Source organism: Paraconexibacter sp. AEG42_29 (assembly GCF_040581415.1).
In the GTDB taxonomy this organism is placed as follows: Bacteria; Actinomycetota; Thermoleophilia; order Solirubrobacterales; family Solirubrobacteraceae; genus Paraconexibacter.
Genome location: NZ_CP114014.1, coordinates 1,560,917 through 1,617,103 on the forward strand (window position 1 = coordinate 1,560,917; position 56,187 = coordinate 1,617,103).

The following is a 56,187-nucleotide window of genomic DNA, read 5'->3' on the forward strand; positions in this document are numbered from 1 at the left end:
CGAGGCGCGGCCCACGATCAGCGACCTGCGCCAGGTGATCCGCCGGCCGGGCGCGAACAACGACCTGCTCGAGCTGCTGCGCAAGGCGCCGCGGCTGCAGCGCATCGCACAGCCGACGTTCAGGAACAGCATCGCCGCGCTCCAGAGGAGCACGCCCGTCCTGTCGTTCATCCGGCCGTACACGCCGGACCTCGTCGGCTGGCTGCGGGACTTCGGGCAGACGACGGCCAACTACGACGCCAACGGCCACTACGCGCGGATCCAGCCGATCTTCAACGCGTTCAACGTGAACAACCAGGTCCTCGTGCCCAAGGGCGACGCGGCCCGGGCGCTCGGCTCGGTCACGAACCAGTTCCAGCGCTGCCCCGACGCGGCGAGCCAGACCCCGGCCGACCAGACCACGCCGTTCCGCGACGCGGACGGCAAGCTGGACTGCGACCCGACCCAGGTGCTCCCCGGCCCATGAGGCGCATCCTCGCCATCGCGTGCGTCGCCGCGGCGGCCGTCGCGCTGCTCACCCTCGGTACGGGGGCGGGCGACTCCTCCGACGGCTACAAGGTCCGCGCGATCTTCCACAACGCCTTCTCCGTGATCCCGGGCGAGGACGTGAAGATCGCCGGCGTCAAGGTCGGCAAGATCTCGAAGCTCGACATCACGCAGGACCAGAAGGCCGTGGTCGTGCTGGACATCACCGAGCCCGGGTTCCAGGACTTCCGCAGGGACGCGGAGTGCACGATCCGCCCGCAGTCGCTGATCGGCGAGAAGTTCGTCGAGTGCACGCCCACGCAGCCGCGGGTCACCGGTGCCGCGGAGTCCCCGAAGCTCACGCCGATCCCCTCCGGCGAAGGCGAGGGCGAGTACCTGCTCCCGGCCAGCCAGAACTCCCGCCCGGTCGACATCGACCTGGTCGGGAACATCACCCGCCTGCCGTACCGCCAGCGCCTGGCGATCATCATCAACGAGTTCGGGACCGGTCTCGCCGGACGCGGCAACGATCTGCAGCAGGTCATCCGCAGCGCCGACCCGGGACTGCGTCAGACCGACCGCGTCCTGAAGATCCTCGCCTCGCAGGACCAGGTCCTGGCCGACCTCGCCCGCGACTCCGACATCGCGCTGGCCCCCATCGCCCGCGAGCGCGACAAGGTCGCCGACTTCGTGACGCAGGCCGCCGACGTCGCGGAGGCGACCGCCGAGCGCCGTCCCGACCTCGAGAAGAACATCCAGCGCCTGCCGTCGCTGCTGCGCGAGCTGCGCCCCACGATGGTCCGCCTCGGCGGCCTCGCGGACCAGGCGCAACCGGTGCTCAGCGACCTGCGGACCGAGGCGCCCAGCATCAACCGCCTGATCACGCAGCTGGGTCCGTTCTCGCGGTCGGCGACGACGTCGCTGGTGTCCCTGGGCGATGCCTCCGTCCCGGGCCGCGAGGCGCTCGTCAGGAGCCGCGGGATCGTGAACGACCTGCGGACGTTCGCGGCTACGAGCAAGCCGCTGTCGAAGGACCTCAAGGAGCTGACCGAGAGCATCCGCGACACCGGCGGCATCGAGCGCTTCCTGGACTACGTCTTCTACCAAGTGGCCGCCATCAACGGCTTCGACGCCAACGGCCACTATCTGCGTGCGCAGCTGCTCGTGAACATCTGCTCGCTCTACGCCGTCAAGCCGGACGCCTCGTGCGCGTCGAAGTTCGCGCCGCCCGAGAGCTCGCAGCGCAGCGCGCGGGCCGCGCTGGACAGCAGCCGGACCGAAGGCCGCACCCCGGCCCTGGCCCGTAGCGAGGCGGTCCTGCGCGGGATGAGCCCCGAGGAGGCGCTCGGGAAGACCCCCGTCGCGGACACGGCGAACGCCGGCTCCGGCGGGGAGACCGCGGCCGATGCGCCCGCGCTGGCCCTGCCCTCGCAGGTGCTGCCCGGCGGCGGCGACGAGCCGGCCGCGCCCGCGCCGAACCCCAGCCCCGCCGCGAACGGCAGCGCGTCCGACGCGCCCGCCCGCACCCCGTCCCAGAACGCCACGGCGGCGCTCCTGGACTACCTGCTCGGGGGCGGGCCATGAGGCGCCGCAGCAGCTCCTCCATCGCGGCCAACCCCGTGCTCATCGGCGCGGCGACGGTCCTCGTCATCACGGTGGCGGTCTTCCTCGCGTACAACGCGAACAGCGGCCTGCCGTTCGTCCCGACCTACTCGCTCAAGGCCGACGTCCCGAACGCGGCGAACCTCGTGCGCGGCAACGAGGTCCGGGTCGGCGGCGCGCGGGTCGGCGTGGTCGAGACGATCGAGCCGGTCAACCACGCCGACGGCTCCGTGACGGCACGGCTCGGACTGAAGCTCGACACCACGATCAAGCCGCTCCCGAAGGACTCGACGATCCTGATCCGGTCGAAGTCGGCCCTCGGGCTGAAGTACGTCGAGATCACGAAGGGCACGTCGGCCGAGAGCTACGCGGACGGCGGCACCGTCGCGCTCGGGCAGTCGCGCCCGGAGCAGGTGGAGTTCGACGAGGTGCTATCGACCTTCGACCAGCCGACCCGCGAGGCCGCGCGGTCGAACCTGAACGAGTTCGGCAACGCGCTCACCGGTCGCGGCGCCTCGCTCGGACGCGCCCTCGAGAGCCTGAACCCGGCGCTGCGCAACCTCGCCCCCGTGATGCGCAACCTCGCGCTGCCGCAGACCCGGCTCGCCCGGCTCTTCCAGGCGCTCGGGCGGATCTCCGCCGAGACCGCGCCGGTCGCCGAGACGCAGGCGTCGCTGTTCGTGAACCTCGACACGACCTTCCGTGCGCTCGCGAAGGTCGCCCGCCCGTTCATCCAGGACGCGATCACCGCGGGCGTCCCCGCGCAGGACGCCGCGATCGCGGGCCTGCCGGTGCAGCGGCCGTTCCTGCAGAACAGCGAGCGGCTGTTCGCCGAGCTGCGGCCCGGCGTCCGCGCGCTGCGCACCGCCGCCCCGATCCTGACCGACGCCTTCGTCGTCGGCACCGGCACGCTGCGGCGCTCCGTCGCGCTGAACCGGCGGCTGAAGCCGACGTTCCAGGCGCTGCAGCGCTTCGCGACCGACCCGCTCGTCGCGCTCGGCGTCGACGACCTGTCGAACACCGCGCGGATCCTGGCCCCGCCGGTCGCCTACCTCAAGCCGGCGCAGACGGTCTGCAACTACGTCTCGCTGTGGTTCCGCAACGTCTCGAGCCTGCTGTCCGTGGGCGACCGGAACGGCACCGGCCAGCGCTTCATCATCATCGCCACGCCGCAGGGCCCGAACGGCGAGGGCGCGTTCTCGAGCGCACCGGCCGACGGCCCGACGATGGACAACTACCTGCACGCCAACAGCTACCCGAACGTGGGCTCGCCCGGCCAGACGCAGGAGTGCGAGGCCGCGAACGAGCCGTACGCGGCGGGCAAGCAGGTCATCGGCAACGTCCCGGGCAACCAGGGCACGTCCACCGAGAAGACGACGATCGACCGGAGCCGCTGATGAGCTCCGCCGCCCAGCCGACCCGCCGTCAGACGGCCAAGCGCCGCCGCCGTGAACGCGGCGGGTTCAGCCCCGTCGCCGTCGGGGCGATCGTGCTCGTCATCGCCGTGATCGGCACCTACCTCGGCTTCACGAAGGACATCCCGTTCACGCAGGGCTACCGCGTCAAGGCGGTCTTCGCGCAGGCCAACTCGATCCGCCTGAACTCGCCGGTGCGCATCGCCGGCGTGAACGTCGGCAAGGTCAAGCAGGTCGAGCGCCAGCCCGGGACGACGGCCGCGATCGTGACGCTCGAGCTGCAGGACAAGGGCCTTCCGCTGCACGAGGACGCGACGCTGAAGATCCGGCCGCGGATCTTCCTTGAGGGCAACTTCTTCGTCGACCTCAAGCCCGGCACCCCGGGGTCGCCGACCATCTCCTCCGGGGACACGATCCCGCTGACGCAGACCGCCACGCCGGTCCAGCTCGACCAGGTGCTGACGGCGCTCCAGGCCGACTCGCGCGACGATCTGCAGGCCGCGCTGAAGGGCTTCGGCGACGGGCTCACCGTCAAGCCGACCCCCGCCGAGGACGCCGTCCAGGACCCGGCGGTCAGCGGCGAGACGGCGGCGCAGTCGCTGAACGACGCGCTGCGCACGGGCGGCGACGCGCTGAAGAACCTGTCGATCGTCAACCAGGCCACGCTCGGGCAGCGGCCCGACGATCTCTCGCGGCTGATCAAGGGCCTCGGGACAGTGGCGACGGCGCTCGACCGCGACGAGAGCGCGCTGCAGGGCTTCGTCACGAACTTCAACACCACGGTCACGGCGTTCGCGTCCGAGTCGGGCTCGCTGCGGTCGACCATCCGGCAGCTCGCGCCGACGCTGCGCACCACCAACAGTGCGCTCACCAGCCTGAACGCCGCGTTCCCGAACACCCGCGCGTTCGCCCGGGAGATCCGTCCCGGCGTCCGCGAGACCCCTGCGACGATCAAGGCCGCGTTCCCCTGGATCGCCACCACGCGCGGGCTGCTGAAGCAGTCCGAGCTGCGCGGCCTGGCCCAGGACCTGCGCCCGACGACGGCGAACCTCTCGCGGGTCGTCGACACCACCATCGGGCTGCTGCCGCAGCTGGACCTTGTCGCCCAGTGCGCGACGAAGGTCATCCTGCCGACCGGCGACATCCGCATCAACGACGGCTCGCTGTCGGTCCCGGCCGAGAACTACAAGGAGTTCTGGTACGCGATGGTCGGCCTCGCGGGCGAGGCCGCGAACTTCGACGGCAACGGCCCGTACGTGCGCTTCGCGGTCGGCGGCGGCGACCAGACGATCTCCACCGGGAAGGTCGGCGGCGCGCTCGGCGACGCGTTCTTCGGGAAGGCGTCGACGAAGCCGATCGGCACGCGGCCGGCGTTCCCCGGCGCGCGCCCGCCGTACAACCCGGACGCCCCGTGCAAGGACCAGTCCATCCCGGACCTGGACTCCGCGAAGGTCGGCCCCGCGGACGGCGGCGGCTCGACGCAGGCGGCGACATCGGCGATCGCGCGTGAGGCGGCGGCGCGTGCGTCCACGGGCTCCGCGTCCGGGTCGGGGTCCACGACGTCCGCCGGCGCGACGGCCCCCAAGCCGCGGGCCGGCAGCGGCGCGTCGCTCGCGACCGAGATCGCCGCGCGCCTGAACCCCTTCCGCCAGGCCACGACCGCGAAGGCGAAGCCGTGAAGCGCGCCATCCGCGAGTACGCCCCGTACTTCGGCGCGATCCTGGGCCTGGCCCTGATCGCGACCGTGGTCGGCGGCTACATCCTGGCCCACCAGCGCTTCTACCTCCCGAGCTGGGTGCCGATCGGCGGCTCGGACTTCGTCGACTACAAGGCGACGCTCCCGACCGCGCAGTCCATCACTCCGGGCCAGGGGCAGACCGTGAACATCGCGGGCGTCCCGGTGGGGGAGATCTCCAAGGTCGACCTGGTCGACGGCCGCGCCGTCGTCACGATGAAGATCCGCAAGAAGTACACGCCCGTGTACAACGACGCGACGGTCCTCGTCCGGCCGAAGACCGGCCTCAACGACATGATCCTGCAGCTGTCGCCGGGCACCCGCACCAGCGGCGAGCTCGCCCACGACGGCAAGGCCTCGATCCCCGTCTCGCAGACGCTCGAGAACGTCAACCTCGACGAGCTGCTCGCGTCGCTGGACGGCGACACCCGGCAGTTCCTGCAGCTGCTCGTCGGCGGGGCGGGCGAGGGCCTGCGCGGGCAGGGCCGGCAGCTGTCGGCGACGCTGAAGCGTTTCGAGCCCACCAGCCGCGACGTCCTGAAGATCACGCGCAAGCTCGCGACCCGCCGCAAGAGCATCTCGCGGGTCGTGCACAACTTCCGGCTGCTGTCGGAGTCGCTGGCCGGCAAGGACCGTGACCTGACGCGCCTGATCGGTGCCTCGAACGAGGTCTTCGCCGGGTTCGCCGCCCAGGACTCGCGCCTGCGCGGGGCCCTGCGCGAGCTGCCGCCGACCCTCCAGGCGACCACCGTCGGCCTGGGCAAGACGGACAGGCTCGCCAAGACGCTCGGCCCGACGCTCGGCCAGCTGCGGCCCGCGGCGCGCGCCCTGGGGCCGGCGCTGAAGGCGACGCGCCCGTTCCTGACGAAGACCGAGCCGGTCATCCGCACGCAGCTGCGCCCGTTCGCCCGCGACGCGCGGCCGACGATCCGCGCGCTGCGCCCGGCGGCCCGCGACCTGGCGGCGGTCACTCCGAACCTCACGGCGTCGTTCAAGGTCGTCAACTACCTGCTGAACGAGCTCGCCTACGACAAGGCCGGCGACAACCACGAGAGCTACCTCTTCTGGCTCTCCTGGGCCAACCACCTCGGCAACACCGTGTTCGGCAACGGCGACGCCCACGGCGTGACCCGCCGCGGCCTGCTCGTCGTCAGCTGCGCCGGCCTGTCGACGCTCGACCAGCTGAAGAAGGTCAACGACCAGCTCGGGCTGCTGGTCGGCCTCCTGAACCCCGTCCAGTCCTCGGCGGTCTGCCCCCAGACCAGCCAGCCGGGCAACGGAGCCACCAAGTAGATGAACAAGCAGCCGCCGACAGTCGGACGCGTGATGGTGATGGTCGGCTTTGCGCTGTCCTGCTTCGGCCTGCTCCTGTTCCTGTGGGTCACCTTCGGCGGCGCCGTCCCGCTGCAGCCGAAGGGCTACCGCTTCCAGACGTCGTTCGGCGAGGCCACGCAGCTGGCCAAGGAGGCCGACGTCCGCGTGTCCGGCGTCTCGGTCGGCAAGGTCAAGACCATCGAGCCGGACAAGACCAACGGCCGGGCACGGACGCTGATCGAGATCAAGCCTCGCTACGCGCCGATCGCCAAGGACACCCGGGCGATCCTGCGACAGAAGACGCTGCTCGGCGAGACCTACGTCGAGCTGACGCCGGGCGACGGCGCGAAGGCGGGCTGGGTCGCCGACGGCGGGACGCTCCCCGACGGCCAGATCGCGCCGACCGTCGAGCTCGACGAGATCTTCCGGGCGTTCGACCCGAAGACGCGCGCCGCGTTCCAGAGCTGGATGGAGCAGCTCGCGATCGGGACGAAGGGCCGCGGCCGCGACATCAACGAGGCCCTCGGCAACCTCGCGCCGTTCGCCGACGACGCCAACACCCTGCTCGAGCTCCTGGACACCCAGAGCGCCGCCGTCCGGCGCCTGGTGCGCAACACCGGGACCGTGGTCGGCGCGCTGTCCGAGCGCGAGGGCCAGCTGTCGTCGCTCATCACGACGTCCAACGCGGTCTTCGGGACGACGGCCAGGCGCAACCGGGAGCTGCAGGACACGTTCGTCGCGCTGCCGACGTTCGCGAAGGAGGCGAAGGCGACGATCGAGCGCCTGACCACCTTCGCTCGGGAGACGAACCCGCTGATCACCCAGCTGCGACCCGCCGCGCGGGAGATCTCCCCGACCCTGATCGACACGTCCGCCCTGGCGCCGGACCTGAAGGCGCTCTTCCGCGACATCGACCCGCTCATCACGACGTCGAAGACCGGGCTGCCCGCGACCGAGAAGTTCCTCGACCAGCTGCGCCCGGTCTTGGGCGAGCTCGACCCGACCCTCCGCCAGCTGAACCCGATCCTCGGCTTCCTCGGGCTCTACAAGGACGAGCTGAACTCGTTCTTCGCCAACACCGTGGCCGCCACGCAGGCGACGAACCAGGCGCCCGGCGAGGCCAAGCCCGTCCACTACCTGCGCACGACGAACCCGATCAACCTCGAGAACCTCGCGGTCTACGCCAACCGCCTCGGCAGCAACCGGACCAACGCGTTCGCGCTGCCCGGCATGTTCCGCAAGCTCAAGGACGGCCTGGAGACGTACGAGGACCGCCAGTGTGGCCGCGGCACGCTGCCGAGCCTGGGGCCCGTCAGCGCGATCGCGAACCTGCTCGGTGGCGCGTCGCTCGCCAAGCAGCTCGAGACGGTGGTCGGGGGTGTCGGGGCAGGCGTGACCACGCCGGCGCCGAAGTGCATCAAGCAGGGCAAGTTCACCGTGAACGGAAAGACCTCGACGTTCCCGCAGGTCACCGCCAGCGGCGGCGCCGTGGCGCGGACGGCACGCGGCCGCGGGAAGTGACCGGCCGCCGGGCCGGGCCGGGCGCCGCTGCCGCGGCGCGTCGGGCGTCCGGACTAGGCTCTGTCCCGTGCTGACCCGCGTCCTCGGCGCCATCATGTCCCTGGCGGCGCATCGGCCCCGCCAGGTCGCCGGCATCGTGATGGTGCTCGCCCTGGCCGGGACGGTCGCGGCGCTGGGCCTACGCCCGACGTCCGCGGACGACACGTTCATCTCGCGGTCGAGCCCGATCTTCAAGGCCTCGCAGGCCTACCACGAGCGCTTCGGCGAGGACGCGGTCTACGTCCTCATCAGGGAGAAGGTCAGCGACCTCGCGCTCACGAACGACCTGCAGGTCGTCATCGGCCTCGAGGGCTGCCTGGCCGGCAACGCCCCCGCCAAGGCGAAGATCCCCGGGGGCGCGAAGGGACCGTGTGGCCGTCTGCGCCGGACGAAGCCCGCGAAGGTCGTCTTCGGCCCGGGGACGTTCGTCAACACCGCGGTCGGCGGGATCCAGGACCAGGTGCAGCAGCAGCTGCAGACCGCGACCGCGCAGGGGCAGGCGGCCGGCGAGCAGGCGCGCAAGGCGGCGGCGGCGAAGGGCTTCTCCGCCGCCGACCAGGAGAAGGTCGCGAAGCAGGCATCCGAGACCGTGGTCGGCCAGTTCTACGCGGAGGCGCTGAAGCTCGCCTCCGACTACGGCCTCGACCCCACGCAGCTGAACGGGCCGGCGCTGATCGCCAAGCTCGTCTTCGACGACACCAAGCCGGCGGGCACCCCGAAGGCGCGCTTCGCGTACATCTTCCCGACGAAGGACTCCGCGCTCATCCAGGTCCGGATGAAGCCGGGCCTCAGCGAGCAGCAGCGCAAGACCGCGATCGCCGACATCCGCGCGGCGGTCCGGATGTCCGAATGGAAGCTGGCGGGCGGCGGCGGCAGCTACGTCGTCACGGGTGCTCCCGTGATCGTGAGCGACCTGACCACCTCGATCACCCGCTCGATCGAGCTGCTGCTGATCGCCGCGCTGCTGGTGATGGCGCTCACGCTGCTGGTCGTCTACAAGGCGCGGCTGCGGCTCGCGCCGCTCCTGGTCGCGCTCGCTGCCACGGGCATCACGTTCGGCCTGCTGCGGGTCAGCGGCGCGCGCCTGACGATGGCGTCGATCGCGGTCCTGCCCGTCCTGATCGGCCTCGCCGTCGACTACGCCATCCAGCTGCAGTCGCGCCTGCAGGAGGAGCTGGACGCCGCGGGCGACCGCGACCTGCCCGCCGCCGTCGGCCGTGTCGTGAAGACGGGTGCGCCGACCGTGACCACCGCGGCCATCGCCACGGCGGCCGGCTTCCTGGTGCTGCTGCTGAGCCCGGTGCCGATGGTCCGCGGGTTCGGCGGGCTGCTGGTCGCCGGCATCGCCGTCGCGCTCCTCTGCGCCCTGACCCTCGGGACGGCGCTGCAGGCCCTGCTTCCGCCGCCCCCCGCGGTGAGCACCCGCAAGCCGGGCGCCGTGGGTCCGCTGCGCGCCTCCTGGAACGGCGCGCGGGACATCCTGACCGGCAACCCGCTCACGCGCCTGGCCCGCCGCACCGGCGGCGCCGTCGGCCGCCTGGTCCGCCGCAGCGGCGCGGGCGCCGTCGGGCTCGCGATGCGCCGGCCGCGCCGCGTCCTCGGCGTCGCCGCGGCGATCGCGATCCTGGGGTGGGGGCTGGACACGGCGGCCACCGTCGAGTCGGACGTGCAGAAGCTCGTGCCACAGGACCTGCCCGCACTGCGCGACCTGAACCAGCTGGAGAAGTCCACCGGCGTCGGCGGGGAGATCGACGTCCTCGCCACGAGCGACCGCCTGACGGACCCGGAGGTGCTCCAGTGGATGGCCGACTACCAGCAGCGCCTCGTGAAGGCCTACGGCTACACAAGCGACCGCGGCTGCGGCAAGGCGCAGCTGTGCCCGGCGTTCTCGCTGCCCGACCTGTTCCGCTCCGGCCTGAAGGGTCAGACGCGCGAGAGCGTCGAGACCCTGCTGGACGCGGTCCCCGCCTACTTCTCGCAGGGCGTGCTGACCGCCGACCGCAAGACCGCCACGCTCGCCTTCGGCATCAAGCTGATGTCCCTCGAGCGCCAGCAGCAGGTGATCGACCGGATGCGCAAGGAGCTCGACCCGCCGGCCGGCGTGAAGGTCCAGCTGGCCGGCCTCCCGGTCCTGGCCGCGCAGGCGAACGCCGACGTCTCCTCGCCGTGGCGGCGGGTGGTGGCGCTGATCGCCGGTCTGCTGATGGTCGCGCTCGTGCTGCTCGTCGCGCTCCGCTCCGCGCGACGCGCGCTGGTGCCGCTCATCCCGATCGCGCTGGCGACGGGATGGTCCGCCCTGCTCCTGTCGCTGTCCGGGATCCCGCTGAACCCGATGTCCGTGACCCTCGGCGCGCTCGTGATCGCGATCTCGACGGAGTTCAGCGTCCTGCTCGCCGAGCGCTACCGCTCCGAGCGCATCCGCGGCCTCGGCGTGGAAGCCGCGCTGCGCCGCGCGTACGCGTCCACGGGCGCCGCCGTCCTTGCGTCCGGCATCACGGCGATCGCGGGCTTCGCGGTCCTCGTCCTGTCCGACATCCGCATGCTGCGCGACTTCGGCGCCGTGACCGTGATCGACCTGACGGTGTCGCTGCTCGGGGTTCTCGTCGTGCTGCCTGCCGTGCTGGTGCTGACCGAGCGCCGCGCCGCGCGGTCGTCTGCGCCGGGTCGCGACGCGCCACCGCCGGCGACGCGACGCCGCCCGCGCGCAGAGCGCGTCGCCGACCAGGTCGCCGCCGGGTGAGCCCCGACGGCCCGGACACCCCGCCGCCCGAGGACGACGGCCCGCTCGGGTTCGGCGGCGACGCCACGCCGAAGGACCGCTACGCCCACCGCCGGGATCCCGACCTGGCGGCCTACGGCATCGGCCCGGACGCGTCCGGCGACCGGCCGCCGCCGGCGCGCCTGCCGGTCGGCACGAGCCGCTACACCTGGTTCGTCGGGGTGGTCGCGGTCCTCGTCATCGCCTACGTCTCGGTGAACTCGATCACGACGAAGGGCCCGGGGTCGCGGGGCATCGTCGTGGGGATCACCGCGCCGCCGTTCGCCGCGCCGCTCGCGACCGGCGACCTGGACGGCGACGTCAACGTGGCCCGCGAGGCTGAGCAGGAGGACGCCGGCCGCGTCCCCGCCTGCTCGATCCACCGCGAGGGCGTGCTGAACATCTGCGACCTCTACGCGGAGAAGCCGGTCGTGCTGGCGTTCTTCGCGACGCGCGGTGACCCGTGCTCCAAGCAGCTCGACACGATCGAGCGCATCGCGCGCACGCGCGACGACGTCACGTTCGCCGGCATCGCGATCAAGTCCGGCCAGGACAAGGTGCGGGGCATCGTCCGCGACCGCGGCTGGACGTTCCCGGTCGCCTACGACCGCGACGGCGTTCTGTCGACCCTCTACAACGTCGTCATCTGCCCGGAGATGACGTTCATCGCCAAGGGCGGGCGCGTCGTCGGGACGAGCTTCGGCGACAAGAGCGCGGCCGACCTCAAGCCGCGGCTCGACGCCCTCGCCGCGGGTCGGCCGCTCCCCGACGAGACGTGAGCGCCGAAGGACTCGCCCAGGGGCTCGGTCGGCGAGGGCCACATGGCTGACGACCCGGTCGTCGAGGAGGGCTGGGTCGATCATGCGGTCGCCGCCGAGTTCCCCGGGCTGCGGCTGCGCTGGATGGACCGTCCGGCCCCGGCCTCGCGCGGGCGTGCGTCACCCGAAGGGCTCCGGATGCAGCTGCGGCGGCTCTCGGGACGCTTCAGCGGTGCCAAGGCGGTGGCACTCCGGCGGGAGCCGATCCCGCACGCCTACCGCGTCTTCTTCCGGTCGATCGGGCTGGACCCCGACACGACGCGCACCCCGATCGAGGCGCTCGCGCTCGACCGCCTGTTCGACGGCGGCTTCGTCTCGCGCGGGCACCTGGAGGACGCGCTGGCCGTCGCGCTGATCGAGACCTGCGTGGGGTTGTGGGCCGTCGACGCGGGCCGGCTGGACGGGCCGCTCGGCATCCGGCTCGCGCGTGACGGCGAACGGCTCGGGACGGGGGAGCACGCCGACGAGCTGCCGGGCGGGCGGCTCGTCGTGGCGGACGCCGGGGCGCCGGTCGCCGTGCTCTTCGGGGACGTCGCAGCGCGCATGCGGCCGTCAGCATCCACACGGACCCTGCGCGTGTTCGCGCTCCAGGTGACCGGGGTGCCCGAGATCTACGTCGAGGAGGCTTTGTGGCTATGCGCCGAGGCGTTGGACGGGACCTGATCACCGCGTTACCCTCGAACGTGGAGAGAGAGGTGATGACGGTCCTTTACCACGAGACGACACAGCAGCCCACGGTCGACGTTCCCGGTGGTCCCGCCCTTCCCGGGCGCGTACCCGTCGCTCCGGCCGGCCCCGACGAGCGCGCTGCCCGCGCGGCGTTGCGCGGCCAGATCGCCCGCCTGGAACGCGACCTGGCCGACACCCTGATCGAGGCCTTCGGCCGCGACCGGTTCGCCGTCGACGTCGCGGCGCGGGTCCGCGGACCGCGGCTCCTGGACCTCGGGGAGCTCGAGCTCATCCGCGACGACCTCGCCGCCCGCCTGCACGGGGCGCGGGTCACGGTCGCCCAGCGCGGGGCGGAGTACGCCGAGCGGCGTGCCCTGCTCGAGCGGATGCTGCGCGAGCCCGAGCGCCACAAGTACGTGCGGGTCACGCTGAAGGAGCTCGGCGAGCCCGGGTGCGGCGTGTACCAGGTCCGGCCACGGGTCGGGATCATCGGCATGCTCGCCGGCTGGTGGCACGTCAAGCTCAGCAGCGGCTGTCCGTTAGCCACCGGCTGACGCCGCGCGCGTCAGCCATCCGGCCGCACCGCACACCCGTGGGCGCCAACCCGCCCGCGGGCGCCCCGCCGCGCCTTGGGCCTGCGTAGGATCAGCGGCCATGGGCAAGCGCAGTCGCAAGCGGAGCTCGGCTCCGTCCGCCGGCGGGGCACCGCGCCGTCCGTCCGCCTCCGGCTCCGGCGGCGCGCCGGCCAAGCCCCAGTGGAAGGCCGGCTCCACGGGCTCGGGCGCGAAGCCGCGCCGTCCCGCGGCGCCCGGCGCGGCGGGTAGCGGCGGCCCGCACGCGAAGCCGGTGGCCCGCCGGGCGCGGCGGGACGAGGCGCCGCCGGCGCCGTGGTCGCCGTTCCCGCTCGTGGAGCTCTGCATCCTGATCGGGCTGATCCTGATCATCGTCGCGTTCGTCGTCGGCGGGGACATCCTGATCCCGCTGCTGCTGATCGGGTTCGCGCTGATCGCGGTCTCGGCGGTCGAACTCGCGATCCGCGAGCACTTCGCCGGCTACCGCTCCCATACGACGCTGCTGTCCGGCGCGACCGTCTTCGTCCCGATGGTGCCGGTGTACCTGATCGCAGGCGCGAACCAGCAGCTGATCCTCGGGGTCGGCGCGATCACCTTCGCCCTCACCTTCTTCGTGCTGCGCGGGGCGTTCGCCCGCCGGGCCGGGGGCCTCGGCTTCCGCGCGTAGCCGGGCTCCGCACCGCGTGCGACCGGACGCTCGCGCGCCTGGCTCTGGGAAGATGCCTGCCATGCCCGACGTGCCCCCCTCGTCCGACGCCCCGCGGCGCATGCGCCTGACCGGCCTGCACCATGTGACGCTCATCAGCTCCGACCTGGAGGCCACCACGTCCTTCTACCGCGAGACCCTCGGCCTCGCCGTCGAGCGCGACGAGCGCAACCCGGACGATCCCGGCGCGAGGCACGTGTGGTTCGGCGACGGCCACGGCACGCCGGGCACGCTCGTGACCTTCCTCGAGTACCCGCAGCTGCCGGACGGGACGGTCGGCCGCGGCAGCACGCACCACCTCGCGTTCGGCGTCGGCAGCGGCGAGGAGCAGGTCGCGTGGCGCGACTGGCTGCGCTCGCGCGGGACGGAGTGCACCGACGTCATGGAGCGCGGGGGCCTGCGCTCGATCTACTTCCGCGACCCCGACGGCCACATGCTCGAGATCACGACCAACGCCTGATCGAGCGGGTCGGCCCGGCCTGGCCCGGCCTGCGACGGGTCACGGGCGGGCGACGTGCGCCACGCCCGCGACCGTCGCGGCAGGTACAGCGTCCTGACGTCAGACCGCGACGGCCACCGGCTCGCGGCGGCGCCGCGTCGCGCCGGCGGTAGCCGGTGAGGGCATCGCCGTGAGCATGCGGGCGACCGCCTTGCGCTGACGGTCGGTCATCGAGCCCACGGGCTTGTTCTCCGACATCGGGACAGACTGCAGAAACCGGCGGCAGCGGGTGAGGCCCCAGCGACGCTGACTCATGAGGAGGTCCAGGACCGGCATGGTCTCGGTCTCCCACGGCGCGCTGAGGATCACGTCCGCCACGCTGATCTCACCATCGGACACGCGCTTCTTGAGGTCGGCTCGTGCGAGCCGGACCTCGTTTGCCCGTGCCAGCGCGCGCAAATGCTGCGGCGCGCGGGTGATCGTCGCGTCTGCGTTCATGCGTCCTCCTGGCGTCCGCGGGGATGGCGGACACCACGTTCGTCAGTGGTCAGATTCCTGCGGGTACGGCAGCGTCGTCGGGAAGGCAGGGAAACCCGGTGAGGCACGAGTCAGGTGCCGGCTCGACGTGCCTCCGCGGCACGTCCATCCGGTCACTCACTCCGATCCCTGCGTCCGACGAACGCTTCGAGGACCGTACGCGAGGGGCCGCTCCCCGGTCAACGTGTGAAGTCCCGTAACACGCGCTCAGAGCGGGAAAATCGTCCCCGTCCCGTCGATCCGTCCAACCTGATATCGGCCTCTATAACCCAGATTGGCGTACATCGAAAATATGGTTGCCGGTCAGTGCGAGCCCGGGCCGGGGAGAGGACCGTGCTCCGCCTCGAACGCGGTCTTCACGGACGCGAACACCGCGAGCGCCTCGTCGAGCACGGCGGTGTCGTGCGTGGCCATCACGCTGGTCCGCAGGAGCGCCCCGCCCGGGGGCACCGCGGGGTGGAGGGCGGTGTTCACGAACACGCCCCCGTCGTACAGCGCCTTCCACAGCAGAGCGGCCTTCCAGTCGTCGCCGACCAGCACCGGGACGATGGGGGTGACGATCGTGCCGTCCACGACGCCGGGTGCGGTGACGTCGTCGCCGACGTCCTGCGGCGCGACGACCGCGTAGCCCAGCGCCTCCAGGCCGTCACGGAGGTAGCGCGCGTTGTCGAGCACCTGCTGCAGCAACGGCGGCCCGTCCGGCGACCGCATGACCCGCAGGGCGGCGAGCGCCGCACCCACGGCGGCCGGGACGGCGCTGGCGGTGAACAGGAACGCGCGGGAGGAGATGCGCAAATACTCGACGACCTCATGGCTGCCGGCGATGAACCCGCCGCAGGAGGCCAGCGACTTGGAGAACGTCCCCATCCGCAGGTCGACGCGGTCCTCGACCCCGTAGAGCTCGCTGGCGCCGGCGCCCCGTGCGCCCAGCACTCCGGCGCCGTGGGCCTCGTCGACCATCAGCCGGGCGCCGTAGCGCTCCGCCAGTTCGCAGATCTGGGGCAGCGGGGCGATGTCGCCCTCCATCGAGAACACGCCGTCCACCACCACGAGCACGCCGCCGCCGTCCGTCTGCGCCCGCTGGAGCGCCTTCTCGAGCTTGTCGAGGCGGTTGTGGCGGAACGGGCGCAGCTTGGCGCGGGACAGCAGGCAGCCGTCGAGAATCGACGCGTGGTCGCCCGAATCCGCGACGACGGTGTCCCCGACCGTGAGGATCGTGCCGAGCGTCCCGACGTTCGCCTGGTGGCCGGTCGTGAAGATGATCGCGTCCTCGGTGCCCATCCACTCGGCGATCTCGCGCTCGAGGTCGAGGTGCAGCGGGATCGTCCCGTTCAGCAGGCGCGAACCCGTGAGGCCCGTGCCGTACTGCTCGAGGGCGTCGCGGGCACCCTGCATGACGCGCTCGTCGCCTGTGAGGCCGAGGTAGTTGTTGGACCCGAGCATGATGCGACGGGCGCCCTCCATCTGCACGACGGGGAGGGCGGGAGAGGTCAGGGTGTGGAAGTACGGCAGGACGTCCGCTTCCCGGGCGGCGGCGAGGATCGCGGCGCGCTCATGGCCGCGGACCTTCGCAAAGACATCGGGCGTGGTGGGGACGGCGTCTGTGGGCGGCATGTGGGAATCTCCGGCTGTGAGTGTCGACGTCCGCCCGGTCACCGGCGGCGGGGACCTGAAGGCGTTCATCGACCTTCCGTTCCGGCTGCATGCTAACCACCCCCTCTGGGTGCCCCCGCTGAAGCTCGAGCGGCGGATCTTCCTCAACCGGCGGCTGAACGCGTTCTTCGCGCACGGGGACGCCGAGTACTTCCTGGCGCGCCGCGGCGGCCAGGTCGTCGGGCGCATCACCGCGCACATCAACCACGCGTACAACGAGCACCACGGCCGCGCGCACGGCAGCTTCGGCTTCCTCGAGTTCGAGGACGATCCCGCGGTGCTGCAGGCGCTGCTCGGCGCTGCCCACGCGTGGCTGCAGGCGCGCGGCATGGAGCGCATGGTCGGCCCCATGGACTTCGTCATGAACGACGAGTGCGGGATCCTGATCGAGGGCTTCGACCTGCGGCCGATGGTCCGCCAGCCGTGGCAGCCGACCTACTACCAGGAGCGCATGGAGGAGGCCGGCATGGTCAAAGCCATGGACCTCCTGATGTGGAACCTCGAGGTCGCCGACCGGGCGAAGATGCTGCCGATCCTGTTCGAGCTCGCCGACCAGGTGGAGCCCAAGCACGGCATCAGGCTGCGCAAGATGACCCGGCGCAGCCTGCGCAAGGACCTCGACGTCTTCGGCGAGATCTACAACGAGGCGTGGAAGCGCAACTGGGACTTCGTCCCGTACGGCAAGAAGGACCTCGACGCCTACGGGCAGGAGTTGCAGCTGGTCTTCGACAGCGACTGGATGATGGTCGCCGAGCGGACCGACACCGGCGAGGCCGTCGCCAGCGCCATGACGTTCCCGGACGCGAACCAGTTCCTGGCGAAGATGAACGGCAGGATCCTGCCGTTCGGCTGGTACCACTTCCTGCGTAAGAAGAAGTACATGGACCGCGTGCGCGTCGGCTGGCTGGGGGTCAAGCCGGAGTACCAGCACACGGGGGTCGCGGCGAAGCTCTACGTCGAGCACTTCGACATGGCGGCGGTAACCAAGTTCAAGGGCGGCGAGATGGGCTGGATCCTGGAGACGAACAAGGCCATGAACCGCGGGATGGAGGCCATGGGGGGGCGGGTGGTGAAGCGGTATCGGATGTATGAGCGGGTGTTCGGGGAGTAGGTCTTTCTGTGGCGGGTGGCGGGCGGCCGGTCATGGCCCTCCGCGGCTGGGGCGCCGGGGCATCGATGTAAGGGACTTCGGTGGTTCGGCGCCGGACGCCGCTCCGGGCCACGACCGTCGGCCCACCACCCTCGACACGCGCGTTGCCCCTACCCCCGCTCGATGGGTTGTGGGTGCTTGTCAGGCAACGGGTCTGTGGCCGGACGCCGCTCCGGGCCGCGACCGTCGGCCCACCGACCGCGATCAGTGTCGCTGGGCCACTCGCGGCAGGGGCCGGTGGTTGCTTGTCAGGCAACGAGTCTGTCGGCCGCACCCTCCGGAGCACGCCTCGGCGGTCGCGGGCCGGGCCTGATCCCATCGGCGTGGGTGCTCGATGTGCCACCACGTGCGCGGGTGGCGGGTGGTGGCACATCGAGCGAGTCGTTCCCGCCGTCCGTCGGCCGCGCCGCACCGCGCCGCACCGCGGCCGCCACCGCCGACCGGCGTATCGGGCCGTCTTCAGCCTGCGGTTTCGCGGGTCGCCTCGACCGCGCGGGCGTCGGCGTCAGCGCCGGAGAGTCCTGGTCACGGCGGCACAGCAGTTCCATCCCGGCGCAGCTCGTGCACGCGGACCATCGGACGGTCCTCCGCCTGCGTCGACGTGATCGACCAGCCGACCGCCGTGGCGCCGGCCAGGAACGGCTCCGCGGTCGCTCGGGAGGGGTCGGCCAAGATGACCTGGGGTGCGTTCAAGGTCGCCAGGAGGGTCAGGAGCGGGGCCACCGCCCGTGCCTCGTAGAGGACGTCGGCGGCCAGGACGACGTCGAACGGGCCCGCGGCCACGAGCGGCCCCGGGTCGCGCCAGTCGGCGACCACGCAGGTCACGGATCCGGTCAAGCCCGCTGCGGCCGCGTTGCCCGCCGCGGCGGCGACCGCGTCCGCCGACCAGTCGGTCGCGACGACCGTCGCCCCCGCCCGGGCGGCCGCCAGCGCAGGAAGACCCAGCCCGCAGCCGACCTCCAGCACCCGCAGCCCGCGCAGGTCCGCCGCGGCCACGCGGCGCGCGAGGACGACCGCGCTCGGCCACAGCTCGGCCCAGTAGGGCAGGTACTCGTCCCCGGCCGCGAACGCCGCCTCGTCGATCAGCGCGTCGCTCGAGGCGGGGCGGGTGATCAGCAGCGGCGCCCGGCCGTCCCGCAGGTCGACCGGCTCCGTGACGACCGCGGTCACCCGCGACGCGAGCGTGGCGCGGTCCGGAAGACCACGTCCCAGTACGGCGCGCTGATCCCGAACCCGGTGGTGTCGTCCTGGAAGTGGTGGCGCATGTGCAGCTCGCGCAGGCGCCGGGCGATCGGGCCCTTCGGCGGCCGGTGGTGCACGGCGTAGTGGATCATGTCGTAGGCCAGGTAGCCCGCGAAGAACCCGCTGCTGAGCGCGCAGGCCGCGTCGAACGGCAGCACGAGGTTGAAGAGCAGGACGAACAGCGCGCCCAGCGGCAGCGAGGCGCTCGGAGGCATCACGAGCCGCAGCGGGTCGTTCGGGTGGTCGTGGTGGACGCCGTGGATCATCCAGTGCAGGCGGGCGCCGATGCCGGTCTCCGGCGCGAAGTGGAAGACGACGCGGTGCAGCCAGTACTCGGTGAACGTCCACACCACGTAGCCGACGAGGATCCAGCCGACCAGGTCCGGGGTCCCGAGCCCGTCGCGCACCGCGATGACCGCGAACGCGACGATGATCGGGACGAACAGCGACGGGACGACCATCGGATGAACGCGCGTGAAGCGGTCCAGCAGCGGGGAGCCGAAGATCGGCGGGGACGCGCGCAGCTCGTCTGTGCGGGATGGATACTCGGGTGCCTGACCATCGCTCATGACGTGCGTAGCCTAGTAAAGGCGACCGACTGCCCCGCCGTTCCCCCAGCACCTGCGCGGGTTCTTCGGTCCGCCCGCCGCCGGGGGTAGCATTCCGTCGGTGCAAGAGGCGGACGACGAGGTGCTCGAGGTCGACGGGATCGTCGAAGCGAGCGACTCCGTGCCGGCGCTCGCGCCCGGCGGCGCGTCGACCGCCGCCGACCCCGTCCGGCCCGTCCTGCCCGTCATCGCGCAGGCCGCCGCGGTCGCCACCGCCGGCTTCGCGGCCGGTGCCGTGACGGTCGCCGTGGTCCGTGCCGTCCAGGGGCGCAAGGCGCTCGGGTCGCGCCGGCGCCGGCGGGGCCTCCCGCGGACGTCCGTCGTGGCCACGCGGTCGTTCCTCATCGACGTCCACGTCCTCGAGACGCGCGAGCGGACCTAGTGGAGCGTCAGGCAACGTTCGCCGGGCCGAGGCCGATGCAGCGTGGATGCTGCGGTGTGCCCGCCGATTCAGCTCATACCGGGCGTATTTGCGGATCGGCGGGTGCGCCGCAGCGCCGCGCGGCGCGGACTGAACCCGGTGAACGTTGCCGGGAGCTCCACTAAGTGCAGCCGCCGACCGCCACGGCCGCGGCGCCCCCGCGTCCCGCCGCGCCGCGCCGCAGGACGCCGGCGGGCGCGGGCACGACCGCCGCACGGCCGTGGAGCGTCGAGGAGCGCGCCGACCTGACACCGCGCTCGCCGATGCGGCTCCCGCGCGCCGGGCGCGACGGTGTCGTTCGCCGCCGCGGCGACGTCCTCGAGCGCGCGCTGCACGTCGACGGGCACCCGGTCGTGCTCCGCGTCGCCCAGCCGGCACCGAACCGCATCGTCATCGGGGCCCGCGCCCACGACCGCGCGGCCGCCCGCACCGCGATCGACCGCTGGCGCGCGGCGCTCGGTGTGGACGCGGACATCCGCCCGTTCCTGGAGCGCTTCCGCGACGACCCGCTCATCGGCGCGTCGGTCCGCGCCCGGCCGTTCCTGCGGCCCGGCTGCCGCGCCGAGCCGTGGGAGGCGCTCGCCTGGGCGGTGACCGAGCAGCTCATCGAGTTCGACCGCGCGGTCCTCATCCAGCGGGCGATCCTGCGGCGGCACGGCGTCCGCGTGCCCAGCTGGGACGGGACCGGGAGGCTGGTCGACGTCCCCGCGCCTGCGACGTTCGCGGGTCTCGCGCCCGCCTGGCTGCAGTCGTGCGACCTGTCCGGCGGCCGGTCGCTGAGCCTGATCCGGGCCGCTCGCGAGGTCGCGTCCGGCCGGGTCGACCTCCGCGACCCCGACCACGAGCGCGGCTGGCGGCGCCTGCGCGCGATCCCGGGGATCGGCAGCTGGACGCTCGACATCCTCGGCCTGATGGGCCAGGCGCGGTACGACCGCCTCCCGGCCGGGGACCTGTCGTTCGTCGTCCTCGTGGGGCGCCTGCAGGCCGGCGGGGACCGCTTTGCCACCCGCGCCACCGAGGACGAGGTGCGCGCCTGGTTCGCACCGTACGAGGAGTGGGCAGGCCTCGCGGGCGCCCACGCGCTCGGGGCCGCCGGCGTGGACGCCGGCGCGATCGTCCGCGCCGGCATCACCTGAGGCGCCTACCCGGGCTGGACCTCGTTGGGTGAGCTCTCGGCCGGCTTGCCGCCCTCGCCGGGGAGGAACTCGTTGGTGAACGCCGCCGCGTTCGGCTCGTTCTCGAGCAGCTTGTTGCGCTTCATCCACTCGCCGAAGGCCTGCCACTCACGGGGCTCCTGCCACCCGTACGGGTTCGATGCCTTGGCCGGGAAGAAGACCGGCAGCGTGGCCTTCACCGACGCCAGCTGCAGTCCGCGGTCGAGGTCCTTGGAGGCGGCGATCAGCGGGTCCACCCCGGCCGTCGGGTCCGCCTTGACGGCCAGCGCACCGGACTGCAGTGCCTGCACGAAGCGCCGCAGCAGCGGGCCGCGGTCGCGCACGTCCTGCTCGCGCGTGACGAGCACGAGCTCGTTGTAGGTGGGGACGCCGAGGTCGTCGACCTTCAGGATCTGCGGGTTCTTCTTTGCCCGCTCGAGCTCGACGCCCTCGTAGTTCCAGAACGCGCCGAGCGTCGCGTCGGCCCCCTTCTTGGAGAGGATCGAGGGCACCAGGTTGAACTTCACGTTGACCTCCTTCACGCGGCTCGGGTTCACGCCGGCCTGCTCGAGGATGGTCTTCAGGTACGCCGACTGGTACGGGATGCCGGCCGTGCTGACCGTCTTGCCGGCCAGGTCCGCCGGCTTGGCGATCTTCGCCGCTGGGAGGGAGATGATCGACGTCAGCGGCTTCTGGACGAGCGCCCCGATCGCGATCAGCTTCGCGCCCTTGTCCCGCGCGAGCAGCAGGTCGGGCTCGTAGGAGATGGCGACGTCCACCTTGCCGGCCGCGACGAGCTTCAGCGGGGTCGACGGGTCGCCCGGCGTCTGGATGTCGACGTCGAGGCCCGCCGTCTTGAAGGCGCCGTTGCCGACCGCCGCGTAGATCGGCGCGTGGTCGGCGTTCGGGAAGTAGTCGAGCATCAGGGACAGCTTCTGCGTGCGCGGCGCGGCGCCGATGTCGTCCTGCTTCTCACCGCAGGCGGTGAGGAGGAGCACGGACGACAGGCACGCGGCAAGCAGGGGACGGCGGATCACAGGACAGGTCCTTTCGGGGGGTGGGCCCAGGGGGCGACCCGGCGCTCGGCGAGCGTCAAGGCGGCGTACAGCGACAGGGAGAAGAGCGACAGCAGGACCACGGCGGCGAACGCGCGGGCGGTCTCGAGCTGGGGGATGGACTGGGTCATCAGGTGCCCGAGGCCGGCGTCCGAGCCGGCGGTCTCGGCGAGCACCGCGGCGATGGCGGCGATCGCGACGGCCAGCCGGGTGCCGGTGAACAGCGCGGGCAGCGCGGACGGCGCCTCGACGAAGCGCAGCTGCTGCCAGCGGGACGCGCCCAGACCGGCCATCAGCTTGCGCCGGCCCGGGTCGGCGCCCGCGAGCGCGTCGAGCGTCGGGACGACGATGGGGAAGAAGCACACGAGCGCGACGATGATCAGCTTCGGCGTCAGGTCGTAGCCGAGCCACGCCGCCAGCAACGGCGCCACCAGCACGATCGGCACGGTCTGGGAGGCGATCAGCAGCGGGTAGAGGCCGCGGCGGACCTGGGCCCAGCGGTGCAGCGCGAGCGCGAGGCCGACGCCGAGCACGATCGCGATCAGGAGGCCGATCCCCATCTCCTGCGCGGTGACCTGGAAGTTGTCCCAGAGCAGGCCGCGGTCCTCCCAGGCGGTGCTCAGCACGTCCGTCGGCGACGGCAGCAGGAACTCGTCGATGTCCGACAGGTCGGCGTAGGCCTGCCAGCCGCCCAGGAACGCGAGCAGGATCAGAACGGCGAGCATGAGCGTCAGCGCCCCGCTTCCAGGGCCGCGAGGACCTCGGCCCGGACCGCCACCACGGCGGCGTCGGTCGCGACCCGCGGGTGGGGCAGGGGGACGGGGATGTCGGCGACCACCCGTCCCGGCCGCGCCGACAGCACCACGACCCGGTCGGCGAGCAGCGCAGCCTCCTCGGTGTCGTGCGTGACGAGCAGGACGGTCCGCGGCTCGCGGGCCAGCGTCGCCGTCAGCCAGCGCTGTGCGTCAGCGCGCGTGATCGCGTCGAGCGCGCCGAAGGGCTCGTCCAGGCAGATGACGCCGGCGCCCGACAGCAGCGTCCGCGCCACGGCGATCCGCTGCCGCATGCCGCCCGAGAGCGCCGCCGGACGGGCGTCCGCGAACTGGCCGAGCCCGAGCGCCTCCAGCTCGACGCGGGCACGCTCGCGGGCCGCCGGTCGCGCGACCCCGGCGATCCGCAGCGCCAGGGCGGCGTTGTCCAGGGCGGACGCCCACGGCAGCAGCGTGTCGCCCTGGGGCATCAGCACCGCCCCGGTCGCCGCCCCGCGTGCAGCGGGCGCCGGGGAGCGGACGGTCCCGGCGTCCGGCGCCTGCAAGCCGCAGACGAGGTCCAGCAGCGTCGACTTCCCGCACCCCGACGGGCCGACCACGGCCACCACGGCGCCCGGATCCACGCGCAAGGAGACGCCGTCCAGCGCGACCACGGAGCCGGCTGCGAACACGCGCCGGACACCGTCGAGGTCGACGGCGGGCTGCTTCTCGAGGGTGACGGACGCGGGCGGCGTCCGGGTCGGCGACGACATGGCTCCCTTCGCGGGCATTACCCCACAGGTTCTACGGGTCAGCGCCGGAGGACTGGGCGCTATCTCAGCCCGCGTCCGCGAGCCCCCCTTGGTTTGCACCCGGCAGGCTACTTGACCCGGAACGTCACGAACTTCGTGGTCGTCTCCTTCAGCGGCGACGCGCCGTCGTAATAGGCGCGCACGCGCCACGTGCCGGCGCGGCGCAGCTTCTGCCGGAAGACGAACGGCTTGACCGCGTACGCACCGCCGCGGTGCAGCGTGACCCACTTGGAGACGAACCGGGCGCGGCCCTTCACGAGGCTCTTGGCGCGGCGCTTCACGAGCACCTGCCACTCGGCGCGCACGCGGCCGTAGAGCGCGGTGTCGGCCCGGGTCGTCAGCTGCCCCTTGAACGAGCAAGTGCGCTTGACGCAGGCCGGGTTGCGGCGGGCCGGCACCACGATCTTCGTCGGGACGGGGACGAGCGGGCACTTCGCGCCCTTGCAGATGGGGACCTGGGCGCTCGACACGTTGCCGAGGGCGTCCCGGGCGTCGACCTTCAGCGTGTGGGGCCCGTCGGCGAGGAACGCGGCGCCGTTCCAGTTCAGGGCGACGGGCTCGCCGTCCCTGGCCTCGGTGAAGCGGTAGAACGGCTCCCCGTCATCGAGCCGGTACGTGATCTCGGTGACCCCCGCGGGGGTGACGCCGGGGTCGGCGGCGTCCACCGCCATCGCCCGCACGAGCAACGCCGTCGTGAAGCCCAGGCGGGGCGCCGGGGTGAGGACGCTGATCGTCGGCGGGGTGAAGTCGCCGCACGGCCTGACCCCGCCGCCGTCCGCCGCCACGACCGACCTGAAAGCGGCCAGCGCGGGCTTGGCGATCAGCGCGGTGTCGACGAGGCCGTAGTGGTTCAGCTCGTCGATGGCGTAGACCCGGCTGTCGGCCATCGTGAACCAGGCGGCCACGGCGACGTACGGGTCGCGGGCCAGGCAGCCGTAGGCCTGGGTGAGCAGCTCGGCCTGCTGCGCCTCGGAGACGCCGCTCGGGGACTTGCCCGTGCTCCCGCCACGCTCGCACGAGGTCGGGCCGCCGTCCGTGCTGCTCCAGCCCAGCTCGGTCATCCAGATCTGGGGCGTGGGGTCGTTGTTCGCCAGCATGACCGCGCGGACCGAGCGGTAGGACAGGAAGGAGTACTGGTTGATCGGCCCGCCGGCCCCGTTGCGGACGTAGAAGTCCGGGCCGAAGCGCAGGCACGCGGTGGTGGTGTGGACGGCGATGCCGTCGAAGCTGCCCTTCAGGCCCTGCTCGTACATGGCGGCGACGAAGTCGTGGTTGCCGCCGGTCGTCGGCCCCATCAGGATCGCCGCGTCACCGGCGACGGGCTTGGCCGCCTTGTAGGTCTCGCGCAGCACGTCCCCGTAGCGCTTCCACTCCGAGCGGTCCAGGCTGTTCGGCGCGTTCGGGTCCCGCGCGCCGTGCCAGAACTCGGGGGCGTCCGGCTCGTTCCAGACCTCGTAGGCCGCGACCCGGCTGAGGCTGCGGGTGTACTGGACGAAGCGCGTGAAGAACTCGGCGTAGCGGTCGGGGTAGGGCGGGGCCAGGTGGTCGGTGCTGCCGTTGCCCCAGCCGGGGGCGCCCAGCACCGCGAGGATCGGCCGTGCGCCGCCGGCCTGGATCTGGCGGAGCGCGGCATCGAAGTCGCCCGCCAGCTTCGCGGCGCCCGCGTTCGGCGTGTTGCGATAGGTCGGGTACTGCCCGGCCTCGTCGGGCTCCAGGCGGTTCCAGTCGACGAAGAGGCGGATGTACTTCGCCCCGGTCGCGAGCGCCGCGCCGATGGTCTGGGACGACAGCCCGGTGACGTTGATGGCGGGGGTGGCCGCGCGCGCGGCATCGGCGCGGACGGCGGCGGACGCCGTCAACGCGGCGAGGGTGACGAGGACGACGGCCACGAGCAGGCGCGGGCGGCGGTGGGCTGCGGCCGTGTTCATCGTCCCGGCGACACCGGCTCGGCGAGCGTCTCGAGCCCGGACACCCGTGCTCCGCGGCCGGTCACCACGATCCGGTAGGCCTCGTCGGCGCTGACCGGCCGCGCGTAGCGGCTGGTGGCCGACCGCGCCGCCGTCGTGAAGCGCGCAGCGGCGCGGGCACCGGGCGCCGGCGAGGTCCGCAGCGCGGCCCAGCTGCCGTCGAGGCGCCGGCGCTCGACGGCGACGGTCCGCGTCCCGGTGCCACCGCGCAGGCGGACCCACAGCAGGACGCGTCCGTCGCCGCGGCGCTGGGCGAAGAGCCCGGTCGTGAACGAGCGGACGGCAAGCTTGGCGTGGCCGTCGCCGTCGTAGAGGCCGGTGTAGAACTCGCCGAACGGCCGCGAGGTCGAGTCGCTGACGCGGGTCGCGGCCGGCAGCTGATCGCCGACCAGGAACTGGGCGAGCGAGACGACGCGCGGCAGCCGCGTCGCGCGGTACTCCGCCCACGTGAGCCAGTGGGCCTGCCGCCCCTCGCTGAGGCCCTTGCGCGTCCCGATGTCGTGCGTCTCGTAGCCGAACTCGGTCAGGTGGATGTTGCGGTTCGCGGGCGCGATGCGGCCCCGCCCGGCCAGGGTGTCGAGCAGCCGCGACAGGCGCGGCAGGTCGGCCAGTCGCGCGTCGTCGGGCCGGCTCGCGATGCTGCGGCGGACCGGGGACTGGCCGGAGCTGTACGGGTGGTGCGCCCAGCCGTCGCCGGGCAGCGTCGTGAACCCGCGGCAGCCGCCGGTGGTGATGGGGCGCAGCCGGGCGTCGACGCAGGCGAGCTGGCGCAGGAAGCGCAGCGGCGGGGTGGGGCCCGTCCCCGTCCCGGGTGGGCCGCCGGTGCTCGACGTGTTGCCGATCAGGACGCGCAGGCGCGGCCGCAGCTTCTTCAGCTGGGGATAGGCGACGAGCACCATGCGCCGGTAGACGTCCGGGCTCGTGGGGGCGGCCGTGGGCGTCCGCCACTGGGGCATCAGCAGCGCCGGGTGGTTCGGCTCGTTCCACAGCGCCACCTCGTCGACCGCGGGCAGCGGCTTCGTGGCGGGCGGCTCCGCGACGACGGGCGCCCGCGGCGGCCCGAAGAGCGCCGCCAGGATGTTGTCGTCCGCGGTGGGCGCCGGGGGCGGGCCGCTGTCTGACGGGGGGACGAACGTCCCTGAGTATCGCTTGCCCACCGCGAGCGCGAAGCGGCCGTACGCCGCTGCGTCCACGTTGCTGCGGGCGCGCGGGCCGGCGGCGTCGGTCGTCGCCCACACGGGTGCCCAGAAGCCGATGTCAATCAGGACGCGCAGGCCGCGGGCGCGCGCGAGCCGGACGGCGGTGTCGAGCTCGCGCCAGCGCCCCTGCTCGTAGGCGGCCGGGTCGGTGGCGTCGAAGCCGCCGGGCGGCAGGCGGCTGTCGGCGTCGCGGGTCAGCACCGACCAGTTCGCGGTCAGGCGGACCCGGCCGACGCCGAGGGTGACGAGGCGGTCGAGCGTCGCGCCGACCTGCTCGGGCGAGCGGTGCAGCAGCGCGGCGTCGTCCTGGACGACCATCTCGGGGTACCCCGCGGCCGCCGCGGACGACGGCAGCGTGGCGAACGCGCCCGCCAGGGCGAGCAGCAGGACGAGCCGGACGACCGGAAGGGGCGCGGATCGCCGCGTTGAGCGCCGCAGCGAGAACCGGAGCATCGGGCGCGAATCTTCGCAGGCGGCGCCACCGTGCGCGCCGCCGGCGACCTTGCGCCGTCCGGCAGGTCGTCGACGAACGCGCGGGCCGCTCAAGAACGGGCGGGGTCGCGTCGATCTAGGGGAGGCGGCAGGCCGGCCCTGCGCGCCCCGTGACCTCCCGACCTGCTGCGGAACCGCTTGATGCCACCCTCACCGCGCCGCCGCCACGCGCTGCGCCTCCTGCCGATCACCCTGATCTCCGCGGCGATCCTCGCGTTCGCCGGGGCTGGGGCCGGGGCCGCCCAGGCGGCGACGCCCGCGCTGAACGTCAGCGGGATCTCGCCGCTCGTCCTGCAGCCGGCGCTGGCGACCGGGGCGAAGTACATCCGGATCTTCGTCGACTGGCAGGTCCTCGAGCCCGACCAGGCCGGGCAGTACCCCGGCTACAAGAACGCGCCGAACCTGGGCGCGGCCAACCTGGCGAACCAGTACGAGCTCGCCGTCAAGCAGATCAACGCCGCGGGAGCGAAGCCGATCTTCGTCGTGCTCGGCGCCCCCGGGTGGGCGAACGGCAGCAGCGCCGACCACCTGGTCCCCCCGACGGACCCCGAGAAGTTCGCGAGCTTCTTCGCCCGCTTCGTCCAGCGCACCGGGAGTGTCGGACAGGTCGCCGCGTACGAGGTCTGGAACGAGCAGGACGCGCTCGAGTTCTGGCACGGCAAGGAGGATCCGAACGCCCCGGGCAACCTCGACCGCTCGGAGTGGAAGCGCTACGCCGAGCTCCTGAAGGCGTCCTATAAGGCCGCAGATCCTTACGCGGGCAACGCGGCGATCATCATGGGCGCGACGACGGGCAACAACTTCGACTTCGTCAGCGCGATGTACGAGCAGGGGCTGAAGGGCAGCTTCGACGGCGTGGCGGTCCACACCGACACCGCGTGCCTGCGGTTCGGCCCGGACTTCTACGTCCGCAACGGTGCGGGCGGGCCGATCAACCAGTACTCGTTCCTGGGCTATCGCTCGGTGCGCGCGGTGATGCTGGCCAACGACGATGCCAAGCCCCAGATCTGGATGACCGAGGTCGGCTGGAGCAGCACGAACGGCGGGCCGACGTCCTGCGCCCGCGGCAGCAGTGCCGGCAAGGCACCGAGCGGTGTCTCTGAGGCGCAGCAGGCAGCGCTGCTCACGCAGGCGTTCGGCTGCATGGCGCGCGATCCGTACGTCGCGGTCGCCGCCTGGTTCACGTTCAGCGACCAGACGATGTACAAGCTCGACGAGCTCAACCACTACGGCCTGGTCAACACGGGCCTCGGAGCGAAGCCGGCGCTCGCCGCGTTCAAGGCGGTGGTGGCGTCGAACGGCGGCGCGCCCGGGCCCTGCGGCGACTTCTCGCCGCCGAGCGTGAGGATCGTCAGCCCGACGCCGGGGGTGGGCTTCACGACCGCGCTGCTCGTCACCGCGACGGCCACGGACGCCGCGGACGAGGGCGTCGCCCCCGCCGGCCTCACGCAGATCTCCTACCGCCTCGAGGGCGGCGAGCCGTTCTACCGCTTCAACGACGTCAAGGACGGCGACACCGTCACGCTCAACTGGCTGCGCGCCGCGAACCTGGCCGACGGCACGCACATCCTCACGGTCGACGCCAAGGACGCCCTCGGCAACGTCGCCAGCACCAGCGTCCCGATCTGCAAGGGCGCGAAGTGCGTGATGACGGCCGTCCCGACGAAGATCGCGCTGCCGTCCGGCAGGAACCCGAGCTGCAAGAAGCGCAGCTGCTCGTTCAAGGGCCGCCTGACCGCCCCCGCGGACAAGGCCCTCTCCGGCCGCGTGCGGGTCGAGTGGCAGCACTACGCGAAGATGCGCGTCAAGAGCACGGTGCCGGGCAGGAAGCGCTACGTCTCCAAGTGGGTGACCTTCCACAAGGGCGGGTCCGCCGCGACGAAGCCGTTCGCCTTCAAGCAGAAGCTCAAGCGCGCCGGCAAGTGGCGCGTCCGTGCCTACTACGACGGTGCGTCGCCCCTGGCGGGAACGACCACGAAGTTCCTGGCCTTCTCCGTCAAATAGGGCTGGGGCGTCCGCTGCGCCGAGCGCTTGAGGCGCAGCGCGGGCGCCTCGACCAGCCGCCAGGACAGCTCCGCCGCCACCAGGCTGAGCGGGAGCGCCGTCACGGTCAGGATGACGGTCCCCCAGCGGTAGCTGTCCGGCGTCGGCAGCCAGTGCGAGAACGTCGTGAGCAGCATGAAGTGGTACAGGTAGAGGCCGTAGGCACGGCCACCCAGCCAGCGCAGCGGCGCGGTGTCGAGCACCCGCCAGGGGGCGGCGCCCAGCCGTTCCAGGAGCGCCGGGACCCCGACGATCACGACGCCGCACGCCGCCAGGATCGCCAGCTCGCTGTCGGCGCCGTCGAGCCCCAGGAGGCTCACGCTCATCGGGGCCCGCGTCGCCAGCCAGACGCAGGTCGCGAAGGCGGCCAGGACGGCGCACGCCCCTGCGCGGTTCAGGCGGCGTGACGTGCTGCGCCGGCCGGCGAGCGCGAGGTCGGCCGCCGCCACGAGCAGCCCCAGGAGCAGGACGTGCGCGTGCGCGAGCGGCTGGGAGTACTCGAGGTCGTTCCCGCGGGGGACCAGCGCGAAGCCGGCGACCGCCGCGGTCGTGGCGAGCACCGCGACCAGCGCCAGCCGCGTCCCCCGTCCCCGCGGCCGGCCGCCGCACGCACGGGCGGCGAGGACGAGCACGCTGCCGATCAGCGGCACAGCCAGGTAGAAGCGGGCCTCGACGCCGAGCGTCCACGCCTGCCCGAGGTGGAAGCGCAGCGGGCTCGTGGCCCACGGCTCGGAGACGAGCAGCATCCGCGGCAGGTCGGACACCGTGCGTCCCTGCAGCCCGGCGATCAGGAGCGCTGCGGCGAGTGCGACCCAGAACGCGGGGAACAGCCGCACCGCCCGGTTCCAGAGGAACGCCGGGACCCGGGGCTGCGGGCGCCCGTCGACGTACGCCGCCAGGAACGGCCGGGCGATCAGGAACCCGGACAGGACGAAGAAGATCGGCACCCCCACGACGCCCGCGCCGATCACCGCTCCCGCCGGCCCGAGCGGACCGCTCCAGCCGTCGTCGAGGAACTGCTGGAAGTGCCCGGACACATACAGCGCCGACGTCGCCGCGTGGCACAGCACCACGCCGAGGGACGCGATCCCGCGGATGGGGTCGCCCGAGCGGAAGTGCGGCGTAGGCCCTGATCGTCCCGCGGCGACCTGTGGGCTGGGCGGCATCGACCCGAGGCCTCAGGTCACCGGCTTGGTCAGGGCCTTCACGAAGTCCTCGAGGTGCTGCGTGGTCCAGCACTCGTACGCCTGGCAGTGGGCGGCGTAGGCGCTGATGACCGAGTCGCCGTAGTTCCAGTAGAGCTGCGGCTCCGGGTTCAGCCAGAAGGTGCGGCCCGCCTTCTCCGCGATCTGCGCGAAGACCTCGGCCTTCGGGTCCCGGCCGTTCGTCCGCGCGTCCCCGAGCACGATGACGGTCGCGCGCGGGTGCAGGTCGTCCTCGACGAGCACGCGGAACTCGTTCCAGACGCGTCCGTAGTCCGTGTACCCGGAGATGTCCGCGACGCCCGAGTCCTTGGCGATCGCCTCGGACACCTTCTTGAAGTCGCGCTCCTTGTGGAAGATGTCCGTCACCTCGCTGATGCGCTCGATGAAGACGAACGAGCGCATCTTGCGGAACGAGTCGTGCAGCGCGTGCAGGACGCTGAGGAAGAAGACGGAGGCGCTCGTGACGCTCGTCGACACGTCGCAGAGCACGTAGATCTCCGGCCGCCGCGGGCGCTTGGGCCGGAACTTGAGCTCGACGGGGACACCGCCGGTCTGCAGCGACGCGCGCATCGTGGCGCGGACGTCGACGTGGGCGTGGCGCTTGGAGCCGCGCTGCTCCTGGCCCTGGGTCTTGAGCCGCCGCTTGAGCTGGGCGACGACGCGATGCACCGCAGCGAGGTCCTGCAGCGGGCCGGACGGCAGCGCGCGGTCGATCTCGTTGAGCGGCCGGGCGGGCGGCAGCTGCTGCTGGCGCTCGATCTGGCCGCGCTCGAGCTCGCGCCGGAGCATCTGCTCGAAGGCCCGCAGCTGGTCGCGGGGCACGCCGTCGTGGCGCGGGTCCTCCGGGGGCAGCTCCGGCTGGGGCTCGGACTTCAGGCCGAGGGCGCGGCGGATGCGCTGCACGTCGACGCCGATGACGCCGGAGCCCTGGCCCTGACGGCCGAACGCGGCGATCGCCATCCGGGCGAGGTCGCGCATCGCGCCCTCGTCGCCGTCCTGCATCGCCTGCGCGATCAGCTCGCGCAGCTCGTCCATGTCCAGGTGCGACGCCTCGTCCGCGTCGATCCCGCCCTCCTCGCGCACGCCCTCGCGCACCGCCGCCAGCTCCGCCGCGCGGAAGAAGAAGCGGTCGAAGACGAGGTCGAAGATCTTGCGGTCCTCGGGGGACTTGGCGAGCGTGGCGCTCAGCGCGACGCGGAACTGCTCGCGGTCCTGCCAGGGGACGAGCTCCAGGGCCGAGAACCCGTCCAGCAGCTCGCTCGTCCCGATCGCCACGCCCTCGCCGCGGAGCTCCTCGCCGAACTCGACGAGCCGCGCCGCGATGCCCGTGTCCGCGTCGCCCGCGCTCCCGTAGAGCGCGGCGGCGCGTGCGTCGGGTTTGCGGGGGGCGGCCACGGGACGCTGATTACCTGGCGGCGCCGTTGGAGGGTGGGGCGGTGCCTGCCGACTGCAGCTTCACGCCGACCCGGTCCGCGACGATGTCGAGGTCGGTCCGGTGCTTGACGATGACCGACATCGTGGACTTGAACACGTCCGCGTCGATGTCGGTCGCGCCGAGCAGCAGCAGCGCGCGCGCCCAGTCGATCGACTCGGCGATCGACGGCGGCTTCTTGATGTCGAGGTCGCGGATCGTGGCCACGAGCTCGACGAGCTTGCGCGACACCGTGTCCGGCAGCTCCGGCGTGTGGAGCTTCACGATCGCCAGCTCGTGCTCGAGCGACGGGTAGTCGAGCCATAGGTAGAGGCAGCGCCGCTTCAGTGCCTCGGTCAGCTCACGCGAGTTGTTCGAGGTCAGCAGGACGACGGGGTGGCTCTTGGACGTCATCGTCCCGAGCTCGGGGATCGAGATCTGGAAGTCCGACAGCAGCTCGAGCAGCATCGCCTCGAACTCCTGGTCGGTCTTGTCGATCTCGTCGATCAGCAGCACGACCGGCTCGGGTGATGTGATGGCGTCCAGGAGCGGGCGCGTGAGCAGGAACTCCTCGCCGAAGATGTCGTCCTGGACCTGGTTCCAGCCGGCGCCGTCCGCCTCGGCCTGGATGCGCAGCAGCTGCTTGCGGTAGTTCCACTCGTACAGGGCCTTGGCCTCGTCGAGACCCTCGTAGCACTGCAGGCGCACGAGGCGGCGGTCCAGCGACTTGGCCAGCGCCTTCGCGAGCTCGGTCTTGCCGACGCCGGCGGGACCTTCGACCAGGACCGGCTTGCCGAGCTTGGCGGCGAGGTAGCTGACGAGCGCAGTCGAGTCCCCAGGGAGGTACCCGGTGTCCTGGAGGCCCTGGGCGATGTCGTCGACGGACGTTGGCTCGTAGGTCATGGAGCGCTGAAGGGTATCGATCGGCTGCTGACGGGCCGTGCCGGGACGTGCCGGGAGGGGGTTGTGCGATGCTCGCCGGGATGACCGCCGCGCTGTTCGTCCTCGCCGATGTCGCGGCTGCGCCGGTGCTGGCGATCATGACGTTCGGCCTCGTCATCACCCTCGCCGGCCACATCAACAAGAACTACAAGATCGTCGCGATCGGCCTGGCGATCCTGTTCCTCGCGACGGCGGCGATGATGATCGGTGCCTACGCGTCGTACTCGGGGGGCGACGGGGGCGACCCGCGGCCCTGCGCCATCCCGGCGGCCTGCTGAGGGACGACGGCCGCTACGGGCGGCCGGGGTCCTCGTCGCGGCCGAGGATGTCCTCGGCGTCGACGATCCGCGTGGGTGCGGTGTCCGGCGGCGGCGCCGGCGTGCGCCGCGGGGCCGGGAACTCGGTCACCTCGTCGGCGAAGAGGGTCTTCTCGGTCGAGGGGCCGCGGCGATCGACGACGGTCTGCGAGCTGTCGGGCTCGGGGCGCCGGCGGCGGTCCGCGTCGGCCGGCGGGTCCTTGCGGAGCGCGGGCGGGGCGACGGCGGTGGCGTCGGTGGCGGCCGGCTCGGACGCGCGGCGGGCGGCCGCCGAGGCCTCGGCGGCGCCCGGCCGGCGGCGGCCGCGGGGCAGCGGGTCGTCCGACGGCGCGACGTCACCGGGCAGCGGCGGCTCGACGAGGCGCGCGGAGCGCAGGCGCTGGCCGGAGGCGGCGAGGAAGAGCCCGACGAGGAACGTCACGAAGATGCCCCAGCTGACCCCGACCGTGACGGCCACCCCGGCGCCCGCCTCGGGCGACGGCTTGTCGAAGTTGCGGTAGAAGACCAGTGCGCAGACCCACAGCCCGGCCGCGAAGATCACGTTCCCGTCGCCGAACGGCAGGTGGAACGCCTTGCCCTCACCGCGGGCGAACAGCATCCAGAGGACGCCGATCGCGACCAGGAGCACCGCCGCCTCGACGAACGAGAACGCGCCCCAGGCCGTCAGCGACCCGTCGGCTGCGTTCGGCCTGTCGCCCCGCGGGTTGTTGCCGAGGACCGTCTGCGAGTACCACGGCAGGAACATCGTCACGAACAGCGCGGCCGCCGCGTAGCCGGCGGTCCGCTGCTCGTTCTCGAGGCCCCGGTAGGACGCGCCCAGGCGCCGCACGAAGCCGCCGAACGCGGCGCCGCGGGACCCGGCGGGACGTGGGCCGTCGGCCATCAGGCCGGTCGCTTCCTGCGGTCGCTGCGCGCGTGGGCGGCAGCCGCGATCGAGGTCGTTGCGGGCGCATCGGCCATTGGCTCGTAGTCTACGCGCGTGGCCGGGCGCCCCACGGCTCAGTCCTGCTCGCGCTGGTGGGGGAGGAGGTCCACGTCCGCGTAGGAGCCCGCCGCCCGCGGGATCCCGGCCTCCTCGGGCTCGTCCGGCCAGCGGCCGTGCTCGTCGAAGAAGGCCCGGGCGTCGTCCTCGTCCGTGCGCTCGGTGTCCGTGTGCGCGGCCAGCCAGATGAGGTAGCCGAGCGCGCACATGCCCGCGAACGCCGCGATGTAGTTGGCGATCTCTCCGACCACGACGGTGCTACGCGATCGGGATGTCGTGGACGACCGGGCCGCCGGCGCGCCCGTCGGTGGTGGGCGGCGTGACCTCCATGCGCTCCACCCACCAGTCGATGAGCGCGCGGGCGAGCAGCAGCACCTGGCGCAGCAGCTCGCGGAACTGCTCGCGCAGCTCGTCCGGGATCAGCTCCCGCAGGGACTCGAGCAGCGCGACCAGCGCATGGACCTCGGTGGTCCGCCGCTGATGGTCCTCGGGGCTCGTCCAGCGCGCCTCGCCGGGACCCGTGTCCTCGCCGGCCCGGGCCGATTCGGCCTCGGCGGCCAGCCGGGCGGCCGCCTCCTGTGTGTCGCGGATCCGGTCGCGCAGCTGCGCGAGGGGGTCGTAGTGATCGGCGGTCATGGAGCGCAGCTCAGGCCTGACGGGCGGGAAGGTCGAAGGTGATGTGCAGCGATCCGTCCTGGAGCGCGGCGCCCGACGGACGATAGTCCGCCACGGCCGGTGGCAGCATCAGCGTGCGCTTGTGACCGTCGACGCGGACGATCAGCTCGCGGCCCACCTGCTTCAGCCCGACCTCGCCCTTCTCGACGAACGGCAGCTCGAGCCGCAGCGTGGCGCCGTCGTCGGTCAGCGTCAGCTCCTGCGTCAGCGACTGGTGCAGGACCGCCGACGCGTCGTGCCCGGCGAACAGCGCGTCCCCGAGGGCGTCGAGCGGCGCGTCGCCCAGGACCTCGGCCGGGAAGTACGGCGCGCACAGGACCGGCAGCGGCGCGAACGCCTCGCGCACCGCGGTGAGGTGCTCCTGCTGGCGGTCGCGCCACGGCGCGAAGTAGTCGCCGACCTCCTCCGGGAAGACGCGGTTGACGATCACGGCATCGGTGAGGAAGCCGTAGAGGTTCAGGTAGGTGAACGTGCGGCGGGCCTCGTCGATGACCATCCGGTCCGGGTTCATGACCAGGCGCAGCGACACGTGCTCGGTGTCGCGGAGGATCTCGTTCATCGCGATCAGGTTCCGTGTGAGGCCCTGGATCTCGTCCAGGACCGCGTCGCCGGGCAGCGAGACGTCGAAGACCGCGCGGGCGAACGGCCGGGCGGCCTCCATCAGCCGCGACTGCTGCGGGAAGGCCTTGTTCAGCCACCAGCGCGCGACGTCGGGGAAGCTCAGCAGGCGCAGCGTCTCACCCGTCGGGGCGCAGTCGACGACCACGACGTCGAACTCCCCGGACTCGTGGTGGCGCTTGAGCTCGAGCAGGCTGAAGAGCTCGTCCATCCCGGGCGGGACGGTCAGCTCCTCGGCGCTGATGCGGTCCACGCCGCGCTCGACGAGGATGTCGCCGGCCCACGCCCGGACCGCCGACCAGTTGCGCTCGAGCTCGTCCTGCGCGGACACCTGCTGCGCCACGAGCCCCGGCCCGACCTCCGACGGGCTGCTGCCGAGCGGCGTCTGCAGCGCGTCGGCCAGCGAGTGCGCGGGATCCGTCGAGAGGACGATCGTCCGCAGCCCGGCGGCGGCGCAGCGGCGAGCGGTGGCGGCGGCCACCGAGGTCTTGCCGACTCCGCCCTTGCCGGTGTAGAGGATCGTGCGCGTCTCCATGCCCGCGCTTCACACTACGCGAGGGCGGCGGCTCAGCCCCCGACGGCGATGCTCCCCGAGGTCTGCGCGGCGTTGCCCGCGAGGTCGACGGCCCGGACCGACACCGCGTAGCGCCCCGCCTTCTTGGGCGTGAAGCGCAGGCGCTGCTGGCCGCGGCTCAGGCGGACCGTCCGGCCGGCGATGCCCTTGCCGTTCAGCGTGACGGAGGTGGTGACGGTCGACACCTTCGACAGCGTGTAGCCGAGCGACACCTCCTTCTTGCGCTTCGGCTTCGCCGGCTTCGGCCTGCCCGCGAGGGCGATGACCGGAGGTGTCCTGAGGTCCGCCGTGAACCGGGCGGCCGTGTCGCAGTAGACGGCGGGATCGGGCAGCGTGGCCGGGTCGACAGCGCTCGTCGGCGTCGGCGGGGCCGGTACCGGCGCCGCGCCGCCGTCCTGGCGGGTGGTCGCGCGGGCCGCCCGCCTGCGGTCCGCCGTCGTGCGGTCACAGAGCCCGGCCAGGAAGTCGCGCAGGAGCGTGTGGTAGCCGAGGTCGGACTCCCGCGGCTTGAGCGAGTAGAGCGACCAGGCGCCGGTGTCGAAGCGGGGGAGGGCGACCCGGAGCTCGGCCTCGGCCTCGCGGTACAGCCGCTGGCCCTCCTCGTCGCGGGCGAGGACCGCGAAGTCGTGCAGGCCGTTGACGGCCTGCGTGAAGGCGTTCAGCACGTCGAGCTTCGGCGCGAACGAATAGATCAGCAGGTTGGCGCCCGACGACGTCCCGACGCGGACGCCGGTCGGCGGCGCGACCCGGAAGATCCCCAGGGCGCTGCGCGCGACGTCGAACAGCGCGGGGTCCTTGAGGTGCACTGCCGCCCGGCTGTAGGCCTGCAGGGCGGTCCCCTGGCTGAGCGCGCTGACCCACGGCGGCGCCCCGCCGTCGAACACGAAGAACGACTCCCAGGCGATGCCGCCGGCGCGGACCGACGCCAGGGACGTCGTCTCCTGCAGCAGCGCCTTAAGGGCGTTGTCGTACCGTCGCTGGCCGCCGGCCATCAGGGAGTTGGCCTTGCCGAACGTCCCGAGCCACTGCACCTGGATGCCCTGGCCCGGGTACGCCTGCCAGACCATCGAGCTGCCCTTGAAGGTCACCCGCTGCCCGTAGGCGAGCAGCGATCCGGTGGTCCACCACTCGCGGTTGCGCCGGATCGTCAGGAACGCGAGCGGCATCCGGGAGCTCGTGAGGTTGCCGGCCGCAGCCACGGCGTCGATCGTGCGCAGCACGCCGCCGAGCTCGTTCCGGCGGGCGCCCGTGAGCTTCTTCAGGCTGGCTTTGGCGGCGCCGTAGACCTCCCGGTACCCGTCGGCGACAGCGGCCGGGACGACGCCCGCGGCCTGCACGCGGTCGACCTCGCCGAGGACGGTGCGGGTCTGCTTCGCCGCCCGCGCGCGGTCCGGGGCGGGCGGGGAGGCTGCGGGTGCGGCGGTCGCGGTGGCGAGGCCCAGCGACAGCGCCGCAGCCACGATGATGGGCGGCGTCCGGCGGATCGGCCGATGGTACCGTCCGCCCTGCGCCGTCCGCGCAGCCTGCCTTGCAGTGCCACCCGACCCGAGGTCCCCGGTCCCAGTGCTCCGTGCCCGCCGTCCCGTCGCCGCCTTCTTTGCCGTGCTGTGCCTGCTCTTCGTCGCCGCCTGCGGGGGCTCGGACGAGAAGAAGCCGTCGGGGGCGGCGGGCGTCCTGGCGGAGGCGTTCGGGCCCGACAAGCCGGTCAGGAGCGGGGACGTCGACGCCGCGATCACGTTCGACCAGACCGGGCTGACCGGGGTCGGCCCGCAGGTGAAGGTCGACCTCGAGGGGCCGTTCCAGTCGCAGGGCGGCGGGAAGCTGCCGTTCTTCGACCTCGACTTCGGGCTGCTGGCCGGCGGGACGCAGCTCAAGGCCGGGGCCGTCTCGACCGCGGACAAGGGCTTCCTGAAGTTCGACGGCGCGGACTACGCGCTGCCCGCCGCGGTGTTCACGCAGTTCCAGAAGGCCTACAAGGACTCGCTCCAGGCGGCGTCCGACGGCGACAAGAAGGCGTCCGGTACGTCGCTGCAATCCCTCGGCGTCGATCCGCTGCGCTGGCTGAGCGCCCCGAAGACCGTCGGCACCGAGCAGGTGGGCGGGGTCGCGACCGACCACGTGAGTGCGTCAGTGGACGTCCCGAAGCTGCTCGAGGACGTGGACAAGCTGCTGCGCAAAGCCGGCTCCGTCAGCGGCGCCGCGGGCCAGGCGGCGGGCGTGCCGAACGGCCTGACGACCCCGCAGCGGACCGTGCTCGCGGGGGCCGTCACGGGCACGACGTTCGACGTCTGGGCGGGGAAGGACGACGGCACGCTGCGCAAGCTCGACGTCACGGTCGCCTTCGAGCTGCCGGAGATCGCGCAGGCTGCCGCCGGTGGTCTGAAGAAGGGGCGCCTGCGCCTCGCGCTGACGGTCGCGGACCTCAACGAGAAGCAGACGATCACCGCGCCGACGACGACGCGCCCGTTCGCCGAGCTGCAGACGCAGCTGGCGCAGCTGATCACCGGTGTGTTCGGCGGCGGTGCAGCGGTGCCGGGCGCCGGCGGGACGGGCTCCGGTTCCGGTGCGGGGACGGGTTCCGGTTCGGGTTCGGGTACGACCGGCGGCAGCGCGGGTACGGCCCCACCCCAGAACGACTACGACGCCTGCATGGCGGCCGCGGGGGCCGACATCGCGAAGGTCAACGAGTGCGCCCCGCTCCTGAACCCATGACCGACTCCATTCCCAAGCCCAGCCGCGCCGTCGGCCACGTTGCCCTCGGCGCCTGGAGCGGTGGCCGCTACCTGCAGTACGGGGAGACCGTCGAGGCCGAGCGCCTCGAGGCCCTGCTGCGTCCCGACGCGGGCATCCACACCCTGCTGACCGCCGACGCCTACGGCGCGGGGGAGGCCGACGCGCTCGTCGGCCGGGCGATCGCCGGCGTCCCGCGTGACGAGTTCTGCCTGGTCGGCGCGGTCGGCCACGATTTCTACGAGGGCGAGCGCGAGGGCGCGAAGGGCTTCCCGCGCTTCACCGACGCGCGGCTGCGCGGGCCCGAGCAGTACGCCGACTACCTGAAGATGGCGACCGAGAAGCACCTCGAGCGCCTTGGGGTCGACCAGCTCGACGTCCTGCTGCTGCACAACCCCGACCGCACCGGGTACACCAGCCCGATCGTGTGGGAGGCGCTGGCGTCCCTCCGCGACGAGGGCCTGACGAGCGCGATCGGCGTGGCTCCCGGTCCGGCGAACGGCTTCACGCTCGACGTGATCGCCTGCCTGGAGCAGTTCGGCGAGCTGATGGACTGGGCGATGCTGATCCTCAACCCGTTCGAGCCGTGGCCCGGCGAGCTGGCGCTGCGGACCGCGGCAGCGCAGGAGGTCGCGGTCATCGCGCGCGTGGTCGACTACGGCGGCCTGTTCTGGGACGACGTCAAGCCCGGGCACCAGTTCGCCCCGAAGGACCACCGCCTGCACCGTCCCGGTGGCTGGATCGAGTCCGGCATCGAGAAGCTCGAGCGGATCCGCCCGGTCGCCGAGCGGCACGAGCTGACGCTGCTGCAGCTGGCCGCGCAGTGGGACCTGGCGCACAGCCCCGTGGCCTGCGTCGCCCCGACGCTGATCCAGGAGCCGGGCGGCCGGGCGATCGAGGCGAAGCGCGCGGAGCTGGCCGCGACGCCGCATCACGTGGTCCTGAGCCCGGAGGAGGTCGCCGAGCTGCGGGAGATCGGCGACAACGCCGGCTCCATGGTGCTGAAGGGCGCGTCGCCGGAGTACGACGGGGCGATCGTCGCCGACCGCTGGCCGCTCGAGGCCGAGCTCGTCGCCGCCGGCGCCCGCTGGGGCGTGGACGCCGAGGCGGACCTGGCGTCAGGCCCCCGCTAGTTCAGTACTGGTCCTCGTCGGGCTCGAGCTCGTCGATGTCGTCTTCCTCGTCGTCGTCCGCGGCGTCGACGGCGCCCGACGCGCCGGGATGGTGGGACGCCTCGAAGCGCTCGATGGCCTCGTCCCGGGCGGTCTCGTCGACCGGGGCCTCGTCGCCGACGAGGACCCAGACCGCGTCATCGTCGGCGTCGCCCGACTCCTCGAACAGCTCGGCGTCGAGGGCGGTGCCGTCGTCGACGATCAGGAGCATCTCGGTCTGCGGGTTGTAATAGGTCCCCGGGCGGTTGACGGCTTCGTCGAGCTCGAATCGGCGTGGTGCGGCCATGCCACCGTTCTATCGAGTTTCGGCGATCGGCGGCGAGCCGCCTCGCCCGCCGGGGCCCGAGCGGCCTTGGATCAGCCCAGGTCGCTGAGCTGCCGCGCGACCTCGGTCTCCACGTCCAGCGGCTCCTTGCCCTGGCGCACACGGCGCCGGTTGCGCGACTGCACGAGCTCGCGGACCTCCGCGATGAGCTCGGGATCGGCCTGGACGTTGGACTGCTGCCGGGTCAGAGCGGCGAGCTCGGCGTCGATGTCCAGCGGCGAGTGGCCCTTGCGGACACGGCGATTGCTGCGCGCCTGGAGCATCTGGCGGATCTCCTCATCGCGGACAGCACCGCTGACGCCGTCACCGCCACCGGCCGTCGGCGCGCCGCCGCCACCGCCGGGTGGCTTGGGAGCGTCATCCCCGAACAGGCCGCCCTTGCCGATCTCGTCGTAGGCCTTGCCGGCGGTCGCGAGGGTGATGCCGGCGATCACCACGCCGAGGACGACGACGATGAACAGCACGGTGCCGAACGTCTCCTGCACGACGGATGACTCTAGTGTCAGGGCGATGTGGAAGCGCTGGCGTCGCAACAGCATGGCCCCGAGCCGCCCGGCCGTGTTCCCCGAGCAGTACGCCCTGGTCGCGCTCAGCGTCGGCGCGGTGATCGCGGGCGTGGTGCTCGCGGTCTACCTGGTGGCGACCGTCTGACCGGAGCGTTCCGCCTGCGATGCGCCGGGCGATCCGCTGGTGGCCGACCCAGCCGGCGCCCCACTCGGTGTGAATGACGATTCACCGGGGTGGGAGCCGTACGATCCGCCAGTGGCCACCCCGCCGTGCGGTGAATGACGATTCCCCGGGGTCGGAGTCGTGAGATCCACCAGTGGCCATCCCGCCGTGCGGTGAATGACGATTCACCGGGGTCGGAGCCGTGCGATCCGCCGGTGGCCGACCCGGCCGGCCGTCAGCGTTCAGCGGTCGAGCTCAGCGCGGATGAGGTCCACGCTGCGCGCGACCGCGTCCAGGCGCGGCGCGAGGTCGGCCGCCAGTGTGTCGCGCTGGACGGCGCCGTCGTCGGTCAGGCGGTAGTACCGCCGCGAGCGCCGCTCCGGGTGCTCCCACTCACCGGCGATCAGGCCCTTCCCCTCGAGCTGCCGCAGCAGCGGGTACATCGTGTTCGGGTTGACCTTCAGCAGGCCGCCGGTGGCCGCCCCGACCCGCTCCATGAGCTGGTTGCCGTACGACGGCTCGTCACCGAGGAAGTGGAGCACGAGCCAGGGCAAAAGGCCGCCGCGGCGCAGTTCGGCGACGAGGGGATCCGCGGTCCCGCTGCCGCCGGGCGCCCGCTGCTCGGGCAGCGGCACCTTCCCGCCGGCGGCGGCACGCGCAGCCTCGACCGAGACGGCCTCGGCCACGGCGTCGCGGGTGGCGCGGTCCGGCATCGGGCCATCATGTCAACTGGCCCCGACGCGGCCGTGCCGGAACCGTCCCCGAGCTCAGCTGCGTGTCCGCAGGAACAGCTCACGGTGCCGGCGGAGTTCGTCGTCGACCCGGCCGCGCTGCCGCGTCGTCTCCCACTTCGAGTAGCGCAGGGTGGCGTAGCCCATCGCGGCGTAACGCGCATCGCGCTCGGCGTCGCTCAGGAGGAACTCGACGTCAGCGTGGCCGTCCTTGCCGTCCGACTCGACGACGAGCAGCAGCTCCGGGATGCGGAAGTCGGGACGCAAGACGAGTCCGTCGCCGACGTCCCACGGCTCGTTGCAGCGCGGCTCCGGCAGACCGGCGGCGCGGATGATTTCGAGCATGAGCAGCTCGAACTCGTTGCGGACCTCGCCGACGAGGGCAGCCCTCCGGTCGTAGAGCGCCTGCAACGCGGGCACCCCGCGCTGTCCGTGTCGGTCGAGGAGCAACCGCCGCACGGCCGCGACGTCCAGCAGTTGCTTGTAGATAGCCTGGCGCCAGGCCCACTCCAGGACCCGGCCGCCGTCGTCGCGCCGGGCCAGGTCGAGCAGGATGCGGGCGACCGTGTGGGTCGGGACTCCGCGCACCAGCGTTTGCTCGTCCGGCACCGGAATCGCTCGCACGACCTGGAAGCGCCGCGTGTCCGGACGACGGTGAGGGGGCACTGCGACATCAGGTCGCGTCCCCGCGTCAGGCAGGACGTCGCGGTGGGTCGCCCCCGTCCACCCGGCGAGTCGTGAACCCCGTCGGCAGGCGAGGACCGCCGCCATGCGCAGCTGATCGGGCGGCAGGGCTCCACCGCCGAGCCGATACACGCCCGGGTGAATGGCGACCAGCATGCCGCTTGCCAGACGCGCTGCGATGTGGTCGTCGGAGACGCCCAGTGCCAGCAGCTGCGACCGCGCCACCGCACCGTGCTGTCGCTCCGCGAGCGCGACGATGACGGGGTCGACGGTGCGCATCGTCCGGCGTGCAGCCCCGGTCGTCGGGAGGGGCTGTGCGATGCGGTCGAACCCGGGTGGGAACCAGACGTCGTCGGTCGTGGGCTGCCGCGTGCGCATCACCCGAGCGTGGCGGGCGAGCCTGTGCGGACGCTACCCCCGACCTGCGCAGGATCGACGACGATCCTGCGTCGGTCTCGCGGGGTGGGAGGTCGCCGGCGGAGCGCCCGCTTCGGGGCCAGGTGAATCGTCATTCACACCCCCGCAGATTCGCGCTGGCGGATCGCACGGCTCCCACCTCGGTGAATCGACATTCACACCCCCGCAGGTTCGCGCTGGCGGATCGCACGGCTCCGGGCCCGGTGGATCGACATTCACCGGGGGTGAGCGAGGTCCCAGGTGCGTGCCGACGACGGTGCCGGGTACAGGTGTTGCACGACCCGTTGCAGAAGCAGGAATCGGCAAGGGTCGCTGCTAGTTTCGGCCTCGCTGTCCGCAGGAGTGGCGCCGCTTTGCGCTGTGCCCACCGGACCGCTCCACCCTGCATGCCGCGCCTGTCATCCATACCCGTCCGCCTGCTGATCGCCGCGGCCGTGGCGACCCTCGCGGTCCTCGCCACCGTGCTGCCCGCCGTGGGCCAGAACACCGGGCAGCGGATCGCCAGCTCCGAGAGCCGTGCCGCCGCCCTGAAGGCCGCGGTCGCCGTCGAGACGCGCCGGCTCGGCCAGACCGACGCCGACCTCGGTGCCGCGCAGGCGCGCCTGGACCGCATCGAGGCGGACGCCGACCGCCGCGAGGCGAAGGTCCGCGCGATCGGCGCGAGGATCGCCGCGACCCGGGTCGTCCTGCAGAAGCTCGAGAACCGCATGCACCGCGCCGCGAACGCGCTGCGCCGCAACCTCGTCAGCGCCTACCAGAACCCCCAGCCCGACCTCGTCAGCTTCCTCCTGCGCGCCCACGACTTCGGCGACCTGATCGAGAGCCGCAACTTCCTCAAGCGCATCGAGGCCAACAACGCGCGGATCCTCGACAGCACCCGCGAGACGCGCGTGCAGGTCGACCGCGAGGCCACGAAGCTCGTCGAGCTCCAGCAGGACGCGCGGCGCCTCGCCGAGCAGGTCCAGCGTCGCCGCGACTCCGCCCAGGTCGCGCGTACCGCGATCCTCAACGTCCGCGCCCGGCAGCTGCAGCGCCGGGACGGCACGGCCGCGCAGCTCGCCGCCGTCCGCGGTCAGATCAGCGACCTGAAGGGCCGTCAACGCCGCGAAGCCGCGCGTGCCGCCCGGATCCAGCGCGAGGCCGTCGTCAGCGGCATCGGCGTCAACACCGGCGGACTGGCCCAGCCGCCCGCCGGCGCCCCGGCCGCCGTCGCCAAGGTCATGGCCGCCGGCAACGCGATCGCGGGCCTGCCGTACCTCTACGGCGGCGGGCACGCCTCGTTCAAGGCCAGCGCCTACGACTGCTCCGGGTCGATCAGCTACGCCCTTGCCGCGGCGGGGCTCGTCTCATCGCCGATGGCCTCCGGCCCGTTCATGAGCTGGGGCGAGGCCGGGCCGGGCAAGTACATCACCGTCTACGCCAACGCCGGCCACGCCTACATGGTCGTCGCCGGTTGGCGCTTCGACACCTCCGCGCTGAGCCGTGGCGGGACGCGCTGGACGCAGGAGATGCGCAGCAGCGCGGGCTTCGTGGCCCGCCACCCGCCCGGCCTGTAGGCGCATACCTGTCGTAGGGCCCTTCGCCGGGTGGTCTGGCCGCCACCCGCCCGGCCTGTAGGCGCATACCTGTCGTAGGGCCCTTCGCCGGGTGGTCTGGCCGCCACCCGCCCGCCCTGTAGGACGCGCGCGCCAAACGCCCCCGGCCAATACGCTTCTCGCCCATGGGAACGGTCACCGCGAAGCTCGACGTGCCGTACGGCGCCAGCGCCGCCGAGGCGATCTGGTACGACCCCCGGCGGTGGAGCATGCTGCTCGACGGCTTCGGGCGGCTCGAGTCCGCTGCCGAGGACTGGCCGCACGAGGGGGCCCGCGCCGTGTGGGCCTCCAAGCCGGGTGGACGCGGCCGTGTCATCGAGGTCGTCACCGCCTACGAGCCGCGCGCCCGCTGCGTGACCCGCGTGGAGGACGACACGATCCACGGCACCCAGACCATCGTCTTCTCCCCCCACGAGGGCGGGACGCTGATCGACCTGAAGCTGATCTACACGATCAAGAACCGCAACATCTTCACCCCGATCATGGACAGCCTGTTCGTCAAGGGCGCGCAGCGGATGTCGCTGCATCGCACGCTGGGCCGGCTCGAGATCGAGCTCCGCGGGGACCAGAACCTCCCGGTCTGACCCAGCCGCGGCAGCGTCCCGCCCGCGCCGCCAGGACGATCCCACGGTGAACGTGGGACCATCGCGGGCACATGTTCGTCAACAAAGCCGCCGTCGTCGGAGCCGGGGTCATGGGCGGTCAGATCGCCCAGACGATCGCCGCCGCCGGGATCCCGGTCCTGCTCAAGGACATCCGCCAGGAGCTCGTCGACCGCGGGCTGCAGGAGGCCAGGAGCGTCACCGCCGGCCGCTTCGGGGCGCTGGTGCAGAACGGGAAGCTGACGGCCGACGAGGCCGCGGCGAAGACCGACGCCGTCCTCGCGCTCATCCACGGGACCACGAGCTACGACGGCTTCGGCGACGTCGACTTCGTCATCGAGGCGGTCCCCGAGAAGCTCGAGCTCAAGCAGGCGGTCTTCGGCGAGCTCGACGCCGTGACGCCGGGCCACGCGATCCTCGCGTCGAACACGTCCGGCCTGTCGATCACGGAGATCGGCGACGCGACGCTGCGCCCCGAGAAGATCGTCGGGTTCCACTACTGCTATCCGGCCGCGGTCATGCCGCTGATCGAGGTGATCGACGGCGAGGACACCTCCGCCGAGACACTGCAGGCGGCGATGAACTTCGCGCAGGCGATCAAGAAGACGCCGATTCGCTCGGGCGAGGTCCCCGGCTTCGTCCTCAACCGCATCCTGCTGTCGGGTCTCAGCGAGGTCTGGCGGATGACCGAGGACCAGGACCTCTCGATCAAGGCGGTCGACGAGCTGATCGCCGGGGCGAAGATCACGCCGATGGGCCCGTACATGCTGGTGAACCTGCTCGGACTGGACACCACGTTCCACGTGGCCGAGCACATGGTCGCCGCGTACGGCCCGGACCGCTTCTACGTCCACGAGGGCATGGCGACCCAGGTCGCCGCCGGCAAGCTCGGCGCCAAGACCGGGGGTGAGGGCTTCTACAAGGCGGACGGCAGCGCGGCCGCGACGGGCGGCAGCAAGCAGCCCGCCGACGACGAGATCGCCCGGCTGCTCGAGCTGAAGGTCTTCGCGGAGGCGGCGCTCGTGCTGCAGGAGGGGGTCGCCACCCATCGCGACATCGACGTCGCGCTGATGGCCGGCGCCGGGATCGATCCCGCGCGCGGCATGCTGCCGCCGTTCATGAAGGCGGACGAGCAGGGTCTGGACGTCGTGCTGGAGCGCCTGGAGGCCGCGGCGCGGAAACACGGTCCCGCGTTCGCGCCGCCGCGCATCCTGCGGCGCCTGGTCGCCCAGGGTCGGCTCGGTCGCAGCACCGGCCAGGGCTTCTACGCCTACCCGCAGCCCGACGCCGTCCAGCCGGCGGGCGACGACGCCGTGGTGCAGCTGGAGACCCGCGGGCCCGTCGCCATCGCGTGGCTCGCGAGCCCCCCGATGAACGCCATCGGCCCGCGGACGGTCGAGCACCTGGGCAAGGTCCACGCCGCAGCCAAGGCCGGCGGCGCGCGGGTCTTCGTGATCGCCTCGGCGAACCCGCAGGTGTTCAGCGCGGGCGCCGACCTGAAGGCCTTCACCACCCAGGACGAGGACGCAGGTCGCGGCTTCATCGCGGCCACGCACGCGCTGCTCCGGACGCTGGAGACCGATCCCGTCGTGACGATCGCCGCCGTGAACGGCCTCGCGCTCGGCGGTGGCTGCGAGCTCGCGATGGCCTGCGACGTGCGCATCGCCGCGCAGTCGGCGAGCTTCGGCCAGCCCGAGATCAAGCTCGGCATCATCCCGGGCTTCGGCGGCACCCAGCGCCTGCCGCGGCTGGTCGGCGAGAACAAGGCCCTGGAGATGAACCTGATCGGCGACGCGATCAGCGCGACCGAGGCGTGGGAGTTCGGGCTCGTCAACCGCACGGTCGTCGACCACGAGCTGCTCGACACCGTCCTTGCCTGGGCGCGCAGGTTCGCCGAGCAGGCCCCGGTCGCGGTCGCCCGGATCAAGGACGTAAGCGGCAACAGCGACCTCGACGCCGGCATCGCGGCCGAGCAGGACGCCTTCGCCGCCGTCTTCGCCACGGCCGACGCCAAGGAGGGCATCGGCGCCTTCCTCGGCAAGCGCAAGGCCGTCTGGTCCGGGACGTGACCGGGGCGGAGCAGCTTGCGGGGCTGATCGCCGGGGCGCGCAGCGTCGTCGCGCTCACGGGCGCCGGCATCTCTGTCCCGTCCGGCATCCCTGACTTCCGGACCCCGGGGACGGGACTGTGGGCGAACGTCGACCCGATGCAGGTCGCCCACATCGACGCATGGCGCGCGGACCCCGCCCGGTTCTGGCACTTCTACGGCGACCGCTTCCAGACGCTGCACGCCAAGCAGCCGAACGGCGCGCACGCGGTGCTCGTGGAGCTCGAGCGCCGCGGGCTGCTGAAGGCGGTCGTCACGCAGAACATCGACATGCTCCACCGCAAGGCAGGGACGACCGAGCTGGTCGAGATGCACGGCACCATCGAGCACTCCTCCTGCCTCCACGACGGCAACCGGTACCCGCTCGCCGAGGTGCAGCGGCGGCTGGAGGCGTCGGAGGACGGCGTCCCGGCCTGCGACTGCGGCCGCCCGCTGAAGCCGGACGTCGTGCTCTTCGGCGAGCACCTGCCGGCCGACGCGATGGAGCGTGCGATCGCGCTGATGGGGGAGGCGGACCTCGTCGTCTGCGTCGGGTCCTCGCTGGAGGTCTACCCCGTCGCGGGGCTGCCGGAGATCGTGCTGGCCGGCGGCGGCCAGGTGGCGGTCGTCACCGCCGGGCCGACGAGCTTCGACCGCCAGGCGGCCGTCAAGCTCGACGGGGACGTGGTGGCCGAGCTCGAAGCGGTGCTGGCGGCCCTGTAGCGCTCAGGCCAGGCCGGCGTTCGTCCGCACGCGGAGCGCGGCCTCGACGCGCTTGATGGCGTGCTCGACCCGCTCGGCCGTCTCGTCGTCCAGCCCGCCCTGCAGCGCGCTGTTCGCCGCCGCCGCCACCGGGGCGCGCAGCTCGCGCAGCTCTTCGATGCGCCGGGCGAGGTCGGCACCGTCGGCCCACGGCTCGAGTTCCGCGATCGCCGCCTCGAGCGCGACACGCACCTGCAGCGAGGCCTCCCGCGTGCGGCCGGCGTCGATGTCCGCCCGGGCGCGCAGCACGAGCTCCTCGGACGCGAGCGCGACGTCGCGACCGCTCAGGATCGCGGCCAGGCGCTCCTGAGGGCGCAGGGCGGCCGTGCGCCGTTCGGACGCCGGCTTGGCCGGGGACGGGATCTCGACGGCCGTGGCCCAGCGGCCGTGCGCGACGGCCTCGCCCTCGCCGACGCCGGAGCGGACCACGAGCGCCTGCCGGCGGGTCACGTCGCGCGTGAACGGGTCCATGGCTGACGTGCGGTGCGCGTGCAGCACCCCGTTGAGGACGTCGATGGCGTCGTCGACCTCGGCCGACAGGTTGGCGGTCTTCATCCACGCCTGACCAGCGGCCTCGTCGGCGAGCGCCTCGGCCTGCACGAGCGTCACGCGGGTGGTCGTGACCGGCTCGGGCCCGGGTTCGGCACCGGCTGCCTTCGGCTTCGGCGACCGCTTGCTGAGCAGCCGCCGCCGCTCGACGGCGCCGAGGGTCGTGACCACCAGGACGTGCGACGGCTGCCCCGCGTGACCGCGAAGCACGTACCGCCCGTCGGGCGGCCCGATCTCCCACGGGAACTCCATCTGGACGAAGGCAAACAGGCTCATGGCGAAGGGTCCTCAGAAACGACGCGCGCCCCGGACGGGGCGCGCGGTACGGCGAATGCGACTGGTCCGGCGCGGTGTGTGGGACTACTCGCCCTTGCTCGCCTTGCTGGAGCGGGTGACCTTGATCGAGGCGGTCGAGGGCGTGGTGGCGACCTCGGGGTTCTCGATGGTGCCGATGCGGGAGATCAGCTTGATCCACTGCGAGGGCTTAAGGACGGCGGCGAGCTTCTTGTCGTAGAGCGGCCGGAACCCGACGTGGATGTGGTCGTCGTGGTCGGGCATCGACAGGGTGTTGTCGGCGCCCTCGAACTTCATCAGGGAGATGATCTGGTGCGGCTTCATCGTGCCCTGCAGCGACAGCAGGCGGCGGACGGTGATGTCGGTGATCGACCCGGCGCCCTGGTGGCCCATGATCGGGATGCCGTTGATCTTCGAGATGTCCACGGCGTTGCCGGAGGAGTGCTCGGAGATGTTCCCGGACTTGGTCCGCAGCCCGTGGTTGTTGCGCAGCGAGGACACCGTGGGCTTCAGGCCTGCAGCCGACAGGAACTCGAGCGTCGCGAGGACGCGACGGTCGATCTCGCCGGCCTTGATGTCGTTCTCGCCGCCGGGATACAGGTCGATCCGCGGGTCGTCCAGGACGCGCTTCTGCAGCGCTTCCTTGGACAGCAGCAGGATCTGGCCGATCGACGGGTTCTTCGCGTCCGGGCCGAAGAACGGGTTCTTGCCCGCCGCGCGGTAGATCGCGGTGGACTCGAGCAGCTTCCAGCCGTCGAGGATCGGCTTGGGGTCGATCCGCGGCGCGCCGCGGCCGGCCGGCCGGATCTCGAAGCGGGTGTGCGGCGCGGACTTGGTGGAGGTCGTGCCGATGCGGCCGAGGATCGTGCCGGCGATGACGCGGGAGCCGACGGCGAGCTTCTTGATCGTCACGTCCTCGCGCTTGAGGCCGTAGACCTGGGTGAAGTAGCTCTTGAACGAGGAGCCGGCCTCGGTGGTGTTCAGCAGCTGCTCCTCACCGCCGACCTTCAGCGCGTTCTTGCGGCCGGGGTTGGCGAACAGGCGCTGCTTCTCGACGACGGCCTTCGTCGTGAGCGTCAGCGTCTCGGTCGCGCCCTTCGCGACCGCTTCGAGCTGCGTGCCCGCCGAGGCGGCGGACGTGGGGGCGGGGTCGTCACCGACCGCCAGAGCGTTGGTGAGGGCTTCCTTGTCCTCGTCGGCCTTCGGCACCGGGTAGGACGGGGCGAGCTTCTTCAGGTTGCCGTACGTGTACGTGTTGCCGTACACGTCCTGCAGCTGGATGAACCGGCCCAGGCGCTTGGTCTTGCCGATCTTCGTGATCTTGCCGTCCTGCACCGCGATCACCGGCGAGCCGGCCTTCGCGAAGATGTTCACCGAGCGACGGTTCGAGTTGGACTCGATCGGCACCGACGCGTTGCGGCCCTTGGCCACGCGCTTGGTCGCCTCGCGCTCGCTGATGTCGTCCGCGTAGGACGCCGTCGCGTGGACGGGGAAGTGGCCCTGCGTCAGCCCGGTCAGGGACCCGACGAGGTCGGACGGCAGGCCGCCGATGAGCTTGGCGCGCATCAGGACGGAGTCCACGTACCAGTCGGCGTGGTTGTAGGCGAAGATCGCCTTCTTGATGTCGGTCTCCGCGCCGGCGGCCTTCAGGTAGCGGGCGGCGCCGAACACGGCGTCGACGGGGTTGTACGGATCCTTGCGGCCGTCGTTGTTCGCGTCGACCCCGTAGGCCTTCCACGTCGACGGCAGGAACTGCATCCAGCCGACCGCGCCGGCGGACGACACGTTCAGGTTGCGGCCGTAGTCGGTCTCGATCTCGTTGATCGCGGCCAGGACCTCCCACCGGACGCCGTACTGGATGCCCGCGGCCTGGTAGATCGACAGCAGGAACGGCGGGATCCGGAACTTGTCGATGAAGAAATTCGGCACGCCGATCGGCGCGGGGCCCGGCAGCGCGAAGGCGTACGTGGGGTTGCCCGGCATCGGCACCCCGCCGGAGTCGCGCTGGGCGTCCGGGGCGACGGGCTCACCCGTGCGGGAGTCGACCGACTCCGGCGTGGTGGACCCCTCCGCCGGCTTGTCCGGCACCTTCGCCGCCGGCGGCGCCTTGCGCGTCTTCTTGCCGGTGGTGGCCTGCGCCTTGCCCTTCTCGCTCTTCTCCGCGACCTTCGGCGTGGCGGCCTTCTCGGCTTCCGCGTTCGGGTCGACGACCTGGGGCTCCTGCGTCGCGGTCGCGTTGGGGTCGGCGACGGGCGCCGGGCCCTCCTGGATCGAGATGACCGGAAGCTGGATCCCCGGCAGCGTGATCTCGCTGAGCGGCGTACCCGGAGGCACATCGATGTTGAGCTGGACGGTCGCACCGCCGAGCAGGGTCACCGTGATCGTCCGCTGCTCGGCCGCTGCGGGATACACCGCGGCGCCGAAGCCCGCGGAGACGATCCCGGCGACGGCCATGCCGGATACCAGCTTGCGCTTGTTCATGCTGAAGAAATTCCTCCCACCACTGCTGCTGAACCTGGTCGCAGACCGCTTCCAGACGGGCGTGACCCTACCACGGGTACAGGACCCGATTGGCCACGCTACCCGACCCGTTAACGGGATTGCAACGCGGTAGTACCTGGAAACCGCCGATTCGGCGCGCCGACCGGCACCACCACCGACATCTCGTTCGGACACCGCGTCCGGCCACGAACGGGTGGACGTCCTCCCTTCGGGTGCGAGAACTCCCCCTTTGGGTGGCTAGATTGCTCATGAGCACGACCTGTGAAGGCCCGTCGACCGAGGAGGACATCGTGAGCACCGAGGACAAGGGACCGCGCGAGAAATTTGCGAAAGGTGGCGAGGATGCGCTGGGAAAACTCGCCCAGGAGCTGTTCGACAGCCCGCTCGTCACCGGTGCGCTGAGCCGCGCCTTCGAGGCGCGCGAGAAGGCGGTGCAGGCCCAGGAGGTCGCGATGGGGGCCCTCAACATCCCGTCCGCGGCGGATCTCGAGCGGCTGACCCGGCGGGTCCGCTCGCTCTCGCAGCGGCTCGAGGGGATCGAGGACGGGGTCGACCGGGTGGACGAGCGCCTGGGTGAGCTGCGCGGCAGCACCGACGTCGAGCAGCGCCTCGCGCGCATGGAATCCCTGCTCGACGGGCTCGTGGCCGATGTCGCGGCGATTCGCGCGTCGCTCCCGGGCGGCGCGCCGGTCCACGTGCCGTCGAGCCAGGAGCGCCTGAGCGTCACCCCCGAGTAACCGTCCCGCCGGGACGGACCCTGCAGCGATCAGGCCGGGTCGGGCCGCGGAGGCGCCACGGCGGCCACGGGTCCCGGGGTCAGGGTCGCGGCGAGGACCACGAGGGCGAACGCGGCCAGCCGCAGGGCGACGGCGCCCGACCCCTCGGGGAGCGGCTCGCCGAAGACCACCAGGCCCGAGGCGATCGTCGAGAGGTTCGCCGCGGCGCTCGTCACGGCGATCACCGGGACGGCGTCGCCCACCTGCAGCGACCGCGCGCTCACGACCAGACCGACGAGCGACAGCACCGTGATGACGAGCGCCAGCGGCAGGATCGTCACGACCCCGTCACCGAAATGGCCGCTGGCGGCCTTGATGGTGACGTCGCTCGCACCCCACTGCAGGCCGGCGCACGCGGCGAGGAGCGGTCCGCCCAGCGACGGTCCCGTGCGGCCGGCCAGGAGCATCAGCGGCACGGTCACGGCAGCGAGGGCGCCGACGTACACGACGAGCGTGAGCGTCTCGTAGTCGCTGTGCTTCTCGTTCCCGCTGTCGCCGAGCGTCGCGGCCAGGATCGCCAGGCCCGCCGCGGTCAGGCCGACGCCGATCCACTCCCGTCGGGTGACCTTGAGGCCGAACATCTTGTCCGCGACGACGGTGAGCAGGACGAGCCCGCCGGCGATCACCGACTGCACGAGGGAGATCGGCGCGAGTGACAGCGCGGCGACGTGCAGGAACCACGAGCTCGTGGCGACGATGATGCCGATCGTCCACCACTTGCTCGAGAACAGGGCGAGGGTGCTGCGGACGGGATGGCGCCATTCGACGGGGGGTGCTTCGGCGGCGCCACGGTGCTTGTAGAGGAAGCCGAGAATCGAGACGAACGCCGTCGCCAGCGACAGCAGCAGGCCGATCTGGACGGAGACGGGCATCAGGCGGTCACGCGCGCGCCGGAGTCGGCCGGGCGCTCGTCCTCGCGCGGGGGCGGGAGCGGGGGCGCCGTGCGCGCGGGAATGCCGAAGGCGAGGGCGGCGACCGCGGCGGCGCGACGCACGGCGGCGAGCAGCGCGTCGTCGTCGAGCCCGCCGTCCCCGCCGGCGACGGCTCCGGTGACGACGAGGATCGCGGCGGCCGGGAGCCCGTGCAGCGCGGCGACCTGCAGGACGGTCGCGGTCTGCAGGTCGGCGGCCAGCGCGAGCGATCCGTCGGCGGCGCTCGTCGTCGCCGGCGCCTGCAGCAGGTCGGACGTCGCGACGAGGCCCGCGGTGGGGGCATCGGCCGCGAGCGCCGCCGCGAGCCGCGGGTCGGGACGCACGACGTCGCCGGCGCCGAGGGCCCGCGACGGCCCGTCGCCGGCGAGGGCACCGGTCACGACGAGGGCGTCGCCGGCGGTGAGCGCGTCGTCGCCGCCGACGGGCAGTGCTCGAGCCGTCCCGACCCGGATCGCGGTCCGCAGGCCGAGGCGGAAGAGCTCGTCGGTGACGATCGCCGCCGAGGCCGCGCCGAGCCCGGTCGCCTGGATCGTCAGCGGCGCGCCGTCGGCCGCCGTACCCGTGTACCCCCACAGGCCCCGGGCGTGGTTGAACATGAGCGGACGGTCGAGCAGCGCGGTGGCGAGGCCGAGGCAGCGGGCGGGGTCGCCGCACAGCAGCGCCCGCTCGGCGAGCGCGTTGGTCGGACGCAGGACGTTGACTTGTGCCGGCACGGGTCCGGGAGGATAGAGTCGCCAGTCGTGGCCAAGCGTGAAGACAAGAAGAAGAAGGACAAGCAGCAGTCCCGCACGGATGCCGTGCGGGCTGCCGTCGACCAGGCCTTCCAGGCCACGGCCGACCAGGCGGAGGGCACGCAGAAGCGCGTGCAGGAGATCGCCGACGAGCTGTCATCGGTCGCGACCCGGCTGCGGGACTCGCTCGAGGGTGCACGCCCCGCTGCGGCAGCCGACCTCGACGCCGTCCGGGCGGACATCGCCGCGTTGACCGCCCGGGTCTCCGCGCTGGAGGCGAAGCCCGCCCCCGCACCGCGCAAGCCCGCGGCCCGCCGCGCGGCCGCTCCGGCGGCCGCGAAGCCCGCCGCTGCCGCCAAGCCGGTCGCCGCGCGGGCACGCGCCGCCGCCAAGCCGGCCGCGCCCAAGGCCGCCGCATCCAAGCCCGCGGCGCCGAAGGCCGCTCCCAAGCCGGCCGCTGCAGCCAAGCCGGCGGCAGCCAAGCCGGCCGCCGCCAAGCCCGCGGCCGCCGCCCGCAAGCCGGCCGCCCGCAGCGCGACCGCTGCGAGCAAGGTCCCGGCCGCCCGGGCCGCCGCACGGCGCTCCGCCGCCTCCAAGCGCCCGAGCTGATCCCGCGGCCGGCGCCTACCGCGCCGGCCGTCCTCCATGGCCACCACCGCCAGCTTCCAGTCCGCCGCCGAGTTCCGCACGGTCCTCGACCGCGTCTTCACGATGATGAGCGAGGACCCGGAGATCGGTCCCCGCCTGCACGCCGCGGACGTCCCGCAGCGCTTCGCGTTCCCGGACCTCGACCTCGTCGTGAACATCCGCGCGACCTACGACGAGGAGTACGGGAACCTCATCTGGGTGTGGTCGGACGACGTCGACTGGGAGCCGCGGGTGCGCATGGAGATGGCGTCGGACACGGCCAACCGCTACTTCCAGGGCAAGGAGTCGATCGCCCTCGCCGTCGCGCGCCGGCGCATCAAGACGTCCGGCGACGTCATGGCCGCGCTCACGCTGATCCCGATCATCAAGCCGGTCCACGCGGCGTTCGCCCGAGTCGTCGAGGCCGAGTACCCGCACCTCCGGATTTGACGACCGAGCAGGAACTCAGCACCCCCGAGGTCGCCCGCCGGGTCGGCGTGACGCCGGCGACCCTCCGGCGCTGGATCGCCTCCCAGGTGATCCCGATGCAGGCAGGCTCCGCGTGGACGCAGGGCATGGTCGCCCACGCGCGCATCGTGGCGCGCCTGCGCGAGCGCGGGCACTCGCTCGCGGAGATCCGGCAGGCCACCGAGGACGGACGCCTCGCGTTCGGCTACGCCGAGGACCTGCTGCGGATCGACGACGCCGAGTACACCCTCAAGCAGGCGGCCAAGGACACCGGCCTGGAGCCGGCGCTGATCGAGCGGATCGGGTCCTCGCTCGGCTTCAGCACGAGCTGGACCGAGCAGCTCACCGAGGACGACGTGCAGATGCTGCGCTACGGCGCGGCCGCGCTCGCCGCCGGGCTGCCGCTCGTCGCCTTCCTGCAGCTGTGCCGCGTCTACGGCCAGGCGCTCGCGCAGATCGCCGACGCCGAGGTGCGGCTGTTCCACCTCTACGTCCACGAGCCGATGATGCGCGAGGGCATGCCCGGCCTGCAGATCGCGGAGCAGATGGAGGGCCTCACGCGCCAGCTCCTCCCGCTCGCCAGCCCGATGATGGACCACTTGCACCAGCGCTTTCTGCACCACTTCGTCGAGCAGGACGTCATCGGGCACATGGAGGCCGACCTGGGGGACACCCAGCTGGACCTCGGCCGCCTGCGGGTCGCGATCGCCTTCGCCGACCTCGCCGGGTACACCCGCCTGACCGAGGAGCAGGGCGAGGAGGAGGCCGTTAGCGCCGTCGAGCGCTTCGTCGAGGCCGTCGAGCACACGCTGCCCGAGGACGCCCGCGTCATCAAGACCATCGGCGACGAGGTCATGATCGTCGGCTCCGATCCTGCCGCCCTGGTCGACTGGGCCGTCGGCTTCCAGCAGCTGATGGTCAAGCGCCCGCTGCCGCGCATCGGCGTCCACTACGGCGAGACGCTCTACCGCGAGGGCGACTACTACGGGCGCGAGGTCAACCTCGCCGCCCGGGTCGCGGCGCGGTCGGCCGGCGGTGAGGTCATCGTGACGCGGCCGCTGGTCGAGGTCGCCGGCCCGCATCTCGAGTTCGAGCGGATCGGGGAGGTCCGGCTGAAGGGGTTCGCCCACTCGACCGAGCTGTTCCTCGCCCGGCCGGGGGACGACGACTGATGGCGTTCGCGGACGGCGCGCGGGCGATCGAGCTGCACGGGCACGAGGTCGTCTTCCGTCGCGAGGGGGAGGGGCCGGCGGTCCTGCTCATCCACGGGATCGCGGGCAGCCGCGACGCGTGGCGGGACGTCGTCGGCCCGCTGGTCGCGTCGGGCCGGACGGTCATCGCCCCCGACCTGCCGGGCCACGGCGACTCCGGGACGTCGTCCGGCGACTTCTCCGTCGGGGCGCTTGCGGCGACCATGCGCGACCTGCTCCTCGTCCAGGGCTTCGAGCGCGCGACGCTCGTCGGGCACTCGCTCGGCGGGGGCGTCGCGATGCAGTTCGCCTACCTGTTCCCCGAGCACACCGAGCGCCTCGTCCTGGTGAGCAGCGGCGGACTCGGCCGCTCGGTCAACCCGTGGCTGCGCAGCGCCGCACTCCCCGGCGCGGAGCTCGTGGTCGCCGGCATCGGCGGGGTCGCACGCCTCGTCTCCCCGGTCGTGTCGGGCGCGCTCGGGATCC

General features: G+C 72.6%; 53 protein-coding genes and 1 riboswitch (2 of these 54 only partly in view). Of the genes, 28 read left to right on the forward strand and 25 right to left on the reverse strand.

Annotated features, from left to right (window positions below; translation table 11 throughout):
- The 12 genes from DSM112329_RS07545 to DSM112329_RS07600 form a co-directional block, all read left to right on the forward strand.
- On the forward strand, positions 1-466 hold the final stretch of the coding sequence (locus DSM112329_RS07545) for an MlaD family protein (RefSeq protein ID WP_354701197.1). The gene continues 866 nt to the left of window position 1, outside the view; 466 of the gene's 1,332 nt are visible here — the last part of the coding sequence; its start codon lies beyond the left edge, outside the window; its stop codon occupies positions 464-466.
- Positions 463-2,049 (forward strand): MlaD family protein, encoded by a 1,587-nt coding sequence (locus DSM112329_RS07550; protein ID WP_354701198.1) that lies wholly within the window; start codon positions 463-465, stop codon positions 2,047-2,049. The genes DSM112329_RS07545 and DSM112329_RS07550 overlap by 4 nt, the downstream gene beginning before the upstream one ends.
- A complete protein-coding gene (locus tag DSM112329_RS07555; RefSeq protein ID WP_354701199.1) occupies positions 2,046-3,464 on the forward strand; it encodes an MlaD family protein in 1,419 nt (472 codons plus the stop codon). The genes DSM112329_RS07550 and DSM112329_RS07555 overlap by 4 nt, the downstream gene beginning before the upstream one ends.
- Positions 3,464-5,161, forward strand: a complete 1,698-nt coding sequence (locus tag DSM112329_RS07560) for an MlaD family protein (RefSeq protein WP_354701200.1) — start codon at positions 3,464-3,466, stop codon at positions 5,159-5,161. The genes DSM112329_RS07555 and DSM112329_RS07560 overlap by 1 nt, the downstream gene beginning before the upstream one ends.
- A complete protein-coding gene (locus DSM112329_RS07565; RefSeq protein ID WP_354701201.1) occupies positions 5,158-6,510 on the forward strand; it encodes an MlaD family protein in 1,353 nt (450 codons plus the stop codon). The genes DSM112329_RS07560 and DSM112329_RS07565 overlap by 4 nt, the downstream gene beginning before the upstream one ends.
- Positions 6,511-8,052, forward strand: coding sequence for an MlaD family protein (locus DSM112329_RS07570; RefSeq protein WP_354701202.1), 1,542 nt, complete (start codon positions 6,511-6,513; stop codon positions 8,050-8,052).
- A 67-nt stretch (positions 8,053-8,119) separates the two neighbouring features.
- A complete protein-coding gene (locus tag DSM112329_RS07575) occupies positions 8,120-10,831 on the forward strand; it encodes an MMPL family transporter (RefSeq protein ID WP_354701203.1) in 2,712 nt (903 codons plus the stop codon).
- Positions 10,828-11,628 carry a TlpA disulfide reductase family protein gene (locus DSM112329_RS07580; protein ID WP_354701204.1) on the forward strand — a complete coding sequence of 267 codons (801 nt, stop codon included), beginning with the start codon at positions 10,828-10,830 and terminating at the stop codon, positions 11,626-11,628. The genes DSM112329_RS07575 and DSM112329_RS07580 overlap by 4 nt, the downstream gene beginning before the upstream one ends.
- A gap of 42 nt (positions 11,629-11,670) precedes the next feature.
- On the forward strand, positions 11,671-12,330 hold the full coding sequence (locus DSM112329_RS07585) for a hypothetical protein (protein ID WP_354701205.1): 660 nt from the start codon (positions 11,671-11,673) through the stop codon (positions 12,328-12,330).
- Positions 12,331-12,365: 35 nt separating this feature from the next.
- A complete protein-coding gene (locus DSM112329_RS07590) occupies positions 12,366-12,890 on the forward strand; it encodes a hypothetical protein (protein WP_354701206.1) in 525 nt (174 codons plus the stop codon).
- A 100-nt stretch (positions 12,891-12,990) separates the two neighbouring features.
- Positions 12,991-13,575, forward strand: a complete 585-nt coding sequence (locus DSM112329_RS07595) for a hypothetical protein (protein ID WP_354701207.1) — start codon at positions 12,991-12,993, stop codon at positions 13,573-13,575.
- A gap of 61 nt (positions 13,576-13,636) precedes the next feature.
- Positions 13,637-14,074, forward strand: coding sequence for a VOC family protein (locus DSM112329_RS07600; RefSeq protein WP_354701208.1), 438 nt, complete (start codon positions 13,637-13,639; stop codon positions 14,072-14,074).
- A gap of 99 nt (positions 14,075-14,173) precedes the next feature.
- Here the strand turns inward: DSM112329_RS07600 and DSM112329_RS07605 are convergent, their stop codons facing one another.
- A complete protein-coding gene (locus DSM112329_RS07605; RefSeq protein WP_354701209.1) occupies positions 14,174-14,551 on the reverse strand; it encodes a hypothetical protein in 378 nt (125 codons plus the stop codon).
- A gap of 342 nt (positions 14,552-14,893) precedes the next feature.
- Positions 14,894-16,204: an aminotransferase class I/II-fold pyridoxal phosphate-dependent enzyme gene (locus DSM112329_RS07610; protein WP_354701210.1), complete on the reverse strand. Its 1,311-nt coding sequence runs from the start codon at positions 16,202-16,204 to the stop codon at positions 14,894-14,896.
- Between the two features lie 16 nt (positions 16,205-16,220).
- Here DSM112329_RS07610 and DSM112329_RS07615 point away from each other — a divergent pair, with 16 nt between their 5' ends.
- A complete protein-coding gene (locus DSM112329_RS07615) occupies positions 16,221-17,354 on the forward strand; it encodes a hypothetical protein (RefSeq protein ID WP_354701211.1) in 1,134 nt (377 codons plus the stop codon).
- 564 nt (positions 17,355-17,918) lie between these two features.
- On the opposite strand, the gene DSM112329_RS07620 is transcribed toward DSM112329_RS07615, so the two are convergent.
- Both DSM112329_RS07620 and DSM112329_RS07625 read right to left on the reverse strand, forming a co-directional pair.
- A complete protein-coding gene (locus tag DSM112329_RS07620; protein WP_354701212.1) occupies positions 17,919-18,563 on the reverse strand; it encodes a methyltransferase domain-containing protein in 645 nt (214 codons plus the stop codon).
- The gene (locus DSM112329_RS07625) at positions 18,560-19,204 is read right to left on the reverse strand and encodes a sterol desaturase family protein (RefSeq protein WP_354701213.1); all 645 of its coding nucleotides are present in this window, start codon (positions 19,202-19,204) and stop codon (positions 18,560-18,562) included. The genes DSM112329_RS07620 and DSM112329_RS07625 overlap by 4 nt, the downstream gene beginning before the upstream one ends.
- A gap of 100 nt (positions 19,205-19,304) precedes the next feature.
- On the opposite strand from DSM112329_RS07625, the gene DSM112329_RS07630 reads away from it, so the two are divergent.
- Together DSM112329_RS07630 and DSM112329_RS07635 are read left to right on the forward strand one after the other, a co-directional pair.
- On the forward strand, positions 19,305-19,625 hold the full coding sequence (locus tag DSM112329_RS07630; RefSeq protein ID WP_354701214.1) for a hypothetical protein: 321 nt from the start codon (positions 19,305-19,307) through the stop codon (positions 19,623-19,625).
- Between the two features lie 164 nt (positions 19,626-19,789).
- Entirely contained in the window at positions 19,790-20,800 is a 1,011-nt protein-coding gene (locus DSM112329_RS07635; protein ID WP_354701215.1) for a hypothetical protein, read from the forward strand.
- 5 nt (positions 20,801-20,805) lie between these two features.
- Here the strand turns inward: DSM112329_RS07635 and DSM112329_RS07640 are convergent, their stop codons facing one another.
- The 5 genes from DSM112329_RS07640 to DSM112329_RS07660 all read right to left on the reverse strand — a co-directional run bounded on the left by DSM112329_RS07640 (position 20,806) and on the right by DSM112329_RS07660 (position 27,053).
- A complete protein-coding gene (locus tag DSM112329_RS07640) occupies positions 20,806-21,855 on the reverse strand; it encodes an ABC transporter substrate-binding protein (RefSeq protein WP_354701216.1) in 1,050 nt (349 codons plus the stop codon).
- Positions 21,852-22,598 carry an ABC transporter permease gene (locus DSM112329_RS07645; RefSeq protein ID WP_354701217.1) on the reverse strand — a complete coding sequence of 249 codons (747 nt, stop codon included), beginning with the start codon at positions 22,596-22,598 and terminating at the stop codon, positions 21,852-21,854. Before DSM112329_RS07645 ends, DSM112329_RS07640 begins: the two co-directional genes overlap by 4 nt.
- A 5-nt stretch (positions 22,599-22,603) precedes the next feature.
- Positions 22,604-23,413, reverse strand: a complete 810-nt coding sequence (locus DSM112329_RS07650) for an ABC transporter ATP-binding protein (protein WP_354701218.1) — start codon at positions 23,411-23,413, stop codon at positions 22,604-22,606.
- A riboswitch (TPP riboswitch) is annotated at positions 23,399-23,484 on the reverse strand. It overlaps the preceding gene by 15 nt.
- Positions 23,485-23,502: 18 nt before the next feature.
- Positions 23,503-25,362 (reverse strand): hypothetical protein, encoded by a 1,860-nt coding sequence (locus DSM112329_RS07655; RefSeq protein ID WP_354701219.1) that lies wholly within the window; start codon positions 25,360-25,362, stop codon positions 23,503-23,505.
- On the reverse strand, positions 25,359-27,053 hold the full coding sequence (locus DSM112329_RS07660; protein ID WP_354701220.1) for a hypothetical protein: 1,695 nt from the start codon (positions 27,051-27,053) through the stop codon (positions 25,359-25,361). Before DSM112329_RS07660 ends, DSM112329_RS07655 begins: the two co-directional genes overlap by 4 nt.
- Before the next feature lie 180 nt (positions 27,054-27,233).
- On the opposite strand from DSM112329_RS07660, the gene DSM112329_RS07665 reads away from it, so the two are divergent.
- Positions 27,234-29,096 (forward strand): Ig-like domain-containing protein, encoded by a 1,863-nt coding sequence (locus tag DSM112329_RS07665; RefSeq protein ID WP_354701221.1) that lies wholly within the window; start codon positions 27,234-27,236, stop codon positions 29,094-29,096.
- Here the strand turns inward: DSM112329_RS07665 and DSM112329_RS07670 are convergent.
- The 3 genes from DSM112329_RS07670 to DSM112329_RS07680 are packed head-to-tail and all read right to left on the reverse strand — an operon-like array spanning position 29,033 to position 32,654.
- Positions 29,033-30,301: an acyltransferase gene (locus tag DSM112329_RS07670; RefSeq protein ID WP_354701222.1), complete on the reverse strand. Its 1,269-nt coding sequence runs from the start codon at positions 30,299-30,301 to the stop codon at positions 29,033-29,035. The genes DSM112329_RS07665 and DSM112329_RS07670 overlap by 64 nt on opposite strands.
- Before the next feature lie 12 nt (positions 30,302-30,313).
- Positions 30,314-31,735: a VWA domain-containing protein gene (locus DSM112329_RS07675; protein ID WP_354701223.1), complete on the reverse strand. Its 1,422-nt coding sequence runs from the start codon at positions 31,733-31,735 to the stop codon at positions 30,314-30,316.
- Between the two features lie 10 nt (positions 31,736-31,745).
- On the reverse strand, positions 31,746-32,654 hold the full coding sequence (locus DSM112329_RS07680) for a MoxR family ATPase (protein ID WP_354701224.1): 909 nt from the start codon (positions 32,652-32,654) through the stop codon (positions 31,746-31,748).
- A gap of 80 nt (positions 32,655-32,734) precedes the next feature.
- On the opposite strand from DSM112329_RS07680, the gene DSM112329_RS07685 reads away from it, so the two are divergent.
- On the forward strand, positions 32,735-32,971 hold the full coding sequence (locus DSM112329_RS07685) for a hypothetical protein (protein ID WP_354701225.1): 237 nt from the start codon (positions 32,735-32,737) through the stop codon (positions 32,969-32,971).
- 13 nt (positions 32,972-32,984) lie between these two features.
- Here DSM112329_RS07685 and DSM112329_RS07690 read toward each other — a convergent pair whose 3' ends face one another.
- The 5 genes from DSM112329_RS07690 to DSM112329_RS07710 all read right to left on the reverse strand — a co-directional run bounded on the left by DSM112329_RS07690 (position 32,985) and on the right by DSM112329_RS07710 (position 37,319).
- The gene (locus DSM112329_RS07690) at positions 32,985-33,893 is read right to left on the reverse strand and encodes a hypothetical protein (protein ID WP_354701226.1); all 909 of its coding nucleotides are present in this window, start codon (positions 33,891-33,893) and stop codon (positions 32,985-32,987) included.
- Between the two features lie 116 nt (positions 33,894-34,009).
- Positions 34,010-34,243: a hypothetical protein gene (locus tag DSM112329_RS07695; protein ID WP_354701227.1), complete on the reverse strand. Its 234-nt coding sequence runs from the start codon at positions 34,241-34,243 to the stop codon at positions 34,010-34,012.
- Between the two features lie 7 nt (positions 34,244-34,250).
- Entirely contained in the window at positions 34,251-34,628 is a 378-nt protein-coding gene (locus tag DSM112329_RS07700; protein WP_354701228.1) for a hypothetical protein, read from the reverse strand.
- A 10-nt stretch (positions 34,629-34,638) separates the two neighbouring features.
- Positions 34,639-35,820 carry a TRC40/GET3/ArsA family transport-energizing ATPase gene (locus tag DSM112329_RS07705; RefSeq protein WP_354701229.1) on the reverse strand — a complete coding sequence of 394 codons (1,182 nt, stop codon included), beginning with the start codon at positions 35,818-35,820 and terminating at the stop codon, positions 34,639-34,641.
- A 32-nt stretch (positions 35,821-35,852) separates the two neighbouring features.
- Positions 35,853-37,319 carry a D-glucuronyl C5-epimerase family protein gene (locus DSM112329_RS07710; RefSeq protein ID WP_354701230.1) on the reverse strand — a complete coding sequence of 489 codons (1,467 nt, stop codon included), beginning with the start codon at positions 37,317-37,319 and terminating at the stop codon, positions 35,853-35,855.
- Between the two features lie 103 nt (positions 37,320-37,422).
- Between DSM112329_RS07710 and DSM112329_RS07715 the strand changes: the two genes are divergently transcribed.
- Entirely contained in the window at positions 37,423-38,571 is a 1,149-nt protein-coding gene (locus tag DSM112329_RS07715) for a hypothetical protein (protein ID WP_354701231.1), read from the forward strand.
- A complete protein-coding gene (locus DSM112329_RS07720; protein ID WP_354701232.1) occupies positions 38,568-39,722 on the forward strand; it encodes an aldo/keto reductase in 1,155 nt (384 codons plus the stop codon). The genes DSM112329_RS07715 and DSM112329_RS07720 overlap by 4 nt, the downstream gene beginning before the upstream one ends.
- 1 nt (position 39,723) lies before the next feature.
- On the opposite strand, the gene DSM112329_RS07725 is transcribed toward DSM112329_RS07720, so the two are convergent.
- The 4 genes from DSM112329_RS07725 to DSM112329_RS07740 form a co-directional block, all read right to left on the reverse strand.
- Complete coding sequence (locus tag DSM112329_RS07725) at positions 39,724-40,047, reverse strand: hypothetical protein (RefSeq protein ID WP_354701233.1); 324 nt, start codon at positions 40,045-40,047, stop codon at positions 39,724-39,726.
- Between the two features lie 71 nt (positions 40,048-40,118).
- Entirely contained in the window at positions 40,119-40,625 is a 507-nt protein-coding gene (locus tag DSM112329_RS07730; protein ID WP_354701234.1) for a hypothetical protein, read from the reverse strand.
- A gap of 372 nt (positions 40,626-40,997) precedes the next feature.
- Positions 40,998-41,468, reverse strand: coding sequence for a PadR family transcriptional regulator (locus tag DSM112329_RS07735; protein ID WP_354701235.1), 471 nt, complete (start codon positions 41,466-41,468; stop codon positions 40,998-41,000).
- Between the two features lie 54 nt (positions 41,469-41,522).
- On the reverse strand, positions 41,523-42,548 hold the full coding sequence (locus tag DSM112329_RS07740) for a type IV toxin-antitoxin system AbiEi family antitoxin domain-containing protein (RefSeq protein ID WP_354701236.1): 1,026 nt from the start codon (positions 42,546-42,548) through the stop codon (positions 41,523-41,525).
- A 425-nt stretch (positions 42,549-42,973) separates the two neighbouring features.
- Between DSM112329_RS07740 and DSM112329_RS07745 the strand changes: the two genes are divergently transcribed.
- The 4 genes from DSM112329_RS07745 to DSM112329_RS07760 all read left to right on the forward strand — a co-directional run bounded on the left by DSM112329_RS07745 (position 42,974) and on the right by DSM112329_RS07760 (position 47,593).
- On the forward strand, positions 42,974-44,143 hold the full coding sequence (locus DSM112329_RS07745; protein WP_354701237.1) for a hypothetical protein: 1,170 nt from the start codon (positions 42,974-42,976) through the stop codon (positions 44,141-44,143).
- Between the two features lie 164 nt (positions 44,144-44,307).
- Positions 44,308-44,766: an SRPBCC family protein gene (locus tag DSM112329_RS07750; protein WP_354701238.1), complete on the forward strand. Its 459-nt coding sequence runs from the start codon at positions 44,308-44,310 to the stop codon at positions 44,764-44,766.
- A gap of 71 nt (positions 44,767-44,837) precedes the next feature.
- Positions 44,838-46,853, forward strand: a complete 2,016-nt coding sequence (locus DSM112329_RS07755; RefSeq protein ID WP_354701239.1) for an enoyl-CoA hydratase-related protein — start codon at positions 44,838-44,840, stop codon at positions 46,851-46,853.
- On the forward strand, positions 46,850-47,593 hold the full coding sequence (locus DSM112329_RS07760) for an NAD-dependent deacylase (protein WP_354701240.1): 744 nt from the start codon (positions 46,850-46,852) through the stop codon (positions 47,591-47,593). Before DSM112329_RS07755 ends, DSM112329_RS07760 begins: the two co-directional genes overlap by 4 nt.
- 3 nt (positions 47,594-47,596) lie before the next feature.
- On the opposite strand, the gene DSM112329_RS07765 is transcribed toward DSM112329_RS07760, so the two are convergent.
- Complete coding sequence (locus DSM112329_RS07765) at positions 47,597-48,457, reverse strand: hypothetical protein (RefSeq protein WP_354701241.1); 861 nt, start codon at positions 48,455-48,457, stop codon at positions 47,597-47,599.
- 84 nt (positions 48,458-48,541) lie between these two features.
- Positions 48,542-50,956, reverse strand: coding sequence for a lytic murein transglycosylase (locus tag DSM112329_RS07770; RefSeq protein WP_354701242.1), 2,415 nt, complete (start codon positions 50,954-50,956; stop codon positions 48,542-48,544).
- 269 nt (positions 50,957-51,225) lie between these two features.
- Here DSM112329_RS07770 and DSM112329_RS07775 point away from each other — a divergent pair, with 269 nt between their 5' ends.
- Positions 51,226-51,714 carry a hypothetical protein gene (locus DSM112329_RS07775; RefSeq protein WP_354701243.1) on the forward strand — a complete coding sequence of 163 codons (489 nt, stop codon included), beginning with the start codon at positions 51,226-51,228 and terminating at the stop codon, positions 51,712-51,714.
- A 29-nt stretch (positions 51,715-51,743) separates the two neighbouring features.
- Here the strand turns inward: DSM112329_RS07775 and DSM112329_RS07780 are convergent, their stop codons facing one another.
- Together DSM112329_RS07780 and DSM112329_RS07785 are read right to left on the reverse strand one after the other, a co-directional pair.
- Positions 51,744-52,625: a hypothetical protein gene (locus DSM112329_RS07780; protein WP_354701244.1), complete on the reverse strand. Its 882-nt coding sequence runs from the start codon at positions 52,623-52,625 to the stop codon at positions 51,744-51,746.
- Positions 52,625-53,398: a hypothetical protein gene (locus tag DSM112329_RS07785; RefSeq protein WP_354701245.1), complete on the reverse strand. Its 774-nt coding sequence runs from the start codon at positions 53,396-53,398 to the stop codon at positions 52,625-52,627. Before DSM112329_RS07785 ends, DSM112329_RS07780 begins: the two co-directional genes overlap by 1 nt.
- 27 nt (positions 53,399-53,425) lie before the next feature.
- Between DSM112329_RS07785 and DSM112329_RS07790 the strand changes: the two genes are divergently transcribed.
- The 4 genes in view from DSM112329_RS07790 to DSM112329_RS07805 are tightly spaced (at most 36 nt apart) and all read left to right on the forward strand, a layout consistent with a single transcriptional unit that may run on beyond the window.
- On the forward strand, positions 53,426-54,025 hold the full coding sequence (locus DSM112329_RS07790) for a hypothetical protein (protein WP_354701246.1): 600 nt from the start codon (positions 53,426-53,428) through the stop codon (positions 54,023-54,025).
- Positions 54,026-54,061: 36 nt separating this feature from the next.
- The gene (locus tag DSM112329_RS07795; protein WP_354701247.1) at positions 54,062-54,493 is read left to right on the forward strand and encodes a hypothetical protein; all 432 of its coding nucleotides are present in this window, start codon (positions 54,062-54,064) and stop codon (positions 54,491-54,493) included.
- Positions 54,490-55,683, forward strand: a complete 1,194-nt coding sequence (locus DSM112329_RS07800) for an adenylate cyclase regulatory domain-containing protein (RefSeq protein ID WP_354701248.1) — start codon at positions 54,490-54,492, stop codon at positions 55,681-55,683. The genes DSM112329_RS07795 and DSM112329_RS07800 overlap by 4 nt, the downstream gene beginning before the upstream one ends.
- Positions 55,683-56,187 carry the 5' portion of an alpha/beta fold hydrolase gene (locus tag DSM112329_RS07805; protein ID WP_354701249.1) on the forward strand. Its footprint extends 413 nt past the window's final position, so the window shows 505 of its 918 coding nt (coding positions 1-505); it begins with the start codon at positions 55,683-55,685; its stop codon lies beyond the right edge, outside the window. The genes DSM112329_RS07800 and DSM112329_RS07805 overlap by 1 nt, the downstream gene beginning before the upstream one ends.

Bases quoted from the DNA above. Each gene is read 5' to 3' on its own strand.
- DSM112329_RS07550 (WP_354701198.1), top strand. From the start codon at position 463: ATGAGGCGCATCCTCGCCATCGCGTGCGTCGCCGCGGCGGCCGTCGCG.
- DSM112329_RS07555 (WP_354701199.1), top strand. From the start codon at position 2,046: ATGAGGCGCCGCAGCAGCTCCTCCATCGCGGCCAACCCCGTGCTCATC.
- DSM112329_RS07560 (WP_354701200.1), top strand. From the start codon at position 3,464: ATGAGCTCCGCCGCCCAGCCGACCCGCCGTCAGACGGCCAAGCGCCGC.
- DSM112329_RS07570 (WP_354701202.1), top strand. From the start codon at position 6,511: ATGAACAAGCAGCCGCCGACAGTCGGACGCGTGATGGTGATGGTCGGC.
- DSM112329_RS07585 (WP_354701205.1), top strand. From the start codon at position 11,671: ATGGCTGACGACCCGGTCGTCGAGGAGGGCTGGGTCGATCATGCGGTC.
- DSM112329_RS07590 (WP_354701206.1), top strand. From the start codon at position 12,366: ATGACGGTCCTTTACCACGAGACGACACAGCAGCCCACGGTCGACGTT.
- DSM112329_RS07595 (WP_354701207.1), top strand. From the start codon at position 12,991: ATGGGCAAGCGCAGTCGCAAGCGGAGCTCGGCTCCGTCCGCCGGCGGG.
- DSM112329_RS07600 (WP_354701208.1), top strand. From the start codon at position 13,637: ATGCCCGACGTGCCCCCCTCGTCCGACGCCCCGCGGCGCATGCGCCTG.
- DSM112329_RS07605 (WP_354701209.1), bottom strand. From the start codon at position 14,551: ATGAACGCAGACGCGACGATCACCCGCGCGCCGCAGCATTTGCGCGCG.
- DSM112329_RS07610 (WP_354701210.1), bottom strand. From the start codon at position 16,204: ATGCCGCCCACAGACGCCGTCCCCACCACGCCCGATGTCTTTGCGAAG.
- DSM112329_RS07625 (WP_354701213.1), bottom strand. From the start codon at position 19,204: ATGAGCGATGGTCAGGCACCCGAGTATCCATCCCGCACAGACGAGCTG.
- DSM112329_RS07645 (WP_354701217.1), bottom strand. From the start codon at position 22,598: ATGCTCGCCGTTCTGATCCTGCTCGCGTTCCTGGGCGGCTGGCAGGCC.
- DSM112329_RS07650 (WP_354701218.1), bottom strand. From the start codon at position 23,413: ATGCCCGCGAAGGGAGCCATGTCGTCGCCGACCCGGACGCCGCCCGCG.
- DSM112329_RS07655 (WP_354701219.1), bottom strand. From the start codon at position 25,362: ATGAACACGGCCGCAGCCCACCGCCGCCCGCGCCTGCTCGTGGCCGTC.
- DSM112329_RS07660 (WP_354701220.1), bottom strand. From the start codon at position 27,053: ATGCTCCGGTTCTCGCTGCGGCGCTCAACGCGGCGATCCGCGCCCCTT.
- DSM112329_RS07665 (WP_354701221.1), top strand. From the start codon at position 27,234: ATGCCACCCTCACCGCGCCGCCGCCACGCGCTGCGCCTCCTGCCGATC.
- DSM112329_RS07670 (WP_354701222.1), bottom strand. From the start codon at position 30,301: ATGCCGCCCAGCCCACAGGTCGCCGCGGGACGATCAGGGCCTACGCCG.
- DSM112329_RS07680 (WP_354701224.1), bottom strand. From the start codon at position 32,654: ATGACCTACGAGCCAACGTCCGTCGACGACATCGCCCAGGGCCTCCAG.
- DSM112329_RS07685 (WP_354701225.1), top strand. From the start codon at position 32,735: ATGACCGCCGCGCTGTTCGTCCTCGCCGATGTCGCGGCTGCGCCGGTG.
- DSM112329_RS07690 (WP_354701226.1), bottom strand. From the start codon at position 33,893: ATGGCCGACGGCCCACGTCCCGCCGGGTCCCGCGGCGCCGCGTTCGGC.
- DSM112329_RS07700 (WP_354701228.1), bottom strand. From the start codon at position 34,628: ATGACCGCCGATCACTACGACCCCCTCGCGCAGCTGCGCGACCGGATC.
- DSM112329_RS07705 (WP_354701229.1), bottom strand. From the start codon at position 35,820: ATGGAGACGCGCACGATCCTCTACACCGGCAAGGGCGGAGTCGGCAAG.
- DSM112329_RS07720 (WP_354701232.1), top strand. From the start codon at position 38,568: ATGACCGACTCCATTCCCAAGCCCAGCCGCGCCGTCGGCCACGTTGCC.
- DSM112329_RS07725 (WP_354701233.1), bottom strand. From the start codon at position 40,047: ATGGCCGCACCACGCCGATTCGAGCTCGACGAAGCCGTCAACCGCCCG.
- DSM112329_RS07730 (WP_354701234.1), bottom strand. From the start codon at position 40,625: ATGCTGTTGCGACGCCAGCGCTTCCACATCGCCCTGACACTAGAGTCA.
- DSM112329_RS07735 (WP_354701235.1), bottom strand. From the start codon at position 41,468: ATGCCGGACCGCGCCACCCGCGACGCCGTGGCCGAGGCCGTCTCGGTC.
- DSM112329_RS07740 (WP_354701236.1), bottom strand. From the start codon at position 42,548: ATGCGCACGCGGCAGCCCACGACCGACGACGTCTGGTTCCCACCCGGG.
- DSM112329_RS07745 (WP_354701237.1), top strand. From the start codon at position 42,974: ATGCCGCGCCTGTCATCCATACCCGTCCGCCTGCTGATCGCCGCGGCC.
- DSM112329_RS07750 (WP_354701238.1), top strand. From the start codon at position 44,308: ATGGGAACGGTCACCGCGAAGCTCGACGTGCCGTACGGCGCCAGCGCC.
- DSM112329_RS07755 (WP_354701239.1), top strand. From the start codon at position 44,838: ATGTTCGTCAACAAAGCCGCCGTCGTCGGAGCCGGGGTCATGGGCGGT.
- DSM112329_RS07765 (WP_354701241.1), bottom strand. From the start codon at position 48,457: ATGAGCCTGTTTGCCTTCGTCCAGATGGAGTTCCCGTGGGAGATCGGG.
- DSM112329_RS07770 (WP_354701242.1), bottom strand. From the start codon at position 50,956: ATGAACAAGCGCAAGCTGGTATCCGGCATGGCCGTCGCCGGGATCGTC.
- DSM112329_RS07775 (WP_354701243.1), top strand. From the start codon at position 51,226: ATGAGCACGACCTGTGAAGGCCCGTCGACCGAGGAGGACATCGTGAGC.
- DSM112329_RS07780 (WP_354701244.1), bottom strand. From the start codon at position 52,625: ATGCCCGTCTCCGTCCAGATCGGCCTGCTGCTGTCGCTGGCGACGGCG.
- DSM112329_RS07795 (WP_354701247.1), top strand. From the start codon at position 54,062: ATGGCCACCACCGCCAGCTTCCAGTCCGCCGCCGAGTTCCGCACGGTC.